Source organism: Pseudomonas sp. 1152_12, from assembly GCF_052850675.1.
The window spans coordinates 227,656-282,742 of record NZ_VXCW01000007.1 but is presented as its reverse complement, the minus strand read 5'-3'; the positions used below and the strand labels follow the sequence as shown (position 1 = coordinate 282,742).

General features: G+C 59.3%; 59 protein-coding genes and 1 tRNA gene (2 of these 60 running past the window's edge). 23 read left to right on the top strand and 37 right to left on the bottom strand.

Features of this window, described 5'->3' with window-relative positions:
* The 15 genes from sctC to FW764_RS15730 form a co-directional block, all read right to left on the bottom strand.
* Positions 1–733 carry the 5' end (the start) of a type III secretion system outer membrane ring subunit SctC gene (gene sctC, locus FW764_RS15800; protein ID WP_446434695.1) on the bottom strand. 1,397 nt of this gene lie to the left of the window's left edge, so the window shows 733 of its 2,130 coding nt (coding positions 1–733); the start codon lies at positions 731–733; the stop codon falls past the left edge of the window.
* Between the two features lie 389 nt (positions 734–1,122).
* A complete protein-coding gene (locus FW764_RS15795) occupies positions 1,123–1,356 on the bottom strand; it encodes a hypothetical protein (RefSeq protein WP_446434694.1) in 234 nt (77 codons plus the stop codon).
* A 96-nt stretch (positions 1,357–1,452) separates the two neighbouring features.
* Positions 1,453–2,043, bottom strand: coding sequence for a type III secretion system stator protein SctL (sctL, locus tag FW764_RS15790; RefSeq protein ID WP_446434693.1), 591 nt, complete (start codon positions 2,041–2,043; stop codon positions 1,453–1,455).
* The gene (locus FW764_RS15785) at positions 2,027–2,602 is read right to left on the bottom strand and encodes a type III secretion protein (RefSeq protein ID WP_446434692.1); all 576 of its coding nucleotides are present in this window, start codon (positions 2,600–2,602) and stop codon (positions 2,027–2,029) included. The genes sctL and FW764_RS15785 overlap by 17 nt, the downstream gene beginning before the upstream one ends.
* The gene (sctJ, locus tag FW764_RS15780) at positions 2,595–3,380 is read right to left on the bottom strand and encodes a type III secretion system inner membrane ring lipoprotein SctJ (protein ID WP_446434691.1); all 786 of its coding nucleotides are present in this window, start codon (positions 3,378–3,380) and stop codon (positions 2,595–2,597) included. Before sctJ ends, FW764_RS15785 begins: the two co-directional genes overlap by 8 nt.
* 4 nt (positions 3,381–3,384) lie before the next feature.
* On the bottom strand, positions 3,385–3,741 hold the full coding sequence (locus FW764_RS15775; RefSeq protein ID WP_446434690.1) for a hypothetical protein: 357 nt from the start codon (positions 3,739–3,741) through the stop codon (positions 3,385–3,387).
* Between the two features lie 457 nt (positions 3,742–4,198).
* Positions 4,199–5,122: a sigma 54-interacting transcriptional regulator gene (locus FW764_RS15770; RefSeq protein ID WP_446434689.1), complete on the bottom strand. Its 924-nt coding sequence runs from the start codon at positions 5,120–5,122 to the stop codon at positions 4,199–4,201.
* Positions 5,123–5,423: 301 nt separating this feature from the next.
* Complete coding sequence (gene ychF / locus FW764_RS15765) at positions 5,424–6,524, bottom strand: redox-regulated ATPase YchF (RefSeq protein WP_446434688.1); 1,101 nt, start codon at positions 6,522–6,524, stop codon at positions 5,424–5,426.
* Between the two features lie 21 nt (positions 6,525–6,545).
* Positions 6,546–7,130, bottom strand: coding sequence for an aminoacyl-tRNA hydrolase (gene pth, locus FW764_RS15760; protein WP_010213318.1), 585 nt, complete (start codon positions 7,128–7,130; stop codon positions 6,546–6,548).
* A gap of 168 nt (positions 7,131–7,298) precedes the next feature.
* Positions 7,299–7,898 (bottom strand): 50S ribosomal protein L25/general stress protein Ctc, encoded by a 600-nt coding sequence (locus FW764_RS15755; RefSeq protein ID WP_083360256.1) that lies wholly within the window; start codon positions 7,896–7,898, stop codon positions 7,299–7,301.
* A gap of 139 nt (positions 7,899–8,037) precedes the next feature.
* Positions 8,038–8,979, bottom strand: coding sequence for a ribose-phosphate pyrophosphokinase (locus FW764_RS15750; RefSeq protein ID WP_003208392.1), 942 nt, complete (start codon positions 8,977–8,979; stop codon positions 8,038–8,040).
* Between the two features lie 46 nt (positions 8,980–9,025).
* A tRNA-Gln gene (locus FW764_RS15745) sits at positions 9,026–9,100 on the bottom strand.
* Between the two features lie 36 nt (positions 9,101–9,136).
* A complete protein-coding gene (gene ispE, locus FW764_RS15740) occupies positions 9,137–9,940 on the bottom strand; it encodes a 4-(cytidine 5'-diphospho)-2-C-methyl-D-erythritol kinase (protein ID WP_446434752.1) in 804 nt (267 codons plus the stop codon).
* A gap of 58 nt (positions 9,941–9,998) precedes the next feature.
* Positions 9,999–10,616, bottom strand: a complete 618-nt coding sequence (gene lolB / locus FW764_RS15735) for a lipoprotein insertase outer membrane protein LolB (protein WP_446434687.1) — start codon at positions 10,614–10,616, stop codon at positions 9,999–10,001.
* Positions 10,617–10,620: 4 nt separating this feature from the next.
* On the bottom strand, positions 10,621–12,345 hold the full coding sequence (locus tag FW764_RS15730) for a tetratricopeptide repeat protein (protein ID WP_446434686.1): 1,725 nt from the start codon (positions 12,343–12,345) through the stop codon (positions 10,621–10,623).
* Positions 12,346–12,527: 182 nt separating this feature from the next.
* On the opposite strand from FW764_RS15730, the gene hemA reads away from it, so the two are divergent.
* The 6 genes from hemA (at position 12,528) to FW764_RS15700 (ending at position 17,894) form a co-directional block, all read left to right on the top strand.
* Positions 12,528–13,817 carry a glutamyl-tRNA reductase gene (gene hemA, locus FW764_RS15725; RefSeq protein ID WP_446434685.1) on the top strand — a complete coding sequence of 430 codons (1,290 nt, stop codon included), beginning with the start codon at positions 12,528–12,530 and terminating at the stop codon, positions 13,815–13,817.
* Complete coding sequence (prfA, locus tag FW764_RS15720; protein ID WP_094948898.1) at positions 13,814–14,896, top strand: peptide chain release factor 1; 1,083 nt, start codon at positions 13,814–13,816, stop codon at positions 14,894–14,896. The genes hemA and prfA overlap by 4 nt, the downstream gene beginning before the upstream one ends.
* A complete protein-coding gene (prmC, locus tag FW764_RS15715) occupies positions 14,897–15,727 on the top strand; it encodes a peptide chain release factor N(5)-glutamine methyltransferase (protein ID WP_446434684.1) in 831 nt (276 codons plus the stop codon).
* On the top strand, positions 15,721–16,476 hold the full coding sequence (gene moeB / locus FW764_RS15710; RefSeq protein ID WP_446434683.1) for a molybdopterin-synthase adenylyltransferase MoeB: 756 nt from the start codon (positions 15,721–15,723) through the stop codon (positions 16,474–16,476). Before prmC ends, moeB begins: the two co-directional genes overlap by 7 nt.
* A complete protein-coding gene (murI, locus tag FW764_RS15705; protein ID WP_446434682.1) occupies positions 16,469–17,263 on the top strand; it encodes a glutamate racemase in 795 nt (264 codons plus the stop codon). The genes moeB and murI overlap by 8 nt, the downstream gene beginning before the upstream one ends.
* A 112-nt stretch (positions 17,264–17,375) precedes the next feature.
* Positions 17,376–17,894: an acyloxyacyl hydrolase gene (locus FW764_RS15700; protein WP_446434681.1), complete on the top strand. Its 519-nt coding sequence runs from the start codon at positions 17,376–17,378 to the stop codon at positions 17,892–17,894.
* Positions 17,895–18,028: 134 nt separating this feature from the next.
* On the opposite strand, the gene FW764_RS15695 is transcribed toward FW764_RS15700, so the two are convergent.
* The 12 genes from FW764_RS15695 to FW764_RS15640 form a co-directional block, all read right to left on the bottom strand.
* Entirely contained in the window at positions 18,029–18,334 is a 306-nt protein-coding gene (locus FW764_RS15695; protein ID WP_446434680.1) for a YkgJ family cysteine cluster protein, read from the bottom strand.
* 54 nt (positions 18,335–18,388) lie between these two features.
* On the bottom strand, positions 18,389–18,880 hold the full coding sequence (locus FW764_RS15690) for a DUF2878 domain-containing protein (protein WP_446434679.1): 492 nt from the start codon (positions 18,878–18,880) through the stop codon (positions 18,389–18,391).
* Positions 18,873–20,144: a class I SAM-dependent methyltransferase gene (locus FW764_RS15685; protein WP_446434678.1), complete on the bottom strand. Its 1,272-nt coding sequence runs from the start codon at positions 20,142–20,144 to the stop codon at positions 18,873–18,875. The genes FW764_RS15690 and FW764_RS15685 overlap by 8 nt, the downstream gene beginning before the upstream one ends.
* Complete coding sequence (locus FW764_RS15680; protein ID WP_446434677.1) at positions 20,131–20,940, bottom strand: DUF1365 domain-containing protein; 810 nt, start codon at positions 20,938–20,940, stop codon at positions 20,131–20,133. Before FW764_RS15680 ends, FW764_RS15685 begins: the two co-directional genes overlap by 14 nt.
* On the bottom strand, positions 20,937–22,184 hold the full coding sequence (locus FW764_RS15675; RefSeq protein WP_446434676.1) for an NAD(P)/FAD-dependent oxidoreductase: 1,248 nt from the start codon (positions 22,182–22,184) through the stop codon (positions 20,937–20,939). The genes FW764_RS15680 and FW764_RS15675 overlap by 4 nt, the downstream gene beginning before the upstream one ends.
* A complete protein-coding gene (locus FW764_RS15670; RefSeq protein ID WP_446434675.1) occupies positions 22,181–22,963 on the bottom strand; it encodes an SDR family NAD(P)-dependent oxidoreductase in 783 nt (260 codons plus the stop codon). Before FW764_RS15670 ends, FW764_RS15675 begins: the two co-directional genes overlap by 4 nt.
* The gene (locus tag FW764_RS15665) at positions 22,960–23,382 is read right to left on the bottom strand and encodes a nuclear transport factor 2 family protein (protein WP_446434674.1); all 423 of its coding nucleotides are present in this window, start codon (positions 23,380–23,382) and stop codon (positions 22,960–22,962) included. The genes FW764_RS15670 and FW764_RS15665 overlap by 4 nt, the downstream gene beginning before the upstream one ends.
* The gene (gene phrB / locus FW764_RS15660) at positions 23,375–24,817 is read right to left on the bottom strand and encodes a deoxyribodipyrimidine photo-lyase (RefSeq protein ID WP_446434673.1); all 1,443 of its coding nucleotides are present in this window, start codon (positions 24,815–24,817) and stop codon (positions 23,375–23,377) included. The genes FW764_RS15665 and phrB overlap by 8 nt, the downstream gene beginning before the upstream one ends.
* Entirely contained in the window at positions 24,818–25,747 is a 930-nt protein-coding gene (locus FW764_RS15655; protein ID WP_446434672.1) for a MerR family transcriptional regulator, read from the bottom strand. It abuts the gene before it with no gap.
* A gap of 3 nt (positions 25,748–25,750) precedes the next feature.
* Positions 25,751–26,710 (bottom strand): YbgA family protein, encoded by a 960-nt coding sequence (locus tag FW764_RS15650; protein WP_446434671.1) that lies wholly within the window; start codon positions 26,708–26,710, stop codon positions 25,751–25,753.
* A gap of 112 nt (positions 26,711–26,822) precedes the next feature.
* Positions 26,823–27,038 carry a TIGR02450 family Trp-rich protein gene (locus FW764_RS15645; RefSeq protein WP_446434670.1) on the bottom strand — a complete coding sequence of 72 codons (216 nt, stop codon included), beginning with the start codon at positions 27,036–27,038 and terminating at the stop codon, positions 26,823–26,825.
* Positions 27,035–28,021, bottom strand: a complete 987-nt coding sequence (locus FW764_RS15640) for an NAD(P)/FAD-dependent oxidoreductase (protein ID WP_083360236.1) — start codon at positions 28,019–28,021, stop codon at positions 27,035–27,037. Before FW764_RS15640 ends, FW764_RS15645 begins: the two co-directional genes overlap by 4 nt.
* Before the next feature lie 212 nt (positions 28,022–28,233).
* Here FW764_RS15640 and FW764_RS15635 point away from each other — a divergent pair, with 212 nt between their 5' ends.
* Both FW764_RS15635 and hemH read left to right on the top strand, forming a co-directional pair.
* Positions 28,234–29,133 carry a TIGR01777 family oxidoreductase gene (locus FW764_RS15635; RefSeq protein ID WP_446434669.1) on the top strand — a complete coding sequence of 300 codons (900 nt, stop codon included), beginning with the start codon at positions 28,234–28,236 and terminating at the stop codon, positions 29,131–29,133.
* Between the two features lie 14 nt (positions 29,134–29,147).
* Entirely contained in the window at positions 29,148–30,173 is a 1,026-nt protein-coding gene (hemH, locus tag FW764_RS15630; protein WP_446434668.1) for a ferrochelatase, read from the top strand.
* A 72-nt stretch (positions 30,174–30,245) separates the two neighbouring features.
* On the opposite strand, the gene FW764_RS15625 is transcribed toward hemH, so the two are convergent.
* From FW764_RS15625 to algW, 3 genes are all read right to left on the bottom strand, one after another.
* On the bottom strand, positions 30,246–30,965 hold the full coding sequence (locus FW764_RS15625) for a DUF4198 domain-containing protein (protein WP_446434667.1): 720 nt from the start codon (positions 30,963–30,965) through the stop codon (positions 30,246–30,248).
* Between the two features lie 12 nt (positions 30,966–30,977).
* On the bottom strand, positions 30,978–33,077 hold the full coding sequence (locus FW764_RS15620; protein ID WP_446434666.1) for a TonB-dependent siderophore receptor: 2,100 nt from the start codon (positions 33,075–33,077) through the stop codon (positions 30,978–30,980).
* Between the two features lie 108 nt (positions 33,078–33,185).
* Positions 33,186–34,340: a Do family serine endopeptidase AlgW gene (gene algW, locus FW764_RS15615; RefSeq protein ID WP_446434665.1), complete on the bottom strand. Its 1,155-nt coding sequence runs from the start codon at positions 34,338–34,340 to the stop codon at positions 33,186–33,188.
* A gap of 102 nt (positions 34,341–34,442) precedes the next feature.
* On the opposite strand from algW, the gene FW764_RS15610 reads away from it, so the two are divergent.
* The 3 genes from FW764_RS15610 to cysN all read left to right on the top strand — a co-directional run bounded on the left by FW764_RS15610 (position 34,443) and on the right by cysN (position 38,187).
* Positions 34,443–35,201 (top strand): Nif3-like dinuclear metal center hexameric protein, encoded by a 759-nt coding sequence (locus FW764_RS15610; RefSeq protein ID WP_446434664.1) that lies wholly within the window; start codon positions 34,443–34,445, stop codon positions 35,199–35,201.
* 160 nt (positions 35,202–35,361) lie between these two features.
* Complete coding sequence (cysD, locus tag FW764_RS15605; RefSeq protein WP_017529888.1) at positions 35,362–36,279, top strand: sulfate adenylyltransferase subunit CysD; 918 nt, start codon at positions 35,362–35,364, stop codon at positions 36,277–36,279.
* Between the two features lie 9 nt (positions 36,280–36,288).
* The gene (gene cysN / locus FW764_RS15600; protein ID WP_446434663.1) at positions 36,289–38,187 is read left to right on the top strand and encodes a sulfate adenylyltransferase subunit CysN; all 1,899 of its coding nucleotides are present in this window, start codon (positions 36,289–36,291) and stop codon (positions 38,185–38,187) included.
* Positions 38,188–38,255: 68 nt separating this feature from the next.
* On the opposite strand, the gene FW764_RS15595 is transcribed toward cysN, so the two are convergent.
* From FW764_RS15595 to FW764_RS15585, 3 genes are all read right to left on the bottom strand, one after another.
* Positions 38,256–39,155 (bottom strand): acyltransferase, encoded by a 900-nt coding sequence (locus FW764_RS15595; RefSeq protein ID WP_446434662.1) that lies wholly within the window; start codon positions 39,153–39,155, stop codon positions 38,256–38,258.
* Positions 39,156–41,255, bottom strand: a complete 2,100-nt coding sequence (gene pta, locus FW764_RS15590; protein ID WP_446434661.1) for a phosphate acetyltransferase — start codon at positions 41,253–41,255, stop codon at positions 39,156–39,158. It abuts the gene before it with no gap.
* A 79-nt stretch (positions 41,256–41,334) separates the two neighbouring features.
* Entirely contained in the window at positions 41,335–41,625 is a 291-nt protein-coding gene (locus FW764_RS15585) for a DUF3565 domain-containing protein (protein ID WP_446434751.1), read from the bottom strand.
* On the opposite strand from FW764_RS15585, the gene FW764_RS15580 reads away from it, so the two are divergent.
* Positions 41,624–42,109: an FKBP-type peptidyl-prolyl cis-trans isomerase gene (locus FW764_RS15580; RefSeq protein ID WP_016976314.1), complete on the top strand. Its 486-nt coding sequence runs from the start codon at positions 41,624–41,626 to the stop codon at positions 42,107–42,109. The genes FW764_RS15585 and FW764_RS15580 overlap by 2 nt on opposite strands.
* A gap of 194 nt (positions 42,110–42,303) precedes the next feature.
* Here FW764_RS15580 and rpsT read toward each other — a convergent pair whose 3' ends face one another.
* Positions 42,304–42,582, bottom strand: coding sequence for a 30S ribosomal protein S20 (rpsT, locus tag FW764_RS15575; protein WP_003171647.1), 279 nt, complete (start codon positions 42,580–42,582; stop codon positions 42,304–42,306).
* 253 nt (positions 42,583–42,835) lie between these two features.
* Here rpsT and murJ point away from each other — a divergent pair, with 253 nt between their 5' ends.
* The 6 genes from murJ to ispH all read left to right on the top strand — a co-directional run bounded on the left by murJ (position 42,836) and on the right by ispH (position 50,343).
* Positions 42,836–44,374 (top strand): murein biosynthesis integral membrane protein MurJ, encoded by a 1,539-nt coding sequence (gene murJ, locus FW764_RS15570; protein ID WP_446434660.1) that lies wholly within the window; start codon positions 42,836–42,838, stop codon positions 44,372–44,374.
* Between the two features lie 118 nt (positions 44,375–44,492).
* Positions 44,493–45,431 carry a bifunctional riboflavin kinase/FAD synthetase gene (gene ribF, locus FW764_RS15565; RefSeq protein WP_446434659.1) on the top strand — a complete coding sequence of 313 codons (939 nt, stop codon included), beginning with the start codon at positions 44,493–44,495 and terminating at the stop codon, positions 45,429–45,431.
* A 14-nt stretch (positions 45,432–45,445) separates the two neighbouring features.
* The gene (ileS, locus tag FW764_RS15560; protein ID WP_446434658.1) at positions 45,446–48,277 is read left to right on the top strand and encodes an isoleucine--tRNA ligase; all 2,832 of its coding nucleotides are present in this window, start codon (positions 45,446–45,448) and stop codon (positions 48,275–48,277) included.
* A complete protein-coding gene (gene lspA / locus FW764_RS15555) occupies positions 48,270–48,782 on the top strand; it encodes a signal peptidase II (protein WP_083360221.1) in 513 nt (170 codons plus the stop codon). Before ileS ends, lspA begins: the two co-directional genes overlap by 8 nt.
* A 7-nt stretch (positions 48,783–48,789) precedes the next feature.
* On the top strand, positions 48,790–49,227 hold the full coding sequence (gene fkpB, locus FW764_RS15550; protein WP_446434750.1) for an FKBP-type peptidyl-prolyl cis-trans isomerase: 438 nt from the start codon (positions 48,790–48,792) through the stop codon (positions 49,225–49,227).
* A 168-nt stretch (positions 49,228–49,395) separates the two neighbouring features.
* Positions 49,396–50,343 (top strand): 4-hydroxy-3-methylbut-2-enyl diphosphate reductase, encoded by a 948-nt coding sequence (gene ispH, locus FW764_RS15545; protein ID WP_446434657.1) that lies wholly within the window; start codon positions 49,396–49,398, stop codon positions 50,341–50,343.
* Here ispH and FW764_RS15540 read toward each other — a convergent pair.
* On the bottom strand, positions 50,297–50,878 hold the full coding sequence (locus tag FW764_RS15540) for a GspH/FimT family pseudopilin (RefSeq protein WP_446434656.1): 582 nt from the start codon (positions 50,876–50,878) through the stop codon (positions 50,297–50,299). The genes ispH and FW764_RS15540 overlap by 47 nt on opposite strands.
* Before the next feature lie 206 nt (positions 50,879–51,084).
* Here FW764_RS15540 and pilV point away from each other — a divergent pair, with 206 nt between their 5' ends.
* The 5 genes from pilV to thiO all read left to right on the top strand — a co-directional run bounded on the left by pilV (position 51,085) and on the right by thiO (position 54,397).
* Positions 51,085–51,570, top strand: a complete 486-nt coding sequence (pilV, locus tag FW764_RS15535) for a type IV pilus modification protein PilV (protein WP_446434655.1) — start codon at positions 51,085–51,087, stop codon at positions 51,568–51,570.
* Positions 51,567–52,274, top strand: coding sequence for a prepilin-type N-terminal cleavage/methylation domain-containing protein (locus tag FW764_RS15530; protein WP_446434654.1), 708 nt, complete (start codon positions 51,567–51,569; stop codon positions 52,272–52,274). The genes pilV and FW764_RS15530 overlap by 4 nt, the downstream gene beginning before the upstream one ends.
* 7 nt (positions 52,275–52,281) lie before the next feature.
* The gene (locus tag FW764_RS15525; RefSeq protein WP_446434653.1) at positions 52,282–52,812 is read left to right on the top strand and encodes a pilus assembly PilX family protein; all 531 of its coding nucleotides are present in this window, start codon (positions 52,282–52,284) and stop codon (positions 52,810–52,812) included.
* Between the two features lie 11 nt (positions 52,813–52,823).
* Complete coding sequence (locus FW764_RS15520; RefSeq protein WP_446434652.1) at positions 52,824–53,225, top strand: type IV pilin protein; 402 nt, start codon at positions 52,824–52,826, stop codon at positions 53,223–53,225.
* A 62-nt stretch (positions 53,226–53,287) separates the two neighbouring features.
* Entirely contained in the window at positions 53,288–54,397 is a 1,110-nt protein-coding gene (thiO, locus tag FW764_RS15515) for a glycine oxidase ThiO (protein ID WP_446434651.1), read from the top strand.
* On the opposite strand, the gene FW764_RS15510 is transcribed toward thiO, so the two are convergent.
* Both FW764_RS15510 and FW764_RS15505 read right to left on the bottom strand, forming a co-directional pair.
* Positions 54,384–54,617 (bottom strand): PP0621 family protein, encoded by a 234-nt coding sequence (locus FW764_RS15510; RefSeq protein ID WP_446434650.1) that lies wholly within the window; start codon positions 54,615–54,617, stop codon positions 54,384–54,386. The two genes, thiO and FW764_RS15510, sit on opposite strands and share 14 nt — an antisense overlap.
* Positions 54,618–54,742: 125 nt before the next feature.
* Positions 54,743–55,087, bottom strand: partial view of an outer membrane protein assembly factor BamD gene (locus FW764_RS15505; RefSeq protein ID WP_446434649.1) — the end only. 681 nt of this gene lie beyond the right edge of the window; only the last 345 of its 1,026 coding nucleotides appear in the window; its start codon lies off the right edge, out of view; its stop codon occupies positions 54,743–54,745.

Below are 55,087 nucleotides of genomic sequence, written 5' to 3'. Positions count from 1 at the left end.
GGCTTGGAGGCGTCGTCGAAAGGGAGGAGGCTGATCGAGGCTCCAATAACCCACGCAGCATGCTGGTAACGCCTGGGATGGTTATTTTTTCGCCGCGATAATCTATCTGGCGATCCCCTGCGTTGGCGAATTTCAGCGGGTAGCTGAGCACGCTCTGCTTTTCGTCCGGTGTTTTACGCTGGCTGCTGAATTGCTTGATCTGTTCGATGTAGCGCCTGGGGCCAGAGACCAGCACAACCCCATCATCAGGCAGTTCTCCCCAGCCGAAACGGCTATCGAGCAAGCCGATATCGGTCAGGGCCCGCTTGAGGTCAGCGACCGTCTCGGAAGAGACCTCCAGGCGTGCGGACTCTTGCAGATCGAGGGTGCTGATATAAAGGGTGTTGTTGTACAGGTACCACTGGAAACGGTGTTCTACCGCCAACCTGTCGAGCATTGACTGGGGGGTATTGGCGCGTATCTTGCCATTGACCGTCCCGTCTAGGAGGCCGTCTACTTGCAGTTGGGTGCCAAACGTCTGAGCGAAGTCCTCCAGCACATCGCGCAGGGGCTTATGCTCGGCTTCATAGGCATAGGCCGTATTTTTCCATTCGGAGGGGATGGCGGCGAGGGAGCTGTGCAGCGGCGCCAACAACAAGGGCAGCGCGAGCAAACAGGGCCAGTGAGCGCGTTTTACCAGGGCGGCAGGCGAGTTTAAGCGCAAGCCTTGGTGCTTGTTGATCTTGCTATACATGACAAGTTCTCTGTTTCAGTGCGGTAGCTTACGTAGGGGAGCGGGCTGCAAATCGCACCCTGCTTTAGTCAGGCGCGGAGTTACGCCACGCCAGGTTTTGCGTTGGTTGAAAGGGCTCCCAAGAGATTCAACAGGTACTCCTGCCTGGAGTTTCTTGGCGGGCATTACACGAGCCAGAGGTGACCAGCACCTGGCGCTAAGACACGTGCGCCTTGGACATGCGCCAGGATGGACTGACCTAGATGACACCAAAACGGCAACGGAGTTTTTTGGTTTGGGCGGGGCAGTTGGCTGCGTAGCAACGTACGTTGACCTTGTCATCCTGTTCGAACATCTGAAAGCGCGGTCTGCGACCACTCAAACAGTCAGCCAGATAGTGCTGTGAGTCACTAAACGACATTTATGGCGCTTTTAAATGTTTCGTGCTGGTAGCTGACGTAGGCCCCGGCCACCGTATAGTTGACACTGTCGTTCATCTTCGCTTGCACAAGTTTGTCGAAGACCCTTGAGAGCTCTTCTTCTCCCCCCCCGTTTGAAATGTCCTCATCGATCTCCTTGGAAACTCTATCGGAGCGGGCTTGCAGCCTGTAGATACTATTAAGAAAGCGGACGTCACTATTCATCGCATTAACTCCAGTGGGGGTCTACTCCTATGTGGCACCTGATGGATGACCAGTTCCCTCCACGGATTAATTTGTTAAAAAAAAATAAAAGCGTTGTTACTTGTACCGACCTTCGGGGGGGATGATCACCAGGTGGTCGACGGCATCAGTCCAGTTGATGTGAAACCCGCCATCTTCTGTTTCAAGAATCAGCGACTTCGCGGCGAGCCCGTCCTCGACGCGCAGTGCCCATGGCACATTGCAGTGTCCGCTCAACCATTGCTCGACATGTTCGCGGTCCAACGGGTTACACAGTAAGTTCGCCTCAACAGCCGGGAATTGGGCAGCTAACAGCTTATTGAGCAGCACAGTAAGGCGTTGAGCGGGTACGGTCTCTTCCAGCAAGCTTCGGATAGCCGTGTTGATGACTGAGCTGGCGGCAGTTTCCAATTGATCGAGCATCGCTTGTCGCTCTGACTCCCAGCGATGAAGTTGGGCATTGGCGCGCTGCCAGAACTCATTACTTGCACTTTCCAGTATTTTCTCGCACTGGCTTTCGGCTTGACGTATGAGCGCCTCTGCTTGGGTTTCGGCGTGTTCAAGGATGTGACGAGCCTGGGTATATTCGGCAAGCATCTCCCGAGGAATCAGGGCTGTCGACAGGTCGTGAGAGCGGGCGTGCAGCTCAATTTTATGGGTGCAAAACATGGTTGGATTTCTCGCGGGAGGCGCGCAGCGCATCATCTAGGGAGGTAGAGGTTGCACGCCAAATAGCGGCTTGCCACAGAATATCCAGGCGGCCTTGAGCGTCCTCCATCTTTGGGTACTGCTCCAACCCAAGTACCCTCTGGTGGGCAAAGCTCAAGCGCAGCCGCTGCCATATAGCAGGTGTGACCCACGCGCGCAGATAGTGCAGGGGGTCGTCGATGCTCAACGGGGTGGGGCCGGGTGGCAGAGCTTTGGCCAAGCGCTGGCACCAAAGAAGCTGTTCTTGACTCAATCGACTGTCGTGCGGCGCGTTGTATACCTCATTGACGAGCGCGAGTATGAGGTCCCGTTGTTGCGAGCTTGTCAGCACCAGTTGCAGCAAGGCCGCAGACATGGGCGGGGGAAGTTCAGGGTTGATGCCGAACAGGTTGCTCGCCCGGACATGATGGCAGCGTGAAAGCGCCGCTGTATCTACAAACCCCGTTAGCGTAAGCCAGTCGATGTGGGCGCTCTCCCATGGGCAAGCCCACCATTTCACCCAGCTCAGATCGTCACTCATGAACGTGTGCTATCTCAGGCTTTGGTGCCGAAGCGAGCCTTATCCTGCGTCGCCAGACCAGCCATGCACCGGCACCCAGCAAGAGAGCGAGCAGAGGCGCGAAAATGCTCATAAGCCAGATACTGAGGTCTTTTTCCGGCACCAGGAAAGGGCCGAAATAGGCAAGCTGTTGCTTTTCTATATAGGCCGTGGCGGGTACGAAAACGACGGTCAGCTTTGTTGTGTTGTCTATCGCTGAGGCCATGCCGGGGATACTGCTGGCCACCAACCTGCGCACGCGCGCATTGATATTGTCAGGGTCAAGTCGCGGGTCGTGCTTGATGAATATAGAGGCGGATGCCGGCTGTACTGGCTCTCCGGGTGCTATCCGCTCAGGCAACACCACGTGCACCCGTGCGACGAGTACACCGTCTATATTAGATAAGGTCGCCTCCAACTCTTGTGACAGTGCATAGATATAGCGCGCGCGCTCTTCAAGTGGGGTAGAGATGACCCCCTCCTTGCGAAAGATCTCCCCTAAGGTCGAGCGTGCAACCTTGGGTAGCCCAGCAGCGTCCAGGGTACGAACGGCTCGATTGATGTCACTTGCTTTAACGCGCACAGCGACGCCGTCTTTTCCCGGAATCTTTTGGGCACGGATCTGTTTGTCTGCCAGTTCCGCGATGACTTCATTGGCTTCCTGTTCGGAAATATTGCGATGCAGTTCTACACTTTCACCGCAGCCGGTGAGCAACAGCGTCAATGACAAAAATAACAGGGTGCTTAGGCAGCGGTACATGCATCTACCCCATGCTTGAAATTTTGTCGCAGGCTTTTGCGATTGCGCCAACTACTTTGACCTGTGAGATCACATTGACATGCGATTCGGCAAGCAATTGGGGGAGCTCGTTCATACGCTTGTTCTTGCTAGCGTCCCGAAACCCTTTGGAAAGACGCGTCGATATTGCCGACGACTCACTGGTGCCCCAGGCTGAGTCGGTAGCGGCTACGGCGCGTGGGCTTCTTTTATCGGGCTGATCGGTCTTGCTCATTTCGGCCTGGAAAAAATTGAGGTCAGAAGATCGATGATTCTCAGCAGACGTATCCGACCCGGTGTTGATCTTTGCGTTCGTTGTGAGGTCTGCGTGGCTGATGAGCATATGTCCCTCTATCGACAGTATCGAGTGTGGTGACCCACGTTAAGTAAAAGCCTCCTCAACGGGCGAGTTGAGAAGGCTTGGTTTGCCTAGTAACGTATAGCCTTGGAGTTGTTAACTTCTGCGTTCTGTTCAGCGATTTTCCTATCTTTTTCGGTTGCTTTTACGCTATCCCAGCTCTTTTGGTCTAAGATCGCACTGATAGCGTTAGTTTGCGGGCTGCTTGCGCCAGTTAGCATAATTCACCTCTTGAACTTTCGATAAATTCGATAACGGCTTATCGCTATCGGTCGTTATGAGCGCTATTGAAATCGCTCGTTGAGTATGTGGTCTACAGGCGATGAAGCGTTCCAATTCTGCGGGAGAAGAGTTGTGAAGAATTATTTCGTCATATTTTTTCTATCTGCGTGATGTAACAGGAAGAGCAAGCAGGCAATTGTCGGTGATACGTCCAAGCGCTTTATGCCAGCTGTACATCGAGCTGTTTCATTCGGTAATAGAGCGTACGCTTGGCGACCTTCAGCTCAACTGCCACGCTATCTACACAGTGTTCGTTACGTCGCAACGACTCTTCAATCAGTGCTTTTTCAATCTGTTGCAAGCGTGCTTTCAGGCTCATTTCGCTGTGTTGCTGGTTGCTCAGAGGCAGTGAAAGCGGTGGTAGGCCCAGTACGAAACGCTTGGCTGTTGAACGCAGCTCTCGCACGTTGCCCAACCAAGCGTGGCACAACAGCTGTTGCAACAACTCGCCAGGCGGGGTCGGGGCAGGGCATTTGAAATGGCTCGCTTCTTGTTGGACCATCGCCAGGAACAAGGGAATAATCCGCTCTCTTTGGTCCCGCAGGGCGGGGAGTTGGAGGCTGACGACGTTCAGGCGAAAGTACAAGTCGCGCCGGAAGGTGCCCTGCTCGACCATTTGGTGCAGTGACTGCTGCGCCGACGCGATGACGCGCATATCGACCGGGATAAAACGGGTTGAGCCCAGGCGCTCGACGCCACGCGACTCCAGCACCCGCAACAGTTTGGCTTGCAGGTTCAAGGGCATGCTGTCGATCTCATCGAGGTACAGGGTGCCCAGATGAGCGGCTTCGACAAATCCGGCGCGCGACTGCATGGCCCCGGTAAAGGCGCCGCTGTTTACGCCGAACAATTGGCTTTCCGCGAGGCTTTCCGGGATGGCCGCACAGTTCACGGCAACGAAGTTACCTTTTCGCCCCGATAGACGATGAACCCGTTGGGCCAAAGTATCTTTGCCTGTACCGGTCTCGCCGAGCAGCAGGATGTCAATATTGAGTGATGCGGTGCTGTTAAGCGTGCTTTCAATATCTGACCCTTCAATGATTGAAAGGTCCGTTTCAATTTCCCTGGGGTAGGAGTCCGACATCAAGTAGGTGCTCCATTATCACTGTGTATTATTCAGGCAGCGGTCAGCAGTACGAGATTATAGATTCTATAGGCTTATCTTAAAGTAGGAGCTTGCGCGGATGGTGTAGGAGAAGTTAGATATGTTTGGGGGGTATCTGTTTCAAGTGTTTATACGTTAAAGGTTGAAGGGCTAATAAGGAAAGTCTTAAAAGATGAGGCGATTGGATCTAAGTGGTACTGTTTTGGCTGAAACAGTCGCCCACAAAAAAGCCGATGCAATGCATCGGCTGTTTGTTTGCGGCGAGGACCGCAGATGATACTTACACGTTGAAGCGGAAGTGCATTACGTCGCCATCCTTGACGATGTATTCCTTGCCTTCCAGGCGCCACTTACCGGCTTCCTTGGTACCGGCTTCACCCTTGTACTGGATGAAGTCGTTGTAGGCGATGACTTCGGCACGGATGAAGCCTTTCTCGAAGTCGGTGTGGATCACGCCGGCAGCCTGTGGCGCAGTGGCGCCGACTTTTACGGTCCAGGCGCGGACTTCTTCCACTCCGGCGGTGAAGTAGGTCTGCAGGTGCAGCATTTCGTAGCCGGCACGGATCACGCGGTTCAAGCCAGGCTCTTCCAGGCCCAGGGCCTCGAGGAACATGTCTTTCTCTTCGCCGTCATCCAGCTCGGCAATTTCTGCTTCGATCTTGTTGCACACCGGCACCACGATCGCGCCTTCTTCCTCGGCGATGGCCTTGACCACGTCGAGCAATGGGTTGTTCTCGAAACCGTCTTCAGCGACGTTGGCGATGTACATCACTGGCTTGGTGGTCAGCAGGTGGAAGCCCTTGATCACCGCTTTTTCGTCGGTGTTCATGCTCTTCATCAGGCTGCGTGCGGGCTTGCCTAAGGTGAAGTGAGCGATCAACTGCTCCAGCAGGCCTTTCTGGACCACGGCATCCTTGTCACCGCCTTTGGCGTTACGCGCGACTTTCTGCAATTGCTTTTCGCAGCTGTCGAGGTCGGCGAAGATCAGTTCCAGGTCGATGATCTCGATGTCGCGTTTCGGGTCGACGCTGTTGGAGACGTGAATCACGTTCTCGTCTTCAAAGCAGCGGACCACGTGGGCGATGGCATCGGTTTCGCGGATGTTGGCCAGGAACTTGTTGCCCAGGCCTTCACCTTTCGACGCGCCGGCCACCAGGCCTGCGATGTCGACGAATTCCATGGTGGTCGGCAGGATGCGCTTGGGATTGACGATGGCCGCCAGTTCCTGCAGGCGCGGGTCCGGCATGGCCACGATACCGCTGTTGGGTTCGATGGTGCAGAAGGGGAAGTTCTCCGCCGCAATACCGGACTTGGTCAAGGCGTTGAACAGTGTGGATTTGCCGACGTTGGGCAGGCCGACGATGCCGCAATTGAATCCCATGGTGTTTCCCCTCGGTAAGAGTCAGGCCTTCTGGCTGTGCAGGTTTTTCATCGCACGGTTCCATTCACCGGCGAAGATATCCGGCAGCACGCCGAGGGCAAAGTCGATGCTGGCATCGAGTTTTTCCTGTTCGGCGCGTGGCGCACGACCCAGGACGAAATTTGAAACCATACTGGCAACGCCTGGGTGGCCAATGCCGAGCCGCAGGCGGTAAAAATTATTCTGATTACCCAACTGCGCGATGATGTCGCGCAGGCCATTGTGCCCGCCATGCCCGCCGCCGAGCTTGAGCTTGGCAACGCCGGGTGGCAGGTCCAGTTCGTCATGGGCCACCAGAATTTCTTCGGGTTTGATCCGGAAGAAGCCCGCAAGCGCCGCGACAGCCTGGCCGCTGCGGTTCATGTAGGTAGTGGGAATCAGCAGACGAACATCCTGACCCTGATGCGAAAAGCGTCCGGTCAGGCCAAAATACTTGCGATCGGCCACCAGGTTTACACCTTGGGCGTGGGCGATACGCTCAACAAAAAGGGCCCCCGCGTTATGCCGGGTCTGTTCGTATTCGGCGCCTGGATTTCCCAGGCCAACGATCAGTTTAATGGCAGTCACGACAGGGGCCCTTCCTTTGGAGTTGTGGATAACATCGCCGCAACCAGCGTGCGGCGAAAGTGGACAACAAAAGATCATTTACTCAAGAGTAAACGCCGCGTTATCGCCCGCTTTCTCGCTACGTTTCGGTCCGCGATGTTTCCTCAAGCTCCGGCAATACAGAGTGAATTACTCTGCAGCGCCTTCTTCAGCTTCTGGTGCAACGCGTGGAGCGTGAACGTTTGCAACAGCTTTGTCATCACCGTGAGCCAGTGCGACAAACTCAACGCCTTTAGGGGCTTTGAGGTCGGACAGGTGGATGATGTCGCCGATTTCAGCAGCCGACAGGTCGACTTCGATGAACTCAGGCAGGTCTTTCGGCAGGCAGGTCACTTCGATCTCGGCAACAACGTGCGAAATTTCGCCGCCTTTCTTGACCGGAGCAGCTTCGCCAACGAAGTGCACAGGCACGATAGCGGTCAGTTTCTGACCGGCGACTACGCGAACGAAGTCAGCGTGCAGCACGTGGCCTTTAGCTGGGTGACGTTGCAGGGCCTTGATGATGACGTTCTGCTTGGAACCACCAACGTTCAGCTCGATGATGTGGCTGTAAGCCGCGTCGTTTTCGAGCAGTTTGGCGATTTCTTTAGCCAGCATGCTGATGGATTCAGGGGCTTTTTCGCCACCGTAAACTACAGCTGGAACCAGGCTTGCGAGACGACGCAGGCGGCGGCTCGCACCTTTCCCCAGGTCGGAACGCAGTTCAGCATTCAAAGTAAATTCGTTCATGTTGTATCTCCAAAATAACCACATTCGCCCCAGCGTTTGCGACCAGCGCTAAAGGCGATATGGGCAAAAAAGCCCCGCCCCAACAGTAGGTTGGGGCGGGGCGCTTTTCGTCAGTGAGATGTTTCGTAAGGTTTGACCCTTAACGGAACATCGCGCTGATCGATTCTTCGTTGCTGATGCGGCGAACCGCCTCGGCAACTACCGGTGCGATATCCAGTTGACGGATACGCGAACAGGCTTGAGCTGCTGCGGACAATGGGATGGTGTTAGTCACCACCAGTTCGTCCAGCATGGAGTTCTCGATGTTCTCGATCGCTCGGCCCGACAGCACAGGGTGTGTGCAGTAGGCGAAGACTTTTGCAGCGCCGTGCTCTTTCAAGGCTTTCGCCGCGTGGCACAGGGTGCCGGCGGTGTCGACCATGTCATCAACCAGAATACAGGTACGCCCTTCGACATCACCGATGATATGCATCACTTCAGAGTGATTAGCTTTTTCACGGCGTTTGTCGATGATCCCGAGATCAACGCCCAGGGATTTGGCAACAGCCCGTGCACGCACGACGCCACCAATGTCCGGGGACACGATCATCAGGTTTTCAAAGCGCTGGTCTTCAATGTCATCCACCAATACTGGGGAGCCGTAGATGTTATCTACCGGAATATCGAAGAACCCCTGGATCTGGTCAGCGTGCAGGTCAACCGTGAGAACACGGTCAATGCCTACCACGGTGAGCATATCAGCCACGACTTTCGCGCTGATAGCCACACGTGCGGAACGCGGACGGCGATCCTGACGGGCATAACCAAAGTAGGGGATTACAGCTGTGATTCGAGTCGCTGAGGAGCGGCGGAAGGCATCAGCCATCACGACGAGTTCCATCAGGTTATCGTTGGTCGGAGCGCAAGTCGGCTGAATAATGAATACGTCTTTACCGCGGACGTTTTCATTGATCTCGGCTGTAATTTCGCCGTCGGAGAATTTACCGACAGAGATGTCACCGAGAGGGATATGCAGCTGACGTACGACACGTCGAGCCAGATCGGGGTTGGCGTTCCCCGTAAAGACCATCATCTTGGACACGCGCAGTACCTAGAGGCTGAGGGTAACCTGGATGAGTATTAGAAAATGGCAGGGGCGGCTGGATTCGAACCAACGCATGGCAGGATCAAAACCTGCTGCCTTACCGCTTGGCGACGCCCCTGTATCTGTTGCAACGAGTACCCAGTACTCGGTTCCTTTAGAGCAGACTTTGCAGCTTGCGATGCAACATCGAAACGTTGCTTCCCTTTGCTACAAACCCTGTAAGGGTCTCTGTAAGAAGGGCCGAGACTTTATCAGCTTCAGCTTTGTTTGGGAAGCCCCCAAACACACAACTTCCAGTTCCGGTTAATTTTGCTTCGGTAAATTTACCTAACAAATTCAAAGCATTACGTACCTCTGGATAACGCCTTGCTACAACCGGTAAGCAGTCATTTCGACTGTTTCCCTTGGGAACGGGGCGCACTTTAATGGGAGGAGAGTTACGTGTCAACAGTGGATCTGAAAAAATTTCTGCTGTACTTACAGATACTTGCGGAACAAGCACGACATACCACGGCTCTTCGGGGTATTGCGGGGTGAGTTTCTCGCCCACGCCCTCGGCAAAAGCGGCGTGCCCGCGTACGAAAACCGGGACGTCGGCGCCGAGTGTCAGGCCCAGCGTGGCCAGGCGATCGTGGTCCCAACCCAGTTGCCATAAATGATTCAGGCCCAGCAGTGTGGTCGCAGCATTTGAACTGCCGCCGCCGATCCCACCGCCCATAGGCAAAATTTTGTCGATCCAGATGTCGATGCCGAGTGGGCAGCCGGATTGTTCTTGAATTTTTTTCGCGGCCCTGACAATCAGGTTGCTGTCGTGGGGCACGCCTTCGAATTCGGTATGCAGCCGGATCACGCCGTCGTCACGTACGGCGAAGGTCAGTTCATCGCCGTAGTCGAGAAATTGAAACAGTGTCTGCAGTTCGTGGTAGCCGTCTTCACGGCGACCGAGAATGTGCAGCATCAAATTGAGTTTGGCCGGGGAGGGCAGGACTAATCCGCGCTTTTCTAAAACCGACACGTTATTGCCCCAGCTTGCGCGGTTGCCAGTCCTTGATCACCAGCGTGACGTCAAGGTCGGTGCCGTGCAGTTTGATGCGCTCGGGCAACCAATAACCGCTTTGTTGCACGTAGCTGAGGTATTCGACTTGCCAGCCATCCTGCTCCAGGGTGGCCAGGCGGCTGTCGCCATTGAGGCTCAGACGGCTTTTGCTGTCCGGCGCGGGCAAACCGCGAACCCACCAGACCAGGTGCGAAACCGGCAGCTTCCAGCCCATTTGCTGTGCCAGCAACTCTTCCGGCGACGCCGCTTCATAGCGTCCCTGGTTGGCCACTTCCAGGCTGACTTGCCCCGGACGCCCCGTCAGACGCGCCGCGCCTCGGCCCAGTGGGCCGGACAGGCGAATGTCGTAATAGTCCTGGCGTTGCAGCCAGAACAAGGTGCCGCTGCCGGAATCTTTCGGCGCGCGAACCCCGACCTTACCTTCGATCTGCCAGCCGTCGATGCTGCTGAGCTGGTCCTTGTGTTGTTTCCATTGCGCCGGGTTGCCCTGGCCTTCAACGGATTCGCGGTTGCCGATTCCCGCGCAGCCGGCGAGCAAGGCGATGAAGCTGAAAATAATAACGTGGCGCAAGAACATAAGCTTAAAGGGTCTCGGATCCGGTCAGGCGCTTGATGGTGCCGCGCAGGATGGGGCTTTCGGGTTGTTCCTTGAGGAACTTTTTCCAGATTTGTCGTGCTTCGCGTTGTTTGCCGTTGGCCCAGAGCACTTCGCCCAAATGGGCGGCCACTTCCTGGTCAGGGAAGCGTTCCAGCGCCTGGCGCAGTAAGCGTTCGGCTTCGTCGAGGTTGCCCAGGCGATAATTTACCCAGCCCAGGCTGTCGAGCACGGCCGGGTCTTCCGGGTTGAGTTTGTGGGCTTGCTCGATCAGCGCCTTGGCCTCGGCGTAGCGCGTCGTACGGTCAGACAGGGTATAACCCAAGGCGTTCAGCGCCATGGCGTTGTCCGGGTCGCGCTTGATGATCAGGCGCAGGTCTTTTTCCATCTGCGCCAGGTCATTGCGTTTTTCCGCCTGCATGGCGCGGGTGTACAGCAGGTTCAAATCATCGGGGTATTGCAGCAAGGCTTGTTGCAGCAGCTTCCAGGCGCGCTCGCCCTGCTTATTGGCCGACAAGGTTTCGGCCTGGATCAGGTACAGCTGGATTGCATAGTCTGGTTCGGCAGTGCGCGCAGTCGCCAGGCGTTTTTCCGCCTCGTCGGTGCGGCCATTACTCATCAGGATATCGGCTTGGCGTAATTGGGCTGGCAGGTAGTCATTGCCGGGGCCGACCTGGGCGTATTCCAGCAGCGCAGCCTGCGGGTCGTTACGCTCTTCAGCAATACGGCCAAGGTTCAGGTGCGCCGAATCGACATGGCTATCGCGTTGGATCAGCTCTTCCAGATAACCCTTGGCCTCGTCCCAGGCCTTGGCTTCCAGGCACACCAGTGCCAGGGAATAGCGCAATTCATCGTCGTCCGGGTATTGCTGAACCAGGTTGGCGAACTGCACTTTGGCGTCCTCCATGCGGTCCTGCTCAACCAGCATGCGCGCATACGTCAGGCGCAGACGCTTGTCGTCCGGGTATTTCTTGATGCTTTTTTCCAGCAGCGGAATCGCTTCTTTGCTGCGATTGAGGTTCTGCAGCAAGCGTGCGCGTAGCAAAATCGGGGCAATCTCACCGTCTTCCGGCGGGTTCTGCTCCAGCAGCTTCAGCGCGGCATCGGTTTCGTCATCCTGTTGCAGCAACAGCGCCTTACCGAAAATCAGTTGGCTGTTCTTGGGGTGTTTTTGCAGCAGGCGGTCGAAACTCTTCATCAGGCCATTGCGCGTGTCCTGGTCGGTGTCGGCAGCCGACAGCGCGAGAAAGTCGAAATGCGTGTCGCCCTTGCCCTGCAGGACTTTTTCCATATAAACCATGGAGTCGTCATAGCGCCCCGCGCGCGCCAGTTGAATGGCGGCTGCCCGCTGCGCTTCGAGGTCATTCGGCGCGTTTTTCGCCCAGATCAGCGAGGTGTCCAGCGCGGCCTGGTCAGCGCCCAGGTATTCGGCGATGCGAAACGCGCGCTCAGAAATGCCCGCGTCTTGGGTATTGATGGCCTGGGTCACGTAGTTGTCCAGGGCAATATCGAAACGGTTGCGCTGGCCGGCGAGTTCCGCGGTCAGCAGGCTGTAGATCGTTTCTTCACTGAACGAGGAGTAAACCTTGGGCTTTTCAGGGGCAGGGGTGCTGTCTTCGACCGGCGGCGTACCGTCCGGCGACACGGGTGCCAAGGCCTGGCAGCCGCTGAGGAAGACAAAAGCAAGGAGCAACGCGGAAGATCTATTCATATAGGAGAAGGACGACTAACCTGCGGTCGGATCATCATGACACAAGCCTTCGGCCAAACATAACCGAGTCTCAGTTGGCGCCTTTATAGGCATAAGCTACTAGGACAATAGACGACGGTGGTTGTTCTGGGTCTTTCGAAGTAGGACAATTGTCGGCTTCCCGACATCATCAGCGATCTTGAATGGCCTTCCTCGCACTCGGTATTAACCACAAGACTGCATCTGTAGACGTGCGCGAGCGCGTGGCGTTTACGCCAGAGCAGTTGGTTGAGGCCTTGCAGCAGCTCTGCCGGCTCACCGACAGCCGCGAAGCTGCGATCCTTTCGACCTGCAATCGCAGTGAGCTTTATATAGAGCAGGAACATCTTTGCGCGGATGTGGTGCTGCGCTGGCTGGCCGATTACCACCATTTGGACCTTGATGACCTGCGCGCCAGTGCGTATGTGCACGAAGAGGATGCGGCAGTTCGTCACATGATGCGCGTCGCCTCAGGGCTCGACTCGCTGGTGTTGGGCGAGCCGCAGATCCTCGGCCAAATGAAATCCGCCTACGCCGTGGCGCGTGAGGCCGGCACCGTCGGGCCGCTGCTGGGCCGACTGTTTCAAGCCACCTTCAATTCGGCCAAGCAGGTGCGTACCGACACGGCCATCGGTGAAAACCCGGTATCCGTGGCGTTCGCCGCCGTCAGCCTGGCCAAACAGATTTTTAGCGACTTGCAGCGCAGCCAGGCCCTGCTGATCGGTGCTGGTGAAACCATCACCTTGGTCGCCCGTCATCTGCATGAGTTAGGCGTGAAACGTATTGTAGTCGCCAACCGTACGCTGGAGCGCGCTAGCATCCTGGCGGAGCAGTTCGGTGCTCACGCGGTGTTGCTGTCAGACATTCCGGCCGAACTGGTGCGCAGTGATATCGTGATCAGCTCTACCGCCAGCCAGTTGCCGATCCTCGGCAAGGGCGCGGTCGAGAGCGCGCTGAAGCTGCGTAAGCACAAACCGATTTTCATGGTGGATATCGCCGTTCCCCGTGACATCGAACCGGAAGTCGGCGAGTTGGACGACGTTTACCTGTATAGCGTCGACGATTTGCACGAAGTGGTCGCCGAAAACCTCAAGAGTCGTCAGGGCGCGGCTCAGGCGGCCGAGGAAATGGTCAGCGTCGGCGCCGAAGACTTTATGGTGCGCTTGCGTGAACTGGCGGCAGTCGACGTGCTCAAGGCATATCGTCAGCAGGGTGAACGCTTGCGCGATGAAGAGTTGATCAAAGCCCAGCGTTTGCTGGCCAACGGCAGCAGCGCCGAAGAAGTGCTGATGCAACTGGCGCGTGGCTTGACCAACAAGTTGCTCCACGCCCCCAGCGTGCAGTTGAAAAAGCTTACCGCCGAAGGCCGCCTTGATGCGCTGGCCATGGCCCAAGAACTCTTTGCCCTCGGTGAGGGCGCGTCAGATAGCTCTTCGGATAAAAAATCGCAATGAAAGCGTCACTGCTCAATAAACTGGACGTGCTCCAGGACCGTTTCGAAGAACTGACCGCCTTGCTCGGCGATGGCGAAGTCATCTCCGATCAGACCAAGTTCCGTGCCTACTCCAAGGAATACGCCGAAGTTGAGCCGATTGTGGCCACTTACAAGCACCTGACTAAGGTGCAGGCTGACCTCGAAGGCGCCCAGGCGCTGCTCAAGGACAGCGACCCGGACATGCGCGAAATGGCCGTGGAAGAAGTCCGCGAAGCCAAGGAAAAACTGGCTGAGCTGGAAGGCGACCTGCAACGCATGTTGCTGCCCAAAGACCCTAACGATGGGCGCAACGTGTTCCTCGAAATCCGCGCTGGCACCGGTGGCGATGAGGCAGCGATCTTCTCCGGCGACCTGTTCCGCATGTATTCGCGTTTTGCCGAGCGTCGCGGCTGGCGTGTCGAGATTTTGTCCGAGAACATCGGTGAACACGGCGGCTATAAAGAAGTCATCGCCCGGGTTGAAGGCGACAACGTCTACGGCAAGCTCAAGTTTGAATCCGGCGTGCATCGCGTGCAGCGGGTTCCGGCGACTGAATCCCAGGGCCGTATCCACACCTCGGCGTGCACCGTGGCCGTATTGCCTGAGCCGGACGAGCAGGAAGCCATCGAGATAAACCCGGCGGACTTGCGCGTCGACACCTACCGCTCATCGGGCGCCGGTGGGCAGCACGTCAACAAGACCGACTCGGCGATCCGTATTACGCACTTGCCGTCGGGCATCGTGGTGGAGTGCCAGGAAGAACGTTCCCAGCATAAGAACCGTGCACGGGCCATGTCCTGGCTGTCGGCCAAGCTCAACGACCAGCAGACCAGCGCCGCCGCCAACGCGATTGCCAGCGAGCGCAAGTTGCTGGTCGGGTCCGGCGACCGTTCCGAGCGTATCCGTACCTACAATTTTGCCCAGGGTCGGGTCACCGACCACCGCGTTAACCTCACGCTTTATTCTCTCGACGAGATTCTCGCCGGTGGCGTTGACGCGGTCATCGAGCCGCTGCTCGCCGAGTACCAGGCCGATCAATTGGCGGCGATAGGTGAATAAATGACCATTATTGCCAGCCTGCTGCGTGCCGCCGACCTGCCCGACTCGCCCACCGCGCGCCTGGATGTGGAACTGTTGCTGGCCGCAGCCTTGGGCAAATCGCGCAGCTATTTGCACACCTGGCCGGAAAAAATCGTCAGCAGCGAAGCTGCGCTGACCTTTGCCGACTATCTGCAACGCCGCCGTGGCGGTGAACCCGTGGCGTATATCCTCGGGCAGCAGGGTTTCTGGAAGCTGGACCTGGAGGTCGCGCCCCACACGCTGATTCCACGTCCGGAAACCGAGCTGCTGGTGGAGGCCGCGTTGGAGCTGCTAGCGGGCACGCCGGCCAAGGTCCTTGACCTGGGCACCGGCAGCGGCGCCATCGCGCTGGCCTTGGCCAGCGAGCGCCCGGCTTGGCAGGTCACCGCGGTCGATCGCGTGTTGGAAGCGGTGGCCCTGGCCGAGCGCAATCGCCAGCGCCTGCAGCTTAAAAACGCCACGGTCCTGAACAGTCATTGGTTCAGCGCGCTTCAAGGTCACACCTTCGACCTGATCATCAGCAATCCCCCGTACATTGCCGACGATGACCCGCACCTGGTGGCAGGCGATGTGCGTTTTGAACCGGCCAGCGCGCTGGTGGCGGGCCGTGATGGCCTGGACGATCTGCGCCTGATCATCGCCCAATCCCCGGCCCACTTGAATGCCAGCGGTTGGCTGTTGCTCGAGCATGGCTACGATCAGGCTGGCGCTGTGCGTGATCTGTTGTTGGGCGAAGGCTTTGAAGCGGTGCACAGCCGCATCGACCTCGGTGGCCACGAACGCATTACCCTCGGACGCCGCCCATGCTGACCGACCAGGAACTGTTGCGCTATAGCCGACAGATTCTGTTGCAGCATGTCGACATCGACGGCCAGTTGCGCCTGAAAAACGCCCGCGCACTGATCGTCGGCCTGGGGGGGCTCGGCGCACCCGTCGCGCTGTACCTGGCCGCCGCCGGCGTGGGTGAGTTGCATCTGGCGGACTTCGACACCGTTGACCTGACCAACCTGCAACGTCAGATCATCCATGACACCGACAGCATTGGGCGGACCAAGGTCGAATCGGCTTTACGTCGTCTCACCGCGATTAATCCTGAAGTCAAACTGCTCGCCCATCGCACTGCGCTGGATGCCGACTCACTGGCGGCCGCGGTAGCTGCGGTGGACGTGGTCCTTGATTGCAGCGACAACTTTTCTACTCGCGAAGCCGTCAACGTCGCCTGCTTTGCTGGCGGTAAACCATTGATCAGTGGCGCTGCGATTCGCCTTGAGGGCCAGTTGTCGGTGTTCGACCCGCGTCGCGCCGACAGCCCGTGCTACCACTGTTTATACGGGCACGGCAGCGAGACCGAACTGACCTGCAGCGAAGCGGGCGTTGTGGGGCCGTTGGTGGGCGTGGTCGGCAGCCTGCAGGCGCTGGAAGCCTTGAAGTTGCTGGTGGGCTTCGGTGAGCCATTGGTCGGCCGGTTGTTGTTGATCGATGCGTTGACCACGCGCTTTCGCGAATTACGCGTCAAGCGCGACCCTGGCTGCAGTGTCTGCGGGACGCAGCATGGTTAGGAACGCGCCCATCGGTGTGTTCGATTCCGGTATCGGCGGCTTGACCGTGCTGGACGAAATTCAGCAGTTATTGCCCCATGAATCGCTGCTGTACGTGGCCGATTGCGGGCATATCCCTTACGGCGAGAAAACCCCTGCATTCATTCTTGAACGCTCCCGGCGCGTCGCCGAGTTTTTTCGCGAGCAAGGCGCCAAGGCCTTTGTGATTGCCTGCAACACGGCGACTGTGGCAGCCGTAGCCGATTTGCGCCAGGACTATCCCGACTGGCCATTGGTGGGCATGGAGCCGGCAGTCAAACCGGCCGCCGCTGCCACCCGCAGCGGCGTGGTCGGAGTGCTCGCCACCACCGGCACTCTGCAAAGCGCCAAGTTCGCCGCTTTGCTCGACCGTTTTGCCACCGACGTACGCGTGATTACTCAGCCCTGCCCGGGCCTGGTGGAGCTGATTGAAAGTGGCGACCTCAATAGCCCTGAACTGCGCCAGATGTTGCACTGCTATGTTGAACCGCTGCTCAGCGCCGGCTGCGACACGATTATTCTCGGCTGCACCCACTATCCCTTCCTCAAGCCGCTCCTGGCGCAAATGCTCCCCCCGAGCATCATCCTGATCGACACCGGCGCCGCCGTGGCGCGTCAGCTCAAACGTCTATTGGGCGAGCGCGACCTGTTGGCCACCGGCAATTCTGAGCCTGCCCAGTTCTGGACCAGCGGTCACGTCGGTCACCTGAGAAATATCCTACCTGCACTATGGAAACATCCTGGAGTTGTGCGAAGCTTCGACGCGTGAAAATTTTGTGAAATAACGCGATAAAACGCTGAACTTCTGGCTCTGCGTCGGCTTCTATAGCGAGTTAGTCTGTACAAAAACACACAATTTCGTTTTCAAAGGACTGTTTCTTATGAAGCGCTTGTTCTGTTTGGCTGCGTTTGCGGCCGTGGTGGTAGGACACTCTGTTTCGGCCCAGGCCGCTGGCCTGGAGTTGGGTGTGGGGGGCACCAGCGATTCGACCATGACCTATCGGTTGGGGCTAACGTCGGATTGGGACAAAAGCTGGTGGCAGAGCGACACAGGCCGACTGACCGGTTATTGGAGCGGTGCCTACACCTACTGGGATGGCGACAAGCGCGCCAGTGTCAGCAGCGTGTCATTCTCGCCGGTATTTGTGTATGAATTTGCTGGCGAGTCGGTAAAGCCTTACATCGAGGCCGGGATCGGCGTGGCGGTGTTCTCACGCACGCGGGTTGAAGACAACAATATCGGCCAGGCCTTTCAGTTCGAAGACCGCCTGGGTTTTGGTCTGCGCTTTACCGGTGGGCATGAAGTGGGCATTCGTGCCACGCACTACTCCAACGCGGGTATCAGCAGCAACAACGACGGAGTAGAGAGCTACTCGCTGCACTACACCTACCCGTTGTAAGCCATCAGGCACCTGCTGATTAGTGTGGGCTGGCTTGCCTGCGTTAGCATCACTCCGGTGTAACCGATACCGAGGTGACTGCATCGCAGGCAAGCCAGCTCCCGCAGTTGAGTTGATTAGCGCCACATTCAGGTTCAGCGATACGCCGTCGCAATCCCTTCACGCTCGGTCAAGCACTCCGGCGCGCCCATCTCGAATTCCCGGCAGATGAGCGGTCGTCGCTCGTAAATCGTGCACATCATCGTGTCCCGATCCAGCGCCGCACACCAGCCGTCATCCAAGCGCAGCATGACTTCGCCGCCCCAATCGTCGGTATCGATATAGCGTTCCGGCACGCCGGTGTCGGTGATCAGCATGACTTCCAACTGGCAGCAGCAGGCCGCGCACGTCGAGCAGGTGACGACGGGGTCGGTGATTTGAGTGTGAGGGATGTTGGTCATAGGCGCGCAGTGTAAGGCAAGTGCGTGAGGTCCGTGTGAAAGCTCTGACGGATGTCAGTGCCCCAATTGCCGGGCGATCCAATGCAGCACCGGGAACAGCAGCGCCCACAGCAGCGCCAGGCCAATCAAGGTGGGCGCTGTAGCGTAACCGAAACTCACGCCGGCCAATTGGCTACCGGCGTAATAAGACAGTGGCCCGCCGACTGCGCCTAATATACTGGCGCGCCACCATGGCTGCGCGCTCCAGGCCAGGCAATGGCGCAACGTGGTGGCGAGCAACGCCCACAGCAGCACCAGCCAGAATGGAATCAGCGGCCCCGGTAAGCTGAAATGAAACACGCCGACGGTGCGCAGTAAAGTATCGATTACCGTGCCGAGCAGGGTCACGGCGAGGACCGCCTGCCCCTCCGCAGACCATGAACTTATCCACAGCAGGTGGGTGGCCAGCACTGCGCCCGCGACCAGTAACCAAAGGCTGTCACCGCCCAGCACGCAGGCAAACCAGCCGCACTGGAACAGCACGGCATTCGTCAGCCGTTTAAGCATTGAAACGCCCGAGCAAAGGCGGGTTGATCGCCGCCGGCTTGGCCAGCAGCAACTGCGCGGTACCGATTGTTCGCTCCATGAATCCACCTTCGCAGTAGCACAAATAGAACTCCCACAAGCGCAGGAAGTACTCATCGTAGCCCAACTCTGTGAGGCGGCCATGGGCGCGACGAAAGTTCTCATGCCACAGGCGCAAGGTTTTCGCATAGTGCAGGCCGAAGTCCTCCATGTGCAGCAGGTTCATGTCGGTGTCGCGGCTGACGATGTGCAACATGTTCTGTACACAGGGCAGGGCGCCACCGGGGAAAATATAGCGCTGGATAAAGTCGACACTGTTCTTGGCCTGCTCGAAGCGCTGTTCACGAATAGTGATGGCTTGCAGCAGCATCAATCCGTCGCGCTTGAGCAAGTGCGCACACTGTTTGAAGTAGGTCGGCAGGAAGCGATGGCCCACCGCTTCGATCATCTCGATGGACACCAGCTTGTCGTATTGCCCGGTCAGATCGCGATAGTCCTGCAGCAACAGGGTGACTTGGTCCTTCAGTCCCAACGTCTCGATACGTTTTTCGGTGTAAGCGAACTGCTCTTTGGACAAGGTCGTGGTGGTGACTTTGCAACCGTAGTGCTGCGCTGCATACAGCGCCATGCTGCCCCAGCCGGTGCCGATTTCCAGCAGGTGGTCGGTAGGTTTGAGTGCGAGTTTTTGGCAGATGCGTTCCAGCTTGTTCAACTGTGCCTGTTCCAAGGTGTCATCGGGCGACAGGAATTGCGCCGCCGAGTACATCATGGTCGGGTCGAGGAACTCTTCGAACAGGTCATTGCCCAGGTCGTAGTGCGCGGCGATGTTTTTCTGTGAGCCCTTACGCGTATTGCGGTTGAGCCAGTGCAGGCCTTGGGTGAGTGGCCGTGCCAGGCGCGCCAGGCCACCTTCCATTGCGTCGAGCACGTCCAGGTTGCTCACCATCACGCGCACCACCGAGGTCAGGTCCGGCGTGCTCCAGTAACCGTGGATGAACGCCTCGCCTGCGCCAATCGAACCATTGGCCGCTACCAGGCCCCACACCGCCGAATCGAGGATCTGAATTTCCCCCAGCAGGTGCGCTTCACGGGCGCCGAACACCTGGCGTTCACCGTCTTCGATCACCACTAGCTGGCCGTGACGCAGTTGGCTCAGTTGGCGCAGCACGGTCTTGCGCAGCAGTGCGCTGGTCAAGCCGTTGACGTTCAGGCGGTTGGTTTTGACCGATAAGCTAGGGGATTTCATGGCGGCGATCCTTGGTATACCCGACTGCGGTGCGAGAGGCGCCATCGGCGGCCTGATGGGAAAAAATCGGTGTGCGTTTGAGCAATAGGCGCATGGCCTGCCAGTAAATCGCCAGGCAGGTCTTGGCGGTCATCCACGGAAAACGCCACAGGTAGCGGTGCAGGCTGGCGCGGTTCAGCGTTTCTTTATGCAGGCTCAACGTGGCGTCGAAGACTTTCAACTCGCCCTGCCAATCGGCCATGTGCACGCCTAGCTTGGCGGCGGGCGGGCTGAAGCTCATGCGGTATTCCAGGTCGCGTGGCAAGAACGGCGACACATGGAAGGCCTTCGCCACGGCGAAGTGCTGGTGCTCATCCGCGCTGAGGGCTTGGGCCGGTAGCACGTAGTGATAACGCTCGCGCCACGGGGTGTTAGTCACTTCACACAGGATCGCGGCCAGTTGCCCATCGGCCTCGAAGCAGTAGAAGAAACTCACTGGATTAAAAGCCAGGCCCCAACTGCGGGCCTGGGTCAGTAGGCAGATAACGCCCTGAGGCTCACGCCCCAGCGCCTTGCCGACTTCCTGGCGCACGGCATCGCTCAACGTCATGCCGTGGCGCGTAAACTCGCGCAGGTAATCCTGCTGACGAAAACCGAAGGGGGCCAGGCGACTCGCGCCGGCCAGGGGCGACAGCCCGAGCACTTCGTCTTGTTCGCTCAAGTCCAGGTACAGCAAGCCGATGCGGTAGCGAAAGGCGTGAGCCTTGGGCGCAAACCGGCGGTGGGCAATCCAGCCGCTGTACAGGGCGCTGTTCACAGGGTTTCTCCAAAGGCTTGGGCCACGCGCAAGGCGCTGACCACGCCGTCTTCATGGAAACCGTTGGCCCAGTAGGCGCCGCAATAAAAGGTGTTGCGCGCACCGGCCAACTCTTCCCAGCGCCCTTGGGCGGCGACCGCCGCGAGGCTGTATTGCGGGTGTGCGTAGGTGTAGCGCGCGAGGATCTTCAGCGGGTTGATCATCGGCGTCTGGTTCAGGCTCACGCAAAAGGTGGTGGCGCTGTCGATGCCTTGCAGAATGTTCATGTCGTAAGTGACGGCAGCCTGGGTCTGCACGGTGCCGGTCAGTCGGTAGTTCCAGCTGGCCCAGGCGAGCTTGCGGTCGGGTAGCAAGCGCGTGTCGGTGTGCAGCACCACATCGTTGTCGGCGTAGGGCAATGCGCCGAGAATTTCCTGTTCCGCCTGGCTCGGGTCGGCCAGGAGCGCCAGTGCTTGGTCGCTGTGGCACGCGAACACCACGCGATCAAATGCCTCGCTGCCGGCGGCGCTGTGGATAACTACGCCGTCGGCTGTGCGCTCAACGTTATGCACAGGGCAGTTGAGACGCACCTGCTCGCGAAAGCTGCGCGTCAGCGGTTCGATGTAGCGGCTCGACCCACCTTCGATCACGCACCATTGCGGCCGGTTATTGACCGAGAGCAAACCGTGGTTTTTGAAGAAGCGTACAAAGAACTGCAACGGAAAACCGAGCATGTCGGCCAGGGACATCGACCAGATCGCCGCGCCCATCGGCACGATGTAATGCCGGATAAACCGTGGGCCGTAGCCGCCCGCTTCGAGGTAATCACCGAGGGTCATCTCGGCGCTGATGCGCTGCTCTTGCAGGTCCAGAGGCGCCTGGCGGTTGAAGCGCAAAATGTCGCGCAACATGCCCCAGAACCCCGGCGAGAGAATATTGCGGCGCTGGGCAAACAGGCTGTTGAGGTTGTTGCCGTTGTACTCGAAGCCTGCGTCTTGATCGCACACCGAAAAGCTCATCTCGGTGGGTTTGAAGGTGACGCCAATCTGCCCCAGCAGCTTAATGAAGTTCGGGTAGGTCCAGTCGTTGAACACGATAAAGCCGGTGTCCACCGCATAGCTTTTACCCTCGACCGTCACGTTGACCGTGTGGGTATGGCCGCCGATACGCTCGCCCGCTTCGAACACGGTGATGTCATGGCGGCGGCTGAGCAGGTAGGCGCTGGTCAGCCCGGCGATACCGCTGCCGATAATGGCGATCTTCACAGGTCGTCCTTCTGCGGCGGCGGGCTGCGCAGCATGCGCTTGCCGATGATCAACTGCGCGCGGTTGGGCAGCTTCGACAGCGGCCACAGGGTGGCGATAAACATAGCGGGGAAGGCAATTTCCAGCGGACGCTTGTCCAGCTTGGCGAAGATATGTCGCGCGGCCTTGTTGGCGGACCAGCTTAAGGGCATGGGGAAGTCATTGCGTTCGGTCAACGGCGTGTCGACAAAGCCCGGGCTGATCACCGTGACGTCGATGTTCTCGGGCGACAGGCTGATGCGCAGGGATTCGAACAGGTAACGCAGCCCGGCTTTGGATGCGCCATAGGCTTCGGCGCGCGGCATCGGCAGGTAGGTTACCGCACTGGCCACGCCGACCAGGTGCGGCGTGTGACCTTTGCGCAGCAGCGGTAACGCGGCTTCGATGCAATAGCTGCTCGCCAGTAAGTTGGTGCGTACTACGTGCTCGACAATCGAGGCGTCAAACTGCCGCGCGTCCACGTATTCACAGGTGCCGGCGTTGAGGATCACCGTGTCGAGTGAGCCCCAGACCTCAGCGATATGTTCGCCGATCTTGCGCACGGTCTGGCTGTTGGTCAGGTCACCGGGCACCACCAGCACTTGCCCTGGATAACGATGAGCGAGAGCCTCAAGCGGCCCCTTGGTGCGCGAGCTGAGCGCAACGTGAGCGGCGCTGTTGAGTAATTCAACGGCTAGCGCGGCGCCGATACCACTGCTGGCGCCGGTCAACCAATAACGGCGGGGAGGTGTAAGGCTCATCCCATTCTCCTTTTCAGCCAACGGACAACGCGCCCGAGTACTGGCAGGTGTTCATAGAGCAGGGCACCGGCATCGAAATAATCGCGATGGCGGTACACCTTGTCGCGCCACAGCAGGTGCGAGCAGCCTTCCACGCGGATCACTTTGCCGCTGTTGAGCCGTGGGTGGCAGAAGCTCATTTTCCAGCGCAGGTAGCCTTCACCTTCGGCCACTTGGTCGAAACTGTAGAACTCGAAGCGCAACTGGCTGACATTGCCGTACAGCTCGGTGAAGTAGCGGTGCAACGCGGGCAGCCCGTGCACTTCATGCAGTGGGTCGGCGAAGGTGACGTCTTTGCTGTACAGGCTCTCGAGCAGGTGCAGGTTGTGCTTGTCCAGCGAGGCAAAGGCCTGGGCGAATCGTTGCAGGAAGTCACTCATGCTCGGCAACCTCCTGACGTGAAGGCAGGCTGCGGAACGCGGCCAGGGCGCGCTCGCGGGATTTTTTCAGGTCGACAATCGCGCGGGGGTAGTCAGCCACACCAAACAGGCCGCCGGCTGCCTCGGGGTTGTGCACGTCCTTTTTATTCAGAGCGGCCAGTTCTGGCAGCCAGTGCTTGATGAACACGCCCTCGCTGTCGAATTTCTCCGACTGGCTCAACGGGCTGAAAATCCGAAAGTACGGCGCCGAGTCGGTGCCCGTGGATGAACTCCACTGCCAGCCGCCGTTGTTGGCCGCCAGGTCGCCGTCGATCAAGTGGCGCATAAAGAAACGCTCGCCTTCGCGCCAGTCGATCAGCAGGTTCTTGGTCAGGAACATCGCCACCACCATGCGCAGGCGGTTGTGCATCCAGCCGGTTTCGAGCAACTGGCGCATGGCCGCGTCGATGATCGGCAGGCCTGTGCGTGCTTCTTGCCACGCAGCGAGGTCTTTCGGCGCGTCGCGCCAGGCCACTGCTTCGGTCTCGGGGCGAAAGGCCCGGTGGCGGGAAACCCGTGGGTAGCCCACCAGAATGTGTTTGTAGAACTCTCGCCACAGCAGCTCATTGATCCAGGTGATGGTGCCGATGTCGCCGCTTTCGAACTCGCCCTGGTTGGTTTGCAAGGCGGCATGCAGGCATTGGCGCGGCGAAACCACACCGGCGGCGAGGTAGGCCGAAAGCTGGCTGGTGCCAGGTTTGGCCGGAAAGTCGCGCTCATCCTTGTAGTAGCTGATTTGTTGATCAGCAAAGGCTTCGAGGCGGCGGTGGGCCTCGTCTTCACCGGCGGGCCAGAGCGCGCGCAAGGTCTCGCTGGGGGGGGCGAAGCCTTCGACGTGGGCCGGGATGGGGTCGCTTTGCAAGTCCAGTTTTGCTTGAGCTTCTGGTGTGGCTACCAATCGCGGCAAGGCACTGTGCAGGCGTGTGTAGCAGACCTTGCGGAACTGGCTGAAGACCTGGAAGTAGGTGCCGGTCTTGGTCAGCACGCTGCCGGGTTGGAAAAACAGTTGGTCCAAGTAACTGTGGAATGTCACTCCGTCGGCTTGCAGGGCCTGGGCCACGGCGGCATCGCGGCGGCGCTCGTGGATGCCGTATTCCTCGTTGACGTGCACCGACTCAACCGAGAGTTCCCGGCACAGCGTGCTCAGCACGCCAGGCGCCTGGTCCCAGGTCGCTGCGGTGCGGATCAACAGGGGAATGTTCAGTTGGCCCAGCGCCTGGCTCAGGTGCTGCAGGTTGCGCATCCAGAAATCGACTTTGCACGGCGCGTCATCGTGGGCTAGCCACTGTTCAGGACTGATCAGGTACACGGCCGCAACCGGGCCCCGCTGGCACGCGGCGGCCAGGGCGGTGTTGTCGTGTAGGCGCAGGTCGGTGCGCAGCCAGATCAAATGCATTTAAACAATTCCACGCTGGATCAGTAACTGGTGAGCCGACAATAGGTCTTCGGCCACGAACAATTCAGGGGTGTCACGGGTTAATACGGCCAGCTCGGCCTGGTGGATGCATACCGTTGGTCCGGCAATCAAGGTTGGGCAGCGGACGCCGCCTAAAAGTTTGACGAGTGCAGACAAATGCAGGGCTTTACTCGAGTACAGCAACACGGCGCGCGGTTGTAGGTGTTCCACCGCCAAGGCCAGTTCACCGGCCGGCAATGGCCAGTCGAAGACTTCCACTGGGCAGTCGGCGCTGCTGACGAGCCAGGCGCTGAGCCACAAATGCGGTTCCAGAGGCAGGTCGGAATGGTTGACCAACAGCAGCGGGGCGCCTTGCAGTTGGCGATTGTTGTGGTAGATGCGCGCGCCGAATTTGCTGCGCAGCCAGGACAGGAAAAACACGCGCTCCATCTGCGCGCCGAACTGGCCCTGCCAGCGCTGCTCAAGCTCCTTGAGCAGTGGCAGCATCAGTTGTTCGCACAGGGTGCGTGGCGGGTACAGCGCCATGGCCTGATTGAACGCGTCGTCGACCCGGCGTTCGGCCAACTCGCTGATCGCACTCACCAAGGTCTGGCGCAAGGTGTGCCATTCGTTTTCGACGGTGTCGGGGATGGCTTGGGCGGAATCGATCAGGCTTTTCACTTGGCTGACCGGTACGCCACGGTTCAGCCAAGTGAGGATGGCGTGGATACGTTGCACATGCTCGGCGCTGAACAGCCGATGGCCCTTGGGCGTGCGCTGGGGCACGATCAGGCCGTAACGGCGTTCCCAGGCGCGCAAGGTCACCGCGTTGACGCCGGTCTGACGCGCCACTTCACGAATGGGCAGCCAACCGTCTTGGAGGGCTTGGGCGATGTCTTCGCCAGGTTCGTCTTGCAAGGCAGCTCTCATGGTCTAGATCGCATTACGCAGGCTGAGGTTTTCCGGGTGCGGCTGCAGGTAGGCCTGCTGCGCGATGTAGCGGTCCGGGTGTTGGCGAAAGTGATGTTTGAGCAGGGTCAGTGGCACCACCAACGGCACGATGCCGGTGCGGTATTGGCCGATGACGGTTTGCATTTCCTGCTTGTCGTCGGCGCTGATTACCTGCTTGAGGTAGCCGCTGATGTGTTGCAGCACATTGGAGTGAGTGCCGCGCGTGGCGCACTTTTTCAGGCCGCTCATCAGTTGGCTGAAATAGTCGGCGGCCAACGTGTCGATATCAGTGCCCTTGCCCATGTTGCCCAGTAGGTGGCCGAGCCTCTTGTAGTGCAGCGGGCTGTGGGCCATCAGCAAGTATTTGTAGCGTGAGTGAAAGGCCAGCAGGTGGTGGCGGGTGAGGCCTTCGGCAAGCAATTGTTGCCAGCTGGCGTAGACGAACACTCGGGTCAGGAAATTTTCCCGCAACACCGGGTCATTCAGGCGGCCGTCTTCTTCCACCGGCAGGTTGGGGTGACGTGCGCAAAACGCCTGGGCGTAGACGCCGCGCCCGCCGCCGTCAACGGGCGTGCCGTTGTCGCGATAGACCTTGACCCGTTCGAGACCGCAGGACGGCGATTTCTGCATGAAGATATAGCCGCACAAATCCGTGTGTTTCCGGGCCATCTGTTGGCCGTAGTTATCCAGCGGCTGGGTGACGTTCAGCTCACGGTGCACGGTGCCGACGGCTTGCGGCTGGGCAGGGTCGCCCACCAGGCGGATCGGCTCGCGGGGAATGCCCAGGCCGATTGCGACTTCAGGGCACAGCGGCACGAAGTCGAAGTAGTCGGCTAGGGTTTGGCTGCATAGCAGGGATTGTTTGTGTCCGCCGTTAAAGCGCACGTTCTCGCCAAGCAGGCAGGCGCTGATGGCGATCTTTGGTTTGACGGTGCTGGACATAGCCGAACCTCTGCAAGATTCCTATACAAGCTAGAAAGCTTGTACAACTAAATCTCATCATAGGTTTGATCCTGTACAAGTCAATTATTTTGTACAGGTATGTGCGTCAAGGCTATTTCCAGCCGATTCGCCAAGCTTCAGCATTTTGCAGGGCTTGCCAGGCGAGGCGCTCCGCACGGCGGGTCATCACGGCTTGCAGCTCGATTTCCAGTACGGTGCCTTCCTCGTCACGAAACAGCTCCGTGACCAAGAAGTGCTTCTCCTTGTTACGAGGGTGGGCTGCTGTCCACTTCGACAGCAGCAGTTTGGCGGGATTAATGCGGTTCATTGCAGATGCTCGATCAGGCGGCGCGCGGCTTCCTGACCGCTGAGCCAGGCTCCTTCGACCCGGCCGGACAAGCACCAGTCGCCGCACACGTACAGGCCCAGGTCGGCGTCGGCCAGTACGCCGAATTCATGCGCGCTGGACGGTCGCGCATAGAGCCAACGATGCGCCAGGCTGAAGGACGGTGCGGGCATTGCGCTGTGCAACAATTCAGCAAACGCACCGTGCAGGTGTTCGATCACAGCTTCCTTGGGCAGGTCCAAGTGCGCTTTGCTCCACGCGCTGGTGGCGTGCAGCACCCACGTGTCGAGGGTGGTGTCGCGCCCGGGTTTGCTGCGGTTGCGCGCCAGCCAGTCGAGCGGGCTGTCTTGCACGAAGCAGCCCTCCATTGGTGTATCCAAGGGTTGGTCGAAAGCCAGGGCGATGGCCCAGGTCGGGTCCATCTTCACGCCGGCGGCAGCACTCGCCAGTTTGGGCGCGGCGGCCAGCAGGGCAGTGGCCTGGGCCGCCGGCGTGGCGATGACCACGTGGCTGAATGGGCCGTGATTGCCGCCGTCGGCATCGAGCAAATTCCAGTGCTGTTTGCCTTGGAACACTTCGGTGATGCGGCAACCGAATTCCACCGGCAAATCGTCCAGCAAGGCACGGGTGATGGCGCTCATGCGCGGCGTGCCGACCCAGCGGATCTGCTCATCGGGAGAGGGCGTGAGTTGACCGGACTTGAAGTTGTACAGCTGCGGCTTCCACTGCTCGGCCCAGCCGTTGCTTTGCCAGCGCTGTACTTCGTTGACGAAGCGTCGGTCGCGGGCGGTGAAGTATTGCGCGCCCATGTCCAGCGCGCCGGCGTCGCTGCGCTTGCTGGACATGCGACCACCACTGCCGCGGCTTTTATCGAAGAGTTTTACAGCGTGCCCCGCGTCTTGTAACGCTCGGGCGGCGCAGAGACCGGCGATGCCGGTGCCAATGATCGCGATGGGAACAGTCATGGGAGGCCTCGTTTTACCGTTGGGTACAGACTACGCCGACACCAATAGCTGTACAATATTGTTTTTTGGTATAAGTTTTGGCGTGCCTGTTCTTACGACGTGGCCTATGGTTAAAGCTTGGGCTTAAACGAAAAGCCGCGCCGGGTTACAAATGATCCCTGCTTATAAAATAGACCAGTGATCGGCGGCGAACGTTACATAAGGAGTGTCCCATGCACATTTTGCTGACCGGCGGTACAGGTCTGATCGGTCGTCAGCTCTGCCAACGGTGGCTTGCCCAAGGGCATCGCCTCACCGTTTGGAGCCGCGAACCGGACACCGTCGCCAAGTGGTGCGGCCCAGAGGTGTTAGGTGTCGGCCGCTTGCAGGACGTGATCGGCAACGTGGATGCGGTGGTCAATCTGGCCGGTGCACCCATCGCTGATCGCCCGTGGACCAAAAAGCGCAAGGCGTTACTGTGGAGCAGCCGCATCACCCTCACCGAAACGCTGCTGGCGTGGATGGACGGGCTGACGCAAAAACCGGCGGTACTGATTTCAGGTTCGGCGGTGGGCTGGTACGGCGACGGCGGCGAGCGCGAATTGACCGAGGCCAGCGGCCCGGTGCAGGACGACTTTCCCAGCCAGCTGTGTATCGCCTGGGAAGAAACCGCCCTGCGCGCAGAAGCCATGGGCATCCGCGTGGTGCTGGTGCGCACCGGACTGGTGTTGGCGGCCAAGGGCGGCTTTTTGTCGCGGCTGCTGCTGCCGTTCAAACTGGCGCTGGGCGGGCCTATCGGTAATGGTCGGCAGTGGATGCCATGGGTACATATCAAGGATCAAATCGCCCTGATTGATTTTCTTCTGCACAAGGACGACGCCAGCGGTCCTTATAATGCCTGCGCGCCACACCCGGTGCGTAACCGCGAGTTCGCCAAGACGCTGGGCCAGGTGCTGCACCGTCCGGCGTTTATGCCGATGCCGGCGTTCGCATTAAAGGTCGGGCTGGGCGAATTGTCCGGGTTGTTGCTAGGTGGTCAGAAGGCCCTTCCCGAACGGCTACTGGATGCCGGTTTCACATTTCAGTTCACTGAGTTGCACGCGGCCCTGGAAGATTTGTCCAGCCGCCTCTAGCCATAGGATGTTGCATGACGGATCACGCGTTGTTACTGGTCAACCTGGGTTCACCGGCGTCTACTTCGGTGGCCGATGTGCGCAGCTACCTCAATCAGTTCCTGATGGACCCTTATGTGATCGACCTGCCGTGGCCGGTGCGGCGTTTGCTGGTGTCGCTGATTCTGATCAAGCGCCCTGAGCAGTCGGCGCATGCCTACGCCTCGATCTGGTGGGATGAGGGCTCACCGCTGGTGGTGCTGAGCCGTCGCTTACAACAGCAAATGACTGCGCAGTGGACGCAAGGCCCGGTGGAACTGGCGATGCGTTATGGCGAGCCGTCTCTTGAAACGACGTTGACGCGCCTGGCTGCCCAAGGTATCGAGAAAGTCACGTTGGCGCCGCTGTACCCGCAGTTTGCCGACAGCACCGTAACCACAGTGATCGAAGAAGCCAAACGTGTGGTGCGCGACAAAAAGCTCAAGCTGCAGTTCTCCATCTTGCAACCGTTCTACGACCAGCCGGAGTACCTTGATGCGCTGGTTGCGAGCGCCCGGCCTTATGTGGAACAGGATTACGATCACTTACTGCTGAGTTTTCACGGGCTGCCCGAGCGCCATTTGAAAAAACTCGACCCCACCGGCGGGCATTGCTTCAAGGATGCCGACTGCTGCCAGAACGCCTCGCCTGAGGTACTTGCCACCTGTTACCGCGCACAATGCTTCAGCGTCGCACGGGATTTTGCCGCACGCATGGGGCTGCCGGACGGCAAGTGGTCGGTAGCCTTCCAGTCGCGCCTGGGGCGAGCGAAGTGGATCGAACCCTACACCGAAGCTCGCCTTGAGGCGTTGGCCCAGCAGGGCGTGAAAAAGCTGTTGGTGATGTGCCCGGCGTTTGTGGCGGACTGCATTGAGACGCTGGAAGAGATTGGTGATCGCGGCCTTGAGCAGTTCCGCGAAGCGGGAGGCGAGGAGTTGGTGTTGGTGCCATGCCTCAACGATGACCTGCAGTGGGCAGCGGCGCTCAATACACTGTGTGAAAGAGCGCCGTTGGCACTGTAGTCAGATTGTCGAAACGATAGAAATCAAATGTGGGAGTCGGGCTTGCCCGGCTCCCACATTGTTTTGTAGTGTTTACTCGTGGTGGGGTTCGCCGAGGAAGGTCAGCGAGGTGAACAACCCGCGTGTCGCCACATCCGCATTGTCTTTGAGCGGCAGTTCCACCTGCGCGGCAATCACATTCAAACCTTCATTACGCACCAGCACTTGAGCCCGACCGTCTTTGTCGGTCTCGGTGCTCAAGGTGTTCGGTGCATTGCGATAATCGCCCACCAACTTGATCCCCGCCGCAGGCTTGCCATCCAGCAGCACCCGCACCGGCAGTGACCTGCCTGGTCCTACGGTCAGCGGATCAACTTCCGGCAGAATCAGCAGCTTGACCTGATCCAGCTTCGGCAACTTTGCCCCCGGTTGGTAAATCGCCAGGCTGTATTTGAACGTCTGGGTCGACTCAATCGCGCCTGGCACTTGGCTACGGCCTTGGTTGATCCATTTCTTGTCCGGCGTCTGCGACCACATCCCGTTATCCAACGCCACGGCTAAAACGGCAGGTGATTTGAGCGGCTTGAGGCGTGCGTGGTCGGCCAGGCGCTCCACGGTGACCGGGATCATTTTGCCGCCGGCGTCGTACGCCCAGGCACCGCTGATTTTCTGGGCCTTGAAGGCATTGTCTTCGGCGCCGTGGCCGTAGATCACTTCGATGTTACCGCGCCGCTGTTCGGTCCACAGGCCGTGCGCCGAGACGTGGCTGGCAAACAGCAGGCCGATCACGGCCAAGGATTTGAAGGCTTGCATGGGGGCGTCCTTTTACAGGTTGAGGGTCAGGCTGACGGTGAAGTTGCGCGGCTCGCCGGGGGTGACCCAGTAATTGCTGTAGGAGCGCTCGTAGTACTTTTCGTCGAATAGGTTGTTGAGGTTCAGGCCCACGGTGACGTTGTCGCTGGCCTTGTAATGCGCCAGCAGGTCAACGGTGTGGTAGGCGGGCAGTTCGAACTGGCTACCGGCTTCGCCGGAGCGATCACCGACGTAAGTAAACGCCGCGCCCAGGTCCGAGCCGCGCAGCGCGCCATCCTGGAATTCATACACGCCCAGCAGGCTGCCGCTGCGCTTGGCCACGCCCAGAATCCGGCTGCCGGTGGGGATGGATTTGTCGCCCTTGGTCACTTCGGCGTCGATATAGGCAAAGGCGCCGATCACGCGTACCGCGTCCGTCACTTGCCCGCTCAGTTGCAGGTCAAAGCCCTGGCTGCGCGCCTTGCCTATGGCGCGGCTGTTGTTGAGGGTGGCCGGGTCCTGGGTCAGAACATTTTCTTTTTCGATATGGAAGGCGGCGAGCGTGGTGTTCAAACGGTCGTCGAACAGCTCGCTCTTGATCCCCACTTCATAGCCCACGCCTTCTTCGGGCTTGAAGGATTTGCCGCCGGCATCCACACCGTTGTTGGGTTTGAACGAGGTTGACGCGTTGGCGAACACCCCGACTTGCGGTGTTAGCTGATAGAGCAGACCGGCGCGTTGAGTCAGGGCATCGTGGGTTTGCCGGCCCTTGGCGTGGTTGCGGGTGAAGTCGTCGGTGCGTTGTTCGACGTGCTCTAAGCGCGCACCGAGCATGCCGCGCAGGCGGTCGGTGAAGACGATCTGGTCTTGCAGGTTCAGCGCCTGGCTTTTCGTCTGTTCGAAGACGTCGGTGCCGGTGCGTGCGCCGTTGGGTTTGGTCTGGCCGTAGATCGGTTTATAGATGTCGATGGGGTAGAGGCTGCCGGCAATCGACGATACGCGCTCTTTCTTGCGGTAGTCCTCGTATTCGCTGCCGATCAACAGTTCGTGCTGCCAACTGCCGATGTCGAACAGGCCGCGCAGTTCCAGCTGGGTGATGCTGTCGTGCCAACCGGTGGAGCGTTCGCGGAGGCGGCGGTTGACGGTGTGCCCGTCGGCATTCAGCGCACGACTCTCCGAGGCGTCGCCCCACAGGCTGCCCTGTTTGTAGTGGCTGGCCAGGCGCAGTTTCCAGGCGTCATTGAGGTGATGTTCCAAGGCGGCCTGGATGCGGTTGTTGTGGTTGCGAATATTGCCGTCGTTGGGCTCGCCAAGGAAGGTGGAGCGGGACATGCCATGGTTGGCGACGATGCCTCGGTCGAAGGTGGAGCTGTGGCGCACGAACTCGCCTTCTACGAGAAGGCTGGTGTCCGGGTCCAACTGCCAACTGAACGACGGTGCGACGAATACGCGCTTGGCGTCGACGTGATCGCGGAAGCTGTGGTTGTCTTCCACCGCCAAGTTCACGCGCGACAGCACGCGGCCTTCGCTGTCGAGCGGGGTGTTTACGTCCAGCGCGGTGCGATAGCGGTCCCAGCTGCCAGCGCTGGTTTGCACGGTGGTGAAGGCTTGCGGTTGGGGTTTCTTGGTGACGATATTGACTGTGCCGCCCGGATCGCCGCGCCCGTACAGGCTGGCAGCGGGGCCTTTGAGCACTTCAATGCGCTCGATGTTGGCCGCATCCGGCGTGCTCGGGTAGCCACGGTTGGCGCTGAAACCGTCCTGGTAGAACTCCGATGTGCTGAAGCCGCGCACGCTGTACTCGTAAAGCGTCAGGCCGCCGAAGTTGTTTTGCTTGGACACGCCGCCGGCAAACTCCAGGGCGCGTTCCACGCTGGTGCTGCCGAGGTCTTTGAGCACCGTGGCAGGAATCACGCTGATCGATTGTGGGATGTCACGTAGATCGGTGTCAGTTTTGGTCGCGCTGGCGGAACGTGTGGCGCGGTAGCCTTTGACGGGGCCGGTGGCGGATTCATAGGCGTCGGAGGTGACACTGATGGTATCCAGTTCGACAGTGTTGTCGTCGGCGTAGGCAGGGTCCAGCAGCAAACCCAAGGCCAGGCCTGCCACGGGGGCGAATATTCGAGACGGCATGATAGAGCGTTCCAATAGCGATATTGAAACAATATAACATGACTGATGAGAATCGATTTCCTTTGAAATATTAAGTAACAGGAGCCCGTGAACGGGCTCTCGCAGCCTTTATCCCTCTTCTTTCACCGGGGCGGGTGGTGGGCGCAAGCCGATCTCTGCCGACAGCTTGATCTCTTTGCCGTTGCGCATTACCAGGATCGCCACCTTGTCGGTCGGCTTGATCCGCGCCACCTGGTTCATCGACTTGCGGCCATCACCGGCTGGTTCGCCGTCGATGCTCAGGATCACATCGCCCAATTGCAGGCCGGCTTTCTGCGCCGGGCCGTCGCGGAAGATCCCGGCGACCACGATGCCCGGGCGCCCGGTCAAGCCAAACGACTCGGCCAACTCCTTGGTCAGCGGCTGTACTTCAATGCCCAGCCAGCCGCGAATCACCTGGCCGTGCTCGATGATCGACTTCATCACTTCCATCGCCAGCTTCACCGGGATCGCAAAACCGATGCCTTGAGAGCCACCGGACTTGGAGAAAATCGCCGTGTTGATGCCGGTCAGGTTGCCATTTGCGTCCACCAGTGCGCCGCCGGAGTTGCCCGGGTTGATCGCCGCATCGGTCTGGATAAAGTCTTCGTAACTGTTGAGCCCCAACTGGTTGCGGCCGGTGGCGCTGATGATGCCCATGGTCACTGTCTGGCCGACGCCGAACGGGTTGCCGATGGCCAGCGCAACGTCACCGACGCGCAGCCCCTCGGAGCGGCCAATGGTGATCGAGGGCAGGTTCTTGAGGTCGATCTTCAGTACCGCTAGGTCGGTTTCCGGGTCGCTGCCGACCACGCGGGCCAGGGTTTCGCGGCCGTCACGCAGGGCCACCACAATCTGGTCGGCGCCGGTGGTCACGTGGTTGTTGGTAAGGATGTAGCCTTCCGGGCTCATGATCACCCCGGAACCGAGGCTCGACTCCATGCGGCGCTGCTTGGGCCCGTTGTCGCCGAAATAGCGGCGAAATTGCGGGTCTTCAAATAACGGATGCGCTGGCTTGTTGATGACCTTGGTGGTGTACAGGTTGACCACCGCGGGCGCGGCGATGACCACGGCGTCGGCATAGGTCACCGGGCCTTGCACCACCGAGTTGGTTTGCGGGGCCTGTTGCAGGTTCACATCAAGGCTGGGTAAGCCCACCCATTGGGGATAACGCTGAATAATCAGCATCGCGATCAGCACGCCAGCCAACAATGGCCATCCAAAAAAACGCAGTGCCTTGAGCATCAAGTAAGTCCTGACAGGTTGCAGGGGGCGCGAGAGCGCCCATAATGTCGCGCATTATACGAGGCTGTGAGCGCCTCGGAACGGGATATTTAGGAGTCTTTTATGGCCGTCCCCCTTACCACCCTCGTCGAGGAAGCGGACCGCTACCTCGGCAGTGCAAAAATTGCCGATTATTGCCCCAATGGCCTGCAGGTCGAGGGCCGCCCGCAAGTGATGCGCATCGTCAGCGGCGTGACCGCCAGCCAGGCACTGCTGGACGCCGCCGTCGAAGCCCAAGCTGATTTAGTGCTGGTGCACCACGGCTATTTCTGGAAGGGCGAAAACCCGTGCATTACGGGCATGAAGCAGCGGCGCCTGAAAACCCTGCTCAAGCATGACATCAGTTTATTGGCCTACCACCTGCCGCTGGACCTGCACCCGGACGTGGGCAATAACGTGCAACTCGCCCGCCAGTTGGGCATCACCGTCGAAGGCCCGCTGGACCCGAGCAACCCGAAAATCGTCGGCCTGGTCGGTTCCCTCGCCGAGCCGTTGTCGCCCCGTGACTTCGCCCGTCGTGTGCAGGAGGCGATGGGCCGTGAGCCGCTGTTGATCGAGGGCAGCGAGATGATCCGCCGCGTCGGCTGGTGCACCGGTGGCGGCCAAGGCTACATCGACCAAGCGATTGCAGCCGGTGTCGACCTGTATTTGAGCGGCGAGGCCTCCGAGCAAACCTTTCACAGCGCGCGCGAAAATGACGTCAGCTTTATGGCTGCCGGGCACCACGCCACTGAGCGTTATGGCGTGCGGGCGTTGGGTGATTACCTGGCGCGGCGTTTTGCGCTGGAGCATCAGTTTATCGATTGCCCGAACCCGATCTAACTACCTCCCACATACGACCGAGTTGGGCCAAACCTCGCGGCATATTCATATGCCGTTTCGATCTAGATAGCTCCCTGAATAGAAGCAGGTGCTGTGCTAGCATGCCCCGCTCGAACACGGCCCGCTGGCCGTCCATAAGATCGTTTTTCCGTGAGTAGCCATGGTCGACAAACTGACGCATCTGAAACAGCTGGAGGCGGAAAGCATCCACATCATCCGCGAGGTCGCCGCCGAGTTCGACAACCCGGTGATGCTTTACTCGATCGGTAAAGACTCCGCCGTGATGCTGCACCTGGCACGCAAGGCTTTCTTCCCGGGCAAGCTGCCGTTCCCGGTGATGCACGTCGACACCCGCTGGAAATTCCAGGAGATGTACAGGTTCCGCGACAAGATGGTCGAAGAGCTGGGCCTGGACTTGATCACCCACGTGAACCCGGACGGCGTGGCGCAGGGCATCAACCCCTTCACCCACGGCAGCGCCAAGCACACCGACATCATGAAGACCGAAGGCCTCAAACAGGCCCTGGACAAGCATGGTTTCGACGCAGCCTTCGGCGGTGCCCGTCGCGATGAAGAGAAATCCCGCGCGAAAGAGCGTGTGTACTCGTTCCGCGACAGCAAACACCGCTGGGACCCGAAGAACCAGCGCCCGGAGCTTTGGAACGTCTACAACGGCAACGTCAACAAGGGTGAGTCGATCCGCGTGTTCCCGCTGTCCAACTGGACCGAGCTGGACATCTGGCAGTACATCTACCTGGAAGGCATCCCGATTGTGCCGCTGTACTTCGCCGCCGAGCGCGACGTGATCGAGAAGAACGGCACGTTGATCATGATCGACGACGACCGCATCCTTGAGCACTTGTCCGACGAAGACAAAGCCCGAATCGTCAAAAAGAAAGTACGTTTCCGTACCCTTGGCTGCTACCCGTTGACGGGCGCGGTGGAGTCCGAAGCCGAAACGCTGACGGACATCATTCAGGAAATGCTCCTGACGCGAACTTCCGAGCGCCAGGGCCGTGTCATCGACCATGATGGCGCAGGCTCGATGGAAGATAAAAAACGTCAAGGCTATTTCTAAGGGGCTGTCATGTCGCACGTATCTGATTTGATCAGCGAGGACATCCTCGCCTACCTGGGCCAGCACGAGCGCAAGGAAATGTTGCGCTTCCTGACCTGCGGCAACGTCGACGACGGCAAGAGCACCCTGATCGGGCGCCTGCTGCACGACTCCAAGATGATCTACGAAGATCACTTGGAAGCCATCACCCGCGATTCGAAGAAGTCCGGCACCACCGGTGACGACATCGACCTGGCCTTGCTGGTCGACGGCCTGCAGGCTGAGCGCGAGCAGGGCATCACCATTGATGTTGCCTACCGCTACTTCTCCACCGCCAAGCGCAAATTTATCATCGCCGACACCCCCGGCCATGAGCAGTACACCCGCAATATGGCCACCGGTGCTTCCACCTGTGACTTGGCGATCATCCTGATCGATGCCCGCTACGGCGTGCAGACCCAGACCCGTCGCCACAGCTTTATCGCCTCGTTGCTGGGTATCAAGCACATCGTGGTGGCCGTCAACAAGATGGACATCAATGGCTTTGACCAAAGCATCTTCGAGCAGATCAAGGCCGATTACCTGAAGTTCGCCGAAGGCATCGCCTTCAAGCCGAGCACCATGGCGTTCGTACCGATGTCGGCGCTCAAGGGCGACAACGTGGTGAACAAGAGCGAGCGCTCGCCCTGGTACACCGGCCAGTCGCTGATGGAGATTCTCGAAACCGTCGAGATCGCCAACGACCGCAACTACACCGACCTGCGTTTCCCGGTGCAGTACGTTAACCGTCCGAACCTGAACTTCCGTGGTTTCGCCGGCACCTTGGCCAGCGGCATCGTGCACAAGGGCGATGAAGTTGTAGTGCTGCCGTCGGGCAAGAGCAGCCGCGTCAAATCCATCGTCACCTTCGAAGGTGAGCTGGAGCATGCGGGGCCAGGCCAGGCCGTGACCTTGACCATGGAAGACGAGATCGACATCTCCCGTGGCGACCTGTTGGTGCATGCCGACAACGTACCGCAAGTGACTGACGCCTTCGACGCCATGCTGGTGTGGATGGCCGAAGAGCCGATGCTGCCGGGCAAGAAATACGACATCAAGCGCGCCACCAGCTATGTGCCGGGTTCCATCACCAGCATCGTGCATCGTGTGGACGTGAACACCTTGGCTGAAGGCCCGGCGAGTTCGCTGCAATTGAACGAGATTGGTCGGGTCAAGGTCAGCCTCGACGCAGCCATCGCGTTGGACGGTTACGACAGCAACCGCACCACCGGTGCGTTTATCGTCATCGACCGGTTGACCAACGGCACCGTGGCTGCGGGCATGATCATTGCGCCGCCGGTTAACCATGGCTCCGCAACGCAGCACGGCAAATTGGCCCATGTGGCCACCGAAGAGCGCGCACAGCGCTTCGGCCAGCAGCCGGCCACCGTGCTGTTCAGCGGCCTGTCGGGCGCAGGCAAAAGCACCTTGGCCTACGCGGTTGAGCGCAAGCTGTTCGACATGGGGCGTGCGGTGTACGTACTGGACGGCCAGAACCTGCGCCACGACCTGAACAAAGGGTTGCCGCAGGACCGTGTCGGGCGGACCGAGAACTGGCGTCGAGCCGCTCACGTGGCGCGCCAGTTCAACGAAGCCGGCTTGCTGACCCTTGCTGCATTTGTTGCTCCGGATGCCGAAGGCCGCGAACAGGCCAAGGTGCTGATCGGTGCCGACCGCTTGCTCACGGTCTATGTGCAAGCGTCGCCGTTGGTGTGCGCCGAGCGTGATCCGCAAGGCCTGTACGCTGCCGGTGGGGATAATATCCCTGGCGAGTCCTTCCCGTACGACGTGCCATTGAATGCCGATCTGGTGATCGACACCCAGGCCTTGTCGCTGGAAGACAGCGTCAAGCAAGTGCTGGAACTGTTGCGTCAGCGCGGCGTGATCTAAACCTCGCCGCCACAGAAAAGCAACTCGGTCAAATGTGGGAGGGGGCAAGTCCCCTCCCACATTTCTGATCAGCGACTGCCTGGATAATCCTTATGCAGCTTATCTAGAAACGCATCCTTGTCTTCCCAAAGCTGGTTGATCCAGCCCTGAAACGCCAGCCGATACTCCCCATCCTGCTCATAATTCTTGCCGATAAACCCGGCGGGAATCCGCACCTCTTCAAAGTGCACCACCACATCCTTCACATTCCCACACAGCAGGTCCCAGTACCCAGGGCGCCCGCCAGGGTAGTGAATGGTCACGTTGACCAATGACTTTAACTGCTCGCCCATGGCATCCAGCACAAACGCAATCCCGCCTGCCTTAGGCTTGAGCAAATAGCGGAACGGCGACTTCTGCTGTGCGTGCTTGCCTGGTGTAAACCGCGTGCCTTCGGCAAAGTTGAAAATGCCCACCGGGTTGTCACGAAACTTCGCACAGGTCTTGCGGGTGGTTTCGAGGTCTTTGCCTTTCTTCTCCGGATGCTTCTCCAAATAGGCCTTGGTGTAGCGCTTCATGAACGGAAAGCCCAGCGCCCACCATGCCAGGCCAATCACCGGCACCCAGATCAGTTCCTGCTTGAGGAAGAACTTCAGCGGGCGGATCCGTCGATTGAGCACGTATTGCAACACCATGATGTCCACCCAGCTCTGGTGGTTACTGGTCACCAGATACGAGTGCTGGTAATCCAGGCCCTCAAGCCCGCTCAGGTGCCAGCGCGTGCGCCGTACCAGGTTCATCCAGCCCTTGTTATTGGTGACCCAGGCTTCGTGGGTATGGTTCATCAGCCACTCGCTAAAGCGCTTGGCAAACGGCAACGCCTTGAACAGCGCGAAGATAAACAGAAATGAGCACAGCAGGATCGTGTTCAACGCCAACAACAAGGACGCGATCACCCCGCGCGCGGCAGCAGGTAGAAAATCCAGCATTTAGATATCCATAGGTCGGTTGGCGGCTTGAATCGCAGTGAGTGCGATGGTGTACACGATGTCATCCACTTGGGCGCCACGCGGCAGGTCGTTCACCGGTTTGCGCAGGCCTTGCAGCATTGGCCCCAGGCTCACGCAGTCGGCGCTGCGTTGCACCGCCTTGTGCGTGGTGTTGCCGGTGTTCAGGTCGGGGAACACAAACACCGTGGCTTTGCCGGCGACCAGGCTGTTGGGGGCCAACTGCCGGGCCACGGTTTCGTTGGCGGCGGCGTCGTACTGCAAGGGCCCGTCGATCAGCAGCGAGCTTTGCTGTTCGTGGGCGAGCAGGGTGGCTTCGCGGACTTTTTCCACTTCTTCGCCGCTGGCCGAATCGCCACTTGAGTAGCTGATCATCGCCACGCGCGGCGTAATACCGAACGCTGCGGCCGAGTCGGCGCTTTGCAAGGCGATTTCCGCCAATTCCACAGCGCTGGGGTGCGGGTTCATCACGCAATCGCCGTACACCAGCACCTGCTCCGGGAACAGCATGAAGAATACCGACGACACCAAGGTGCAGCCGGGCGCGGTTTTAATCAGCTGCAGGGCAGGGCGGATGGTGTTGGCGGTGGAATGGATGACCCCGGAAACCAAGCCGTCCACTTCATCCAGTGCGAGCATCATGGTGGCGATCACCACGGTGTCTTCCAGTTGCTGTTCGGCCATCGGCGCGTTGAGGCTTTTGCTCTTGCGCAGCGCGACCATCGGTTCGACATAACGCTGGCGAATCAGGTCCGGGTCAAGAATCTCCAGGCCTTCGGGCAGCTCGATGCCGTGGGCGCGGGCGACCGCTTCCACATCTGCGGGTTTGGCCAGCAACACACAACGGGCAATGCCACGAGCCTGGCAGATGGCGGCAGCTTGCACGGTCAGCGGCTCGCTGCCTTCGGGCAGCACGATGCGCTTGTTAGCCGCCTGGGCGCGTTGGATTAATTGGTAGCGGAACACCGCCGGCGACAGGCGCATCTCCCGCGGCGTGCCGCAGCGTTGGTGCAGCCAGCGTGCATCGAGGTGGCTGGCGACGAAATCGGTGATGATTTCTGCGCGCTCGCGGTCATCAATCGGGATTTCCTTGTTCAGGCTGTTGAGCTGGTTGGCGGTATCGTAGGAGCCGGTGCTCACCGACAACACCGGCAGCCCGGCCTGAAAGGCGCCACGGCACAAATCCATGATGCGCGGGTCGGGCAGCGTGTCGCTGGTCAGCAGCAGTCCGGCCAGCGGCACGCCGTTAATTGCGGCCAGGCTCACGGCGAGGATGATGTCATCGCGGTCGCCGGGGGTTACCACCAGCACGCCGGGCTTGAGCAGTTCCACGGTGTTACGCATGGTGCGCGCGCAGATGATGATCTTGGTCATGCGCCGGCTTTCATAGTCGCCGGCGTTGAGGATCTGCGCGCCCATCAGGTCGGCCACGTCGCGGGTGCGCGGCGCGTTCAGTTCAGGCTGGTAGGGGATGCAGCCGAGCAGGCGGAAATCGCCGCTGCGCAACAGTGGCGAATGTTCTTTGAGGCGCGTCGAGAACGCTTCCATGCTTTCGTCGGTGCGCACTTTATTGAGGATCACACCCAGCACTTTCGGATCTTTCGGGCCACCGAACAATTGGGCCTGCAATTCCACGCGGCCGGAGAGTTCGGTGAGCACTTCGTTTTCCGGCGCCGACACCAGGATCACTTCCGCGTCGAGGCTTTTGGCCAAATGCAGGTTGACCCGCGCCGCATAGCTGGCGCTTCGGGTCGGCACCATGCCTTCGACAATAAGCACGTCCTTACCCACGGCGGCCTGCTGATACAGGGTGATGATTTCTTCGAGCAATTCGTCGAGCTGACCGTCGCCGAGCATCCGCTCCACATGGGCCAGGCCCAGCGGTTGTGGTGGTTTCAGGCCGTGGGTGCGGGCTACCAACTCGGTGGACCGTTCGGGGCCAGTATCGCCAGGGTGTGGCTGGGCAATCGGTTTGAAAAAGCCGACTTTCAGCCCGGCTCGCTCAAGGGTTCGCACCAGCCCAAGGCTGATGGAGGTCAGACCCACACCAAAATCGGTGGGCGCGATAAAAAAAGTCTGCATGCGAATTCTCTGGAGGTGCATGGCTTCGGTGGCGCTCTATGGCTGAGCGCCTGCCGGGAATCAGGCACCAAGGTTATCGTTATTCGTGCTCTTGCGCACACCAGCCGCACGCAAAGGGTTGGCCTATTTTTTCAAGGCGTTGCGCGGGGTCGAGTACCCAGGCGCGGGACTGCCAGGGCGGCTGATGGCGCAGGTGTTGGGTGTGGCCGCAGGACAGCTCGATGACCCAGTGCTGGTCTTCGTCCTGGTGGAACCCAATGATGAAGGATGCCGTTGATCGACCCCGTCTGTCAGGGTTGTGTTCGCTTTCGGGCAAATCCTTGTTTAGACTTGTCCGTTCTTCATTCTTATGCAAAAGGTCTCGCCCCATGACGATCGCCGCTAACAAGGCTGTCTCCATCGACTATACCCTGACCAACGACGCTGGTGAGGTCATCGACAGCTCCGCCGGCGGCGCGCCGCTGGTCTACCTGCAAGGTGCAGGTAACATCATTCCTGGCCTGGAAAAGGCTCTGGAAGGCAAGAACGTCGGTGACGAACTGACCGTCGCCGTAGAACCTGAAGATGCCTACGGCGAATACTCCGCCGAACTGGTCAGCACTTTGAGCCGCAGCATGTTCGAAGGCGTTGACGAGCTGGAAGTGGGCATGCAGTTCCACGCTTCCGCACCGGACGGGCAAATGCAGATCGTCACCATCCGTGATCTGGATGGCGACGACGTGACTGTCGACGGTAACCACCCACTGGCTGGCCAGCGCCTGAACTTTCAAGTGAAGATCGTTGCCATCCGTGACGCTTCCCAAGAAGAAGTGGCCCACGGCCACGTTCACGGTGAAGGCGGTCACCAGCACTGATTGACGGTTTAATCAGCTGCTAGCAAAAACGCCCCGACTGGTTCGGGGCGTTTTTTTTGTGCCTTGAAAATGCACCGCGCTCCCACAAGGAAAACTGTGGTGATTATTTGGGCATACAAAAATGCCCCGGACCTTTCGGTACGGGGCATTTCTTAACTGTTACGCAACCTGGGTCACGTGGCAGTTGTTACCGCTTAGGCTGCTGCAGCGACGTTCAGAGCCTTGATGTGGCCATTCAGGCGGCTCTTATGACGAGCGGCCTTGTTCTTGTGGATGATGCCTTTATCGGCCATACGGTCGATAACTGGCACGGCCAGAACGTAAGCAGCTTGGGCTTTTTCAGCGTCTTTGGTGTCGATGGCTTTAACTACATTCTTGATGTAGGTACGAACCATGGAACGCAGGCTGGCGTTGTGGCTGCGACGCTTCTCAGCCTGTTTTGCACGTTTTTTGGCGGAAGGTGTGTTGGCCACCGTCGAGCTCCTCGAAAGACTTTTTAGGAAATAGCAAACAAAATAGGCCGCGAATCATGCCGATGACTTGATGGGTTGTCAAGGGCGGCTGATGCGAACTGCTGAGTGGTCGATCTGAAGAGGCGGGTGATTTATTTCCGGCGCTTGACCTGTAAACTCGCGAGCTTTGGCTCTGTGCTGTTGCAGGCGCGCAGTATCGCATAAGTGGGCGCTTTGTTCGCCTGCTCTTTATCTATAGGCGCAAACTCTTTCAATGAATCTGCTCAAATCGTTGGCTGCCGTCAGCTCTATCACGATGATCTCCCGGGTTTTGGGGTTCGTACGTGACACCCTGCTGGCGCGCATTTTTGGCGCCAGCATGGCCACAGATGCGTTCTTTATTGCCTTTAAACTGCCCAACCTGCTGCGGCGGATCTTCGCCGAGGGGGCGTTTTCCCAAGCGTTCGTCCCCATCCTGGCCGAATACAAAACTCAGCAGGGCGAGGAAGCGACCCGCACATTTATTGCCTATGTCTCAGGCCTATTGACCTTGGTGCTGATGCTGGTGACCATCGCCGGCATGCTTGCTGCGCCCTGGGTGATATGGGCCACGGCGCCTGGTTTTGCCAACACGCCGGAAAAATTCGCGCTGACCACTGATCTGCTGCGGGTGACCTTTCCTTATATATTGCTGATTTCCCTGTCATCCCTGGCCGGGGCGATCCTCAATACTTGGAATCGTTTCTCGGTGCCAGCCTTCGTGCCGACGCTGCTAAACGTCAGCATGATTATTTTCGCGTTGTTCCTCACGCCGTACTTCGACCCGCCGGTAATGGCGCTGGGTTGGGCTGTACTGGCTGGTGGCCTGGCGCAATTGCTCTACCAACTGCCGCACCTGAAAAAGATCGGCATGCTCGTATTGCCGCGCCTCAACCTCAAGGACACCGGCGTATGGCGCGTGATGCGCAATATGCTGCCGGCGATCCTGGGCGTTTCGGTCAGCCAGATTTCCCTGATCATCAACACCGCATTCGCCTCGTTGCTGGTCTCGGGCTCGGTTTCGTGGATGTATTACGCCGATCGTTTGATGGAGCTGCCGTCCGGCGTGCTTGGCGTAGCCTTGGGCACGATTTTGCTGCCGACCCTGGCGCGTACCTATGCCAGCAAGGACCGCCAGGCGTACTCGCGCATCCTTGATTGGGGCTTGCGCCTGTGCTTTATGCTGGTACTGCCGTGCTCGCTGGCGCTGGGGATTCTGGCCGAGCCGCTGACGGTCGCGTTGTTCCAATACGGCCAATTCAACGCACATGACGCATTGATGACCCAGCACGCGCTGGTGGCTTATTCCGTTGGCCTGCTCGGCATTATCGTGATCAAGGTGCTGGCCCCAGGCTTCTATGCCCAGCAAAACATTCGCACGCCGGTCAAAATCGCGATTTTCACCCTGATCGTCACGCAACTGCTCAACCTTGTGTTTATTGGCCCGCTGGCCCATGCCGGCTTGGCCCTGGCCATCAGTGCCGGTGCCTGCATCAATGCCGGCCTGCTGTTTTATCAACTGCGTAAGCAGCAGATGTTCCAACCGCAGCCAGGCTGGGGCATGTTTGCGCTCAAGCTGGTGGTGGCGGTGGCTGCCATGTCGGCAGTATTGCTTGGCCTGATGCACTTTATGCCGGCCTGGGACCAAGGCCATATGCTGGAGCGCTTCCTGCGCTTGGGCGTATTGGTGGTTGCCGGTGTGGTGGTGTACTTCGGGATGTTGCTGCTGCAGGGCTTCCGCCTGCGGGATTTCAATCGCAAGTCGCTAAGCTAGAACTTTGCCGCGATAAAACGGTTGTTTTATCGATTCGATCCATTTGGCCTGCGCTGTTGCCTGTCGTCCGGGGCCGGGTGTGGTTATAATCGACCACTTTATGAGCAAGAAGCGCGTTATGCAGCTGGTTCGAGGTCTCCACAACCTGCGCCCCGAGCATCGGGGCTGCGTCGCCACTATTGGCAACTTTGACGGTGTTCACCGTGGCCACCAGGCTATCCTGGGCCGGCTGCGTGAACGTGCGGTCGAGTTGGGGGTGCCCAGCTGCGTGGTGATTTTTGAGCCACAGCCGCGAGAGTTTTTTACCCCGCAAACGGCGCCGGCACGTCTGGCCCGCTTGCGCGACAAGCTGCAGTTGCTGGCCGAAGAGGGTGTGGACCGTGTGCTTTGCCTGGCTTTCAACCAGCGTTTGCAAAGCCTCAGCGCCGCCGAGTTTGTCGACCGTATCCTGGTGGATGGCCTGGGCGTGCAGCACCTGGAGGTCGGCGACGACTTCCGTTTCGGTTGCGACCGCGTCGGCGATTTCGATTTCTTGCAGCACGCCGGTGTGAATCAAGGTTTCACCGTCGAAGCCGCGCAAACCGTCGAACTGGATGGTCTGCGCGTGAGCAGTACCCAGGTGCGTAACGCCCTGGCCGCTGCCGACTTCGCCTTGGCCGAGCGTTTGCTCGGTCGCCCGTTCTGCATTGCCGGGCGGGTACTGCACGGCCAGAAGCTGGCGCGCCAACTGGGCACGCCAACCGCTAACGTGCAACTCAAGCGCCGTCGTGTGCCGCTTACCGGGGTTTATCTGGTGAGTGTCGACATCGACGGCCAATCGTGGTCAGGAGTCGCCAACATAGGCGTCAGGCCTACGGTTGCAGGTGATGGCAAGGCCCACCTGGAAGTTCACCTTTTGGATTTTGCCGGTGATTTGTATGACCGGCGTTTGACGCTGGTTTTCCACCAGAAGCTGCGTGAAGAGCAGCGTTTCGCCTCGCTTGAGGCGTTGAAAACGGCGATCAATGCGGATGTCGCCGCCGCCCGTGCACTAGCCGCACCTAGCGCCCATCGCTAACCGAAGAGCCTTAAATGACCGACTATAAAGCCACGTTAAACCTTCCGGACACCGCCTTCCCAATGAAGGCCGGCCTGCCACAGCGCGAACCGCAGATCCTGCAGCGCTGGGACAGTATTGGCCTGTACGGAAAGTTGCGCGAAATTGGCAAGGATCGTCCGAAATTCGTCCTGCACGACGGCCCTCCTTATGCCAACGGCACGATTCACATCGGTCATGCGCTGAACAAAATTCTCAAGGACATGATCCTGCGCTCGAAAACCCTTTCGGGTTTCGACGCACCTTATGTCCCGGGCTGGGACTGCCACGGCTTGCCGATCGAACACAAAGTCGAAGTGACTTACGGCAAGAACCTGGGCGCGGATAAAACCCGTGAACTGTGCCGTGCCTACGCCACCGAGCAAATCGAAGGGCAGAAGTCCGAATTCATCCGCCTGGGCGTATTGGGCGAGTGGGACAACCCGTACAAGACCATGAACTTCAAGAACGAGGCCGGGGAAATCCGCGCCTTGGCTGAAATCGTCAAGGGCGGTTTCGTGTTCAAGGGCCTCAAGCCCGTGAACTGGTGCTTCGATTGCGGTTCGGCCCTGGCTGAAGCGGAAGTCGAGTACGAAGAGAAGAGGTCCTCGACCATCGACGTGGCCTTCCCGATCGCCGACGACGCCAAGCTGGCCGAGGCCTTTGGCCTGGCATCGCTGGCTAAGCCAGCTGCCATCGTGATCTGGACCACCACCCCGTGGACCATCCCGGCCAACCAAGCGCTGAACGTACACCCGGAATTCACCTACGCCCTGGTGGACGTCGGTGATCGCCTGCTGGTGCTGGCCGAGGAAATGGTTGAAGCCTGTCTGGCGCGTTACGAACTGCAAGGTTCGGTGATCGCCACCACCACCGGTACATCGCTGGAACTGATCAACTTCCGTCACCCGTTCTACGATCGCCTGTCGCCGGTGTACCTGGCTGACTACGTTGAACTGGGTTCGGGTACTGGTGTGGTTCACTGCTCGCCCGCCTATGGCGTGGACGACTTTGTGATCTGCAAGAAGTACGGCATGGTCAACGATGACATCATCAACCCGGTGCAAAGCAACGGCGTTTATGCGCCTTCGCTGGAGTTCTTCGGCGGCCAGTTCATCTTCAAGGCCGACCAGCCGATCATCGACAAGCTGGGTGAAGTCGGTGCGCTGATGCAAACCGAAACCATCAAGCACAGCTACATGCATTGCTGGCGTCACAAGAGCCCGCTGATCTACCGCGCCACCGCGCAGTGGTTCATCGGCATGGACAAAGAGCCAGTCAGCGGCGACACCCTGCGTGTGCGCTCGCTTAAAGCCATCGAAGACACTCAATTCGTACCGGCCTGGGGCCAGGCGCGTCTGCACTCGATGATCGCCAACCGTCCGGACTGGTGCATCTCTCGACAGCGTAACTGGGGTGTGCCAATCCCGTTTTTCCTGAACAAGGAAAGCGGCGAACTGCACCCTCGCACCGTCGAACTGATGGAAGCCGTGGCCCTGCGCGTTGAGCAGGAAGGCATCGAAGCCTGGTTCAAACTGGACGCCGCCGAACTGCTGGGCGACGAAGCGCCGCTGTATGACAAGATCAGCGACACCCTCGACGTGTGGTTCGACTCCGGCACCACCCACTGGCACGTGCTGCGCGGTTCGCACCCGATGGGCCACGAGACCGGCCCGCGTGCCGACCTGTACCTGGAAGGCTCTGACCAACACCGTGGCTGGTTCCACTCGTCGTTGCTGACCGGTTGCGCCATCGACAACCACGCGCCGTACCGCGAACTGCTGACCCACGGCTTCACCGTCGACGAGACGGGCCGCAAGATGTCCAAGTCGCTGAAAAACGTGATCGAGCCGAAAAAGATCAACGACACCTTGGGCGCCGACATCATGCGTCTGTGGGTGGCCTCGACCGATTATTCGGGCGAAATCGCTGTGTCGGATCAGATTCTGGCCCGTAGCGCCGATGCCTACCGCCGTATCCGCAATACCGCACGCTTCCTGCTGTCGAACTTGACCGGTTTCAACCCGGCCACCGACATCCTTCCGGCCGAGGACATGCTCGCCCTGGACCGTTGGGCCGTGGACCGTACCCTGTTGCTGCAGCGCGAGTTGCAGGAGCACTACGGCGAATACCGCTTCTGGAACGTGTATTCCAAGATCCACAACTTCTGCGTGCAGGAGCTGGGTGGTTTCTACCTCGATATCATCAAGGACCGCCAGTACACCACCGGCGCCAACAGCAAGGCGCGCCGCTCGGCGCAGACCGCGCTGTACCACATCAGCGAGGCGCTGGTGCGCTGGATTGCGCCGATATTGGCCTTTACCGCCGATGAACTGTGGGAATACCTGCCGGGCGAGCGTAACGAATCGGTGATGCTCAACACCTGGTACGAAGGCCTGACCGAATTGCCGGCCAACTTCGAACTGGGCCGCGAGTACTGGGAAGGCGTGATGGCCGTCAAGGTTGCGGTGAACAAGGAGCTGGAAGTTCAGCGCGCGGCCAAGGCCGTCGGTGGCAACCTGCAAGCCGAAGTCACCCTGTTTGCCGAGGAAGGCCTGACTGCCGACCTGGCCAAGCTGAGCAACGAACTGCGCTTCGTACTGATCACCTCGACCGCAAGCCTGGCACCTTTTGCCCAGGCACCCGCGGACGCAGTGGCCACCGAAGTGCCGGGCCTCAAGCTCAAAGTGGTCAAGTCGGCCTTTCCTAAGTGCGCCCGTTGCTGGCACTGCCGCGAAGACGTCGGCGTGAACCCGGAGCATCCGGAAATTTGCGGTCGTTGTGTCGACAACATCAGCGGTGCTGGCGAGGTTCGCCACTATGCCTAATGCAGCCGGTCGTTTCGGACGTCTGGGCTGGCTCGTACTGAGCGTGCTGGTGCTGGTCATTGACCAGCTCAGCAAGGCTCACTTCGAAGGCGCCTTGCAGATGTACCAGCAGATCGTCGTCATTCCTGACTACTTCAGCTGGACCCTGGCCTACAACACCGGCGCCGCCTTCAGCTTCCTCGCTGATGGCGGCGGCTGGCAGCGCTGGCTGTTCGCCCTGATCGCCGTGGTGGTCAGCGCAGTGCTGGTGGTCTGGCTCAAACGCCTGGGCCGCGATGACACCTGGTTGGCCATCGCCCTGGCCTTGGTGCTGGGCGGCGCGTTGGGCAACCTGTACGACCGCATCGCCCTGGGCCATGTGATCGACTTTATCCTGGTGCATTGGCAGAACCGCTGGTATTTCCCGGCGTTCAACTTTGCCGACAGCGCCATCACCGTCGGTGCAATCATGCTGGCGTTGGACATGTTTAAAAGTAAGAAAACCGGAGAGACCGTCAATGACTGATCAGGTATTGGCTGAGCAACGCATCGGCCAGAACACGGAAGTCACTTTGCATTTTGCACTGCGCCTGGAGAACGGCCACACGGTCGACAGTACGTTCGACAAAGCCCCGGCGACCTTCAAGGTCGGCGATGGCAACCTGCTGCCGGGTTTCGAAGCGGCCCTGTTCGGTTTCAAGGCTGGCGACAAGCGCACCCTGCAGATCCTGCCGGAAAACGCCTTTGGCCAGCCCAACCCGCAAAACGTGCAGATCATCCCGCGTTCGCAGTTCCAGGACATGGACCTGTCGGAAGGCTTGCTGGTGATCTTCAACGACGCGGCGAATACCGAGCTGCCCGGCGTGGTGAAAACCTTCGATGACGCGCAAGTGACCATCGACTTCAACCACCCGTTGGCCGGTAAAACCTTGACGTTTGACGTCGAAATCATCGACGTTAAAGCGCTCTGATTGACTAAACCGGTTCCTTTGGGAGCTGGCTTGCCTGCGATAGCATCATCTCGGAGTACCTGATACACCGAGTCGTCTGTATCGCGGGCTAGCCCGGCTTCCGCAGAGGCTTACTCTTACAGAGTTGAGTTGATCCAATTTCTTGCCCTGCAAGACACGAGGCACAGCATGCAAATCAAACTCGCCAATCCCCGTGGCTTCTGCGCGGGTGTGGACCGGGCGATCGAAATCGTTAATCGCGCCCTTGAAGTCTTCGGGCCGCCGATTTACGTGCGCCATGAAGTCGTCCACAACAAATTCGTGGTCGAAGACCTGCGCGCACGCGGCGCTATCTTTGTCGAAGAGCTCGACCAGGTGCCAGACGACGTTATCGTCATCTTCAGCGCTCATGGTGTTTCCCAGGCGGTACGTACCGAGGCGGCCGGCCGTGGCCTGAAAGTATTCGACGCTACCTGCCCGCTGGTGACCAAGGTGCATATCGAAGTTGCGCGTTACAGCCGTGACGGTCGTGAATGCATCCTGATTGGCCACGCTGGTCACCCCGAAGTCGAAGGCACCATGGGCCAGTACGACTCCCGCACGGGCGGCGCCATCTACCTCGTGGAAGATGAAAAGGACGTCGCCAACTTGCAGGTGCAAAACCCCGAGCGGCTGGCCTTTGTGACGCAAACCACCTTGTCGATGGACGACACCAGCCGAGTGATCGATGCCCTGCGCGCGCGATTCCCGGCCATCGGCGGCCCGCGCAAAGACGACATCTGCTATGCCACGCAAAACCGTCAAGACGCGGTCAAGCAACTGGCTGATGAATGCGATGTCGTGCTGGTGGTTGGTAGCCCTAACAGCTCCAACTCCAATCGTTTGCGCGAATTGGCCGAGCGCATGGCCACACCGGCGTACCTGATCGACGGCGCCGAAGATATGCAGCGCAGCTGGTTCGACGGTGTTGAGCGTATCGGCATTACCGCAGGCGCTTCAGCCCCGGAAGTCCTGGTACGCGGCGTGATCCAACAGCTGCAGGCCTGGGGGGCAACCGGTGCCGATGAGTTGGCTGGCCGTGAAGAGAACATCACGTTCTCGATGCCGAAGGAGCTGCGGGTTCGCTCGTTGCTGTAAGCCTCAAGGTGCCGGAGGCGCTCCGGCACAAAGCCTGCTCGGTGGTGTCACTGCGTAGGCTGATGCGCCCGCTGGGGGCAAGTACTACCTGAAACAGGCTTTGCGCCTGGCCCTTGTCGCACACATGCACAGTGCCTGCACGGAAACCTCCCGCTGAAAATATCGGTTCGCCCAACCCATTGAAGCGTACCTGGCTCTTGACCGGGCCGTTCCCTACTATCGGTATTTGCCCGTTGTCCTGTCGTTCCAGCAGCACGGGGTTTTTGTCGTCCAGGTGTCCGCGCCCGCTTTCGTCCACGATCACTCTCCATCCCAGGCTCCAGTCCTCTTCCCGGGCATGAATGACCACCGCGCGATTGCGTGCGATGGCCTCGGTACGTGCGTAGCGCAGCCCGCCAGCCAGCGACTGCGCAGCTGTTTGTCGTTGCTGCGATTCAAGTAAACCTCTGAAACCCGGTACCGCCAGATTTGCCAGGAGGCCGCTCAGCGTCAGGCTGAGCAGCAGTTCGATCAGGGTGAAGCCGCGCTGTTTCATAGGTCGTCCCTCCGTGGACGTGTTCAATATTTCAGGTGACAGGCATAGGTATAGCGCGCTGCTTCGGGTGCTGAATGATGGCCTTTATGTCCAAAGTATTTCCCTTTGTTCCGGGAGCAGCACCCGTCAAAAACTGGCGCTAGTCTTGGGTTGCACAGTGGGTTTCCCCTGCTTTTTTCCGGCCTTCGACACGGATGACGACGGTAATGCTTGCTCGCCCGAATACACACCCTGTCTGCGCTTTGCCCCGGCACCAAGACGGCATGACCCTGATCGAGGTGCTGGTGGCGGTGCTTATTCTCACGGTTGGCCTGCTGGGCGCTGCGGTAATCCAGCTCAATGCACTCAAGTACACCGACAGCGCAAGGATGATCAGCCAGGCCAGTTTCATTGCCTACGACATGCTGGATCGAGTTCGCGCCAACGCTGGCGCGGACTACTCATGGGGTCGAACCGAAGGTCCGCCGCTCAATACGGGCAGCGCCAGTGTGCGTGACCTGGACCTGCATGATTTCGAAGCCAATATCGTCGGTTTTGCCGGTGCGAGCGGCAAAGGCTCCGTGGTGGTCAGTGGCAGTGTGGTGACCGTGAGTATCAGTTGGGATGACGCCAGGGGAGCGAACGCCCACGGTGCCCGTGAAACCTTCACCCTCACCAGTCGCATTGCCGGTGATTGGGAGATGGTGCAATGAATCGCTACATGCAGGGTTTCAGCTTGGTGGAGCTGTTGCTGGCGCTGGCGGTCGGGCTGGTGTTGGTCCTTGGCGTCAGCCAGGTCGTCATCAGCGCTCGAGCCACTCACGCCAGCCAGCAGGCCGCTATGTTGCTGCAGGATGATGCGCGGTTTGTGCTGGGCAAGATGATTCAGGATGTTCGCCAGGCGGGTATGTTCGGTTGCCTGGCGACGGCCTATATCGAAAATGCACCGCCAGCCTTTGAGCGACCGATTGGCTGGAGTGCCACGGGCAGTTCCAAGTCACTCACGCTGGTCACGGCCGATTCGGGAGGCGAGGGTGGCAAACCTGACTGGACGGTGCTCTCTGATTGCATTGGCACAGCCCAAGCCTATTCGGGGAGCTCGCCGTCACCGGCGCCTGGCCAGATTCGGTTCGCGATACGCCAGCTCACCTACACCTTTGAAACCGGTCAGTTGAAGGTCAGTACACCCGCGGCGCCGGCCAAGACGGTGCTGGTGGACAACGTACAGGTGTTCGAGATCAGTTTCGGCGTGGCGGCCAACACCGGTTCGGCTCGCGTGGTGCGCTATGACGTCAGCCCGGTGGACGAGTCGCTGATCCGCAGTGTGCGTATCCAGATGACACTGCGAGACCCGAGCGGGCGCGTCAAGGATCAGGCCTACAGTGTCGTGGCCGCGCTGCGTAATCGGCTGGGGTAGGGTAATTATGCTGAGTTTTCATGGGGTTTACCTGCGGCAGAAGGGCATGGTCCTGCTGATCAGCTTGGTGTTTTTGCTGGTGTTATCACTGATCGGCATGGCCTCGATGCAAGGTGCGGTGTCCCAGCAAAAGATTGCCGGCGGCGTATGGCATCGCAATCAATCATTTCAAAGTGCCGAAAGCGGCTTGACGCTGGGGGTGTCGACAGCCCTGCACGCCGGGGCCGGGCTGCCGTTGTGCCGATCGATCAGCACCTGCGCACCGCCACAGGAGTCGTTTTCGGTGGTGGGCGCCGGGGCGAACCCTGCTTCAGCAGTCAACTGGATTGCCTTGAAGGGTGGCCTGTATGCGGTCCAATCGCTGGGGCAGGGAGCGGGGCTGGCGGGTTTGCCGCCAGCAACACCGGCCGCGTTGTACCGCGTGACGGCGGTGGGGCTTAGTGGCCAATCGCGCACGGTTCTGGAGGCGGTTTATGCACAGTTGAGCGAAGAGGGAGGCTTGGGACTTCGTCGGGTTTTATGGCGGCAACTTCAATAGGGAGCGTAACAATGGGCAAGGATTGCCAAGGGTTTACCCTGGTCGAGTTACTGATCGCTGTAGCGATCATCACGTTTCTGGCCGGGATTGCTTACCCCGCGTATACCGGTTATGTAAAAAAAGTCTATCGCGCAGAAATCGCTGCATTGTTGGCTGAGCAGGTCCACTACTTGGAGCGCTTTTACACGCGCAACGGTACTTTTATTGATGCGAACGGCGTCAGTGAGGGCAATGATCGCTATAGAATCAGCGCTGCATTGAACCCTCAGGAATTCAGCCTGCTGGCCACGCCTGTCGTCGGGTCAGTCATGGCGGGTGACCCTTGCGCTGCATTCAGCCTGACCAGCTCCGGCGTGCGCAGCAATCCCGGCGCATCACCTGACATGTCGCGCAAGGCGTGCTGGGGGCAATGATGAGGGTGCTGGGTCAGTGGGCACCGGATGCACTTTTCCCTTTTTATCGGCTGGATCAAATGATGGCTAAGCAACAGCAAGTGGTGATTGTCGGTGGCGGAGTAATCGGGTTGTTGACGGCCTACAACCTGGCCACCCAGGGGCAGGCAGTCATTCTGCTGGAACGCTCGGGGCTTGGGCAGGAGTCGTCCTGGGCGGGCGGCGGCATTGTGTCGCCGCTGTATCCGTGGCGCTACAGCCCAGCGGTCACTGCACTGGCGCATTGGTCCCAGGATTTTTATCCGCAACTGGCGCAGCGGTTGTTTGCCGCCACGGGTGTTGACCCGGAGGTCCATACCACGGGCTTGTACTGGCTGGACCTGGAGGATGAGGCCGAGGCACTCGCCTGGGCTGCTCGTGAACGCCGGCCTTTGAGCAAAGTGGACGTGTCGGCTGCCCACGATGCGGTGCCGGCGCTGGGAGCCGGGTATTCCCAAGCGATCTACATGGCGGACGTGGCCAATGTGCGCAACCCGCGCCTGGTTAAATCCCTTAAGGCGGCGCTGTTGGCGTTATCTGGTGTGACTATTCATGAGCAGTGTGAAGTGCACGGTTTTGTTATCGAGGGCGCAGATGTCGTGGGCGTGAATACGGCTGCGGGCGCGATCCTCGCGGATCAGGTCGTGTTGGCCGCTGGCGCCTGGAGCGGGGAACTGCTGGGCACGTTGGGCTTGTCGCTCCCCGTGGCGCCGGTCAAAGGCCAAATGATTTTGTACAAATGTGCGTCTGATTTCTTGTCGAGTATGGTGCTGGCCAAAGGTCGCTACGCGATCCCTCGGCGTGATGGGCACATTCTGATTGGCAGTACGCTGGAGCATGAAGGGTTCGACAAAACCCCGACCGAGTCGGCGTTGGAAAGCCTCAAAGCGTCAGCTGTGGAGTTGATTCCCGCGTTGGCGGACGCCGAGGTTGTGGGACACTGGGCTGGTTTGCGGCCCGGCTCGCCGGAAGGGATCCCGTACATCGGCGAGGTCCCAGGCGTAAAAGGGTTGTGGCTCAATTGCGGGCATTACCGCAATGGCTTGGTACTCGCACCGGCATCCTGCCAGTTGTTTGTCGATTTGTTGCTGGGGCGTACTCCGATCATCGACCCGGCGGCCTATGCGCCCGCCGGTCGGATCACTGCTGAATAGACTTCGGCCCTTGCTCCAGGTGCGCCTGGGTGCAATACCACTCTTGGCGTGAGCTCAGTGCGCGATCCTGCGGCAGGTGTACGCCGCAGTGGGCGCAGCGCACCATCAAAGCGGCGTCGGGCTCGCTGGCGCGTTGCTGTTTGGCGGCTGGGCTTTTGAATTTGCGCCAGAACCATACCGCGGCAGCAATGACGGCAATCCAGAACAGTAGACGAAGCATGATGGGCAGTTTCTCGAAAATGAATGCGCCAGTTTAGCCAAGGTGGCAGCAGGCGCACAGCGCAATAATACTCCGCAATAAAAAAGGAGCCTCGAAAGGCTCCTTCTTGATGACGCCGGATGCAATCAGTCAAACACGCCGAACGTCATGTAGCTGAACCACGAGCGGTCCTGGTTGTCACCCAGGGCCTGTGGCTCCTGCTCTTCGATCACGTCGCCGTTTTCGTCATGTGGCTTGAGTTCCGAAGGAATAGCTTCCTTGGCGTCCTGGTACTGCTTCATCACGTCCTGGTTGGCGCGGGTTTCACCTGGCGGCAGCGGTGGACGCGATTCAATCAGGCCCAGGGTGTACTTGCTCAGCCACGAACGGTTGTCCGCTTCAGCAACCTGAGGCACGAATTGGCCATCCTTCAGGCTTGGGTGATCTGGGTAGTTGAGTTTCAGGGTTTCCAGGCTGGTGGTCGCCAGGGC

What these genes read in the sequence shown, in the direction of transcription:
- FW764_RS15795 (WP_446434694.1), bottom strand. Translation starts at nt 1,356, where the DNA reads ATGAATAGTGACGTCCGCTTTCTTAATAGTATCTACAGGCTGCAAGCC.
- sctL (WP_446434693.1), bottom strand. Translation starts at nt 2,043, where the DNA reads ATGTTTTGCACCCATAAAATTGAGCTGCACGCCCGCTCTCACGACCTG.
- FW764_RS15785 (WP_446434692.1), bottom strand. Translation starts at nt 2,602, where the DNA reads ATGAGTGACGATCTGAGCTGGGTGAAATGGTGGGCTTGCCCATGGGAG.
- sctJ (WP_446434691.1), bottom strand. Translation starts at nt 3,380, where the DNA reads ATGTACCGCTGCCTAAGCACCCTGTTATTTTTGTCATTGACGCTGTTG.
- FW764_RS15775 (WP_446434690.1), bottom strand. Translation starts at nt 3,741, where the DNA reads ATGCTCATCAGCCACGCAGACCTCACAACGAACGCAAAGATCAACACC.
- FW764_RS15770 (WP_446434689.1), bottom strand. Translation starts at nt 5,122, where the DNA reads ATGTCGGACTCCTACCCCAGGGAAATTGAAACGGACCTTTCAATCATT.
- ychF (WP_446434688.1), bottom strand. Translation starts at nt 6,524, where the DNA reads ATGGGATTCAATTGCGGCATCGTCGGCCTGCCCAACGTCGGCAAATCC.
- FW764_RS15755 (WP_083360256.1), bottom strand. Translation starts at nt 7,898, where the DNA reads ATGAACGAATTTACTTTGAATGCTGAACTGCGTTCCGACCTGGGGAAA.
- ispE (WP_446434752.1), bottom strand. Translation starts at nt 9,940, where the DNA reads ATGCTGCACATTCTCGGTCGCCGTGAAGACGGCTACCACGAACTGCAG.
- lolB (WP_446434687.1), bottom strand. Translation starts at nt 10,616, where the DNA reads ATGTTCTTGCGCCACGTTATTATTTTCAGCTTCATCGCCTTGCTCGCC.
- FW764_RS15730 (WP_446434686.1), bottom strand. Translation starts at nt 12,345, where the DNA reads ATGAATAGATCTTCCGCGTTGCTCCTTGCTTTTGTCTTCCTCAGCGGC.
- hemA (WP_446434685.1), top strand. Translation starts at nt 12,528, where the DNA reads ATGGCCTTCCTCGCACTCGGTATTAACCACAAGACTGCATCTGTAGAC.
- prfA (WP_094948898.1), top strand. Translation starts at nt 13,814, where the DNA reads ATGAAAGCGTCACTGCTCAATAAACTGGACGTGCTCCAGGACCGTTTC.
- prmC (WP_446434684.1), top strand. Translation starts at nt 14,897, where the DNA reads ATGACCATTATTGCCAGCCTGCTGCGTGCCGCCGACCTGCCCGACTCG.
- moeB (WP_446434683.1), top strand. Translation starts at nt 15,721, where the DNA reads ATGCTGACCGACCAGGAACTGTTGCGCTATAGCCGACAGATTCTGTTG.
- murI (WP_446434682.1), top strand. Translation starts at nt 16,469, where the DNA reads ATGGTTAGGAACGCGCCCATCGGTGTGTTCGATTCCGGTATCGGCGGC.
- FW764_RS15700 (WP_446434681.1), top strand. Translation starts at nt 17,376, where the DNA reads ATGAAGCGCTTGTTCTGTTTGGCTGCGTTTGCGGCCGTGGTGGTAGGA.
- FW764_RS15695 (WP_446434680.1), bottom strand. Translation starts at nt 18,334, where the DNA reads ATGACCAACATCCCTCACACTCAAATCACCGACCCCGTCGTCACCTGC.
- FW764_RS15690 (WP_446434679.1), bottom strand. Translation starts at nt 18,880, where the DNA reads ATGCTTAAACGGCTGACGAATGCCGTGCTGTTCCAGTGCGGCTGGTTT.
- FW764_RS15685 (WP_446434678.1), bottom strand. Translation starts at nt 20,144, where the DNA reads ATGAAATCCCCTAGCTTATCGGTCAAAACCAACCGCCTGAACGTCAAC.
- FW764_RS15670 (WP_446434675.1), bottom strand. Translation starts at nt 22,963, where the DNA reads ATGAGCCTTACACCTCCCCGCCGTTATTGGTTGACCGGCGCCAGCAGT.
- FW764_RS15665 (WP_446434674.1), bottom strand. Translation starts at nt 23,382, where the DNA reads ATGAGTGACTTCCTGCAACGATTCGCCCAGGCCTTTGCCTCGCTGGAC.
- phrB (WP_446434673.1), bottom strand. Translation starts at nt 24,817, where the DNA reads ATGCATTTGATCTGGCTGCGCACCGACCTGCGCCTACACGACAACACC.
- FW764_RS15655 (WP_446434672.1), bottom strand. Translation starts at nt 25,747, where the DNA reads ATGAGAGCTGCCTTGCAAGACGAACCTGGCGAAGACATCGCCCAAGCC.
- FW764_RS15650 (WP_446434671.1), bottom strand. Translation starts at nt 26,710, where the DNA reads ATGTCCAGCACCGTCAAACCAAAGATCGCCATCAGCGCCTGCCTGCTT.
- FW764_RS15645 (WP_446434670.1), bottom strand. Translation starts at nt 27,038, where the DNA reads ATGAACCGCATTAATCCCGCCAAACTGCTGCTGTCGAAGTGGACAGCA.
- FW764_RS15640 (WP_083360236.1), bottom strand. Translation starts at nt 28,021, where the DNA reads ATGACTGTTCCCATCGCGATCATTGGCACCGGCATCGCCGGTCTCTGC.
- FW764_RS15635 (WP_446434669.1), top strand. Translation starts at nt 28,234, where the DNA reads ATGCACATTTTGCTGACCGGCGGTACAGGTCTGATCGGTCGTCAGCTC.
- hemH (WP_446434668.1), top strand. Translation starts at nt 29,148, where the DNA reads ATGACGGATCACGCGTTGTTACTGGTCAACCTGGGTTCACCGGCGTCT.
- FW764_RS15625 (WP_446434667.1), bottom strand. Translation starts at nt 30,965, where the DNA reads ATGCAAGCCTTCAAATCCTTGGCCGTGATCGGCCTGCTGTTTGCCAGC.
- FW764_RS15620 (WP_446434666.1), bottom strand. Translation starts at nt 33,077, where the DNA reads ATGCCGTCTCGAATATTCGCCCCCGTGGCAGGCCTGGCCTTGGGTTTG.
- algW (WP_446434665.1), bottom strand. Translation starts at nt 34,340, where the DNA reads ATGCTCAAGGCACTGCGTTTTTTTGGATGGCCATTGTTGGCTGGCGTG.
- FW764_RS15610 (WP_446434664.1), top strand. Translation starts at nt 34,443, where the DNA reads ATGGCCGTCCCCCTTACCACCCTCGTCGAGGAAGCGGACCGCTACCTC.
- cysD (WP_017529888.1), top strand. Translation starts at nt 35,362, where the DNA reads ATGGTCGACAAACTGACGCATCTGAAACAGCTGGAGGCGGAAAGCATC.
- cysN (WP_446434663.1), top strand. Translation starts at nt 36,289, where the DNA reads ATGTCGCACGTATCTGATTTGATCAGCGAGGACATCCTCGCCTACCTG.
- FW764_RS15595 (WP_446434662.1), bottom strand. Translation starts at nt 39,155, where the DNA reads ATGCTGGATTTTCTACCTGCTGCCGCGCGCGGGGTGATCGCGTCCTTG.
- pta (WP_446434661.1), bottom strand. Translation starts at nt 41,255, where the DNA reads ATGCAGACTTTTTTTATCGCGCCCACCGATTTTGGTGTGGGTCTGACC.
- FW764_RS15580 (WP_016976314.1), top strand. Translation starts at nt 41,624, where the DNA reads ATGACGATCGCCGCTAACAAGGCTGTCTCCATCGACTATACCCTGACC.
- FW764_RS15585 (WP_446434751.1), bottom strand. Translation starts at nt 41,625, where the DNA reads ATGGGGCGAGACCTTTTGCATAAGAATGAAGAACGGACAAGTCTAAAC.
- murJ (WP_446434660.1), top strand. Translation starts at nt 42,836, where the DNA reads ATGAATCTGCTCAAATCGTTGGCTGCCGTCAGCTCTATCACGATGATC.
- ribF (WP_446434659.1), top strand. Translation starts at nt 44,493, where the DNA reads ATGCAGCTGGTTCGAGGTCTCCACAACCTGCGCCCCGAGCATCGGGGC.
- ileS (WP_446434658.1), top strand. Translation starts at nt 45,446, where the DNA reads ATGACCGACTATAAAGCCACGTTAAACCTTCCGGACACCGCCTTCCCA.
- lspA (WP_083360221.1), top strand. Translation starts at nt 48,270, where the DNA reads ATGCCTAATGCAGCCGGTCGTTTCGGACGTCTGGGCTGGCTCGTACTG.
- ispH (WP_446434657.1), top strand. Translation starts at nt 49,396, where the DNA reads ATGCAAATCAAACTCGCCAATCCCCGTGGCTTCTGCGCGGGTGTGGAC.
- FW764_RS15540 (WP_446434656.1), bottom strand. Translation starts at nt 50,878, where the DNA reads ATGAAACAGCGCGGCTTCACCCTGATCGAACTGCTGCTCAGCCTGACG.
- pilV (WP_446434655.1), top strand. Translation starts at nt 51,085, where the DNA reads ATGCTTGCTCGCCCGAATACACACCCTGTCTGCGCTTTGCCCCGGCAC.
- FW764_RS15530 (WP_446434654.1), top strand. Translation starts at nt 51,567, where the DNA reads ATGAATCGCTACATGCAGGGTTTCAGCTTGGTGGAGCTGTTGCTGGCG.
- FW764_RS15525 (WP_446434653.1), top strand. Translation starts at nt 52,282, where the DNA reads ATGCTGAGTTTTCATGGGGTTTACCTGCGGCAGAAGGGCATGGTCCTG.
- FW764_RS15520 (WP_446434652.1), top strand. Translation starts at nt 52,824, where the DNA reads ATGGGCAAGGATTGCCAAGGGTTTACCCTGGTCGAGTTACTGATCGCT.
- thiO (WP_446434651.1), top strand. Translation starts at nt 53,288, where the DNA reads ATGGCTAAGCAACAGCAAGTGGTGATTGTCGGTGGCGGAGTAATCGGG.
- FW764_RS15510 (WP_446434650.1), bottom strand. Translation starts at nt 54,617, where the DNA reads ATGCTTCGTCTACTGTTCTGGATTGCCGTCATTGCTGCCGCGGTATGG.